Below are 57,671 nucleotides of genomic sequence, written 5' to 3'. Positions count from 1 at the left end.
CAATGATGTGAAGCCAGGCGCTGGTCGATGAAATCCAAACTTTCGATTATGGCAAATTAATCCATATCCTCGACCCCGATGGCAACAAAAATCGAGCTGTGGGAACCGGTGGGATGTTCATTTGATTTCTTAAATTTCATCACTTATTTAATATGTTCAAAGCTTTTTTAACAATAGGTTTGATATACGGTAAATAAAATTAAATATTCTTAGAAATTTAAATTGTATAATATTATTCTGACGTTGCCTACTAGCTGTAACCAAAGTTACAGACATTAAAGAATTTTCATTTGATTTATTTAGTATCATTTTTATTTGGCAATGCTATTTTTAACATCCTCAAAAATAATAAAATAAATGTTCCTTAAAATCATAAATTGTCCGTTCTAAAAATTTGATTCAAGTAAATATTAAATCTTATAAGACATTTAAAATCAAATTTTTAGAGGATCATTACGGTCCGCCGCTGGGTTTTATGAATTAGTATTGCTTACTTTTTTCAAAAAAAAAGTCCCCTCCGAAAGGCGACGCAAAAAATTAATAGGGTAATTTATGGTAATGGGAAAACCATAATAAGTAATTTTAGGCCTTATTTTCAAAAGATTAAATTTTGTTACGATGAAAGTTATTATTTAACAAATACTTCTCACATCAAATCAATTACCAATATAGTTCACATTTATCCTATTTAAGAACCTGGAATTGTTAAATATATTTCAATAATACTTCTTCTGAATTGTCGCAATCCCCTACCCTGAAAGCTAAAGGCAGTTTAATTTTACCTGATAATAAATCAATTGAGAAAGCTAAAATTACAGATGCATATTTGGTTGGATGTTGGCTTTGTGGCGGGCCCAATGGCGAGGAAGACTGGATTGTCAGAGGGCCGACCCCACATCTTTTGAACTGGTTAACGAACTGGCCGACACCTCAGACACACTGCTGATTGGCCAGATAATGGCTGAGAAATTTATTCCCCATTTTGAAGAAATGGGTCCGGAACACCCATATATGCTTTTGCACAAAAAATGGTAAACCTCCGGAAAATCCTTTTCAGCAATACATTAAAGAACCATTTGGAAAAAATGTCAGTCTGGCCAACGAAGACCTGAACACCACTGTGACAAACCTAAAAAACCGGGGCGCAAAGATATTTTGGTGTATGGAGGTGCCCAAATGGTGTCCTCACTCATCACAAGGGGCATATTGATGAGTTTTACCTTTTCGTCAATCCGATATTAATCAATAAAGGCATGCGGATTTTGATTTGCTAATCATCGCCAAAAACTAAAGCTAATCAGCACAAAAGCCTATATTGGCGGCACCACCCTGCTGCATTGTGAATTGGAAAAGTGAAACAGACTAATGGGTTTCTCTTTTGCCGGGTCAAACAAATATTTAAATCTATCTATTTGGGCGATTTAGATGCTGGTTTAGGGTTCTTTAAATCATTTCTTTAAAAATAGAAGGTAAAACTGGTCAGCATGCCCCCTATTTGGGTATAGGGTCGGCGGTTTGACTGACACCACCGGCTCGTATTGTAGAAATAGACTTCATTTCAAAAATAGCCGGTTCTTTCTCTAGCTGCCACCTACGATTTTGTGCTCCCAATACCCTCCAAAAACTTTTTACGACCCCCTTAAAACGTTTTTAGCCCCCTAAACTTTTACCCCCCTAAAACTTTTATGACCTCCCAAAAACTTTTTAGACCCCCCTAAAACTTTTTTAGACCCCTAAAACTTTTACGACCCCTAAAACTTTTTATGACCCCCTTAAAACTTTCCAGGACCCTTAAAACTTTCGACCCCATTTTACATTAAAATATACCTAATACCATGAATAAACCCTCTTAAAACATCTGACAGCACCCTCAAAACTTCTAATTCTACTAACTGGAAATCGTAATATGCACTCCTGATTCAATTGAGGATGATTTTTATTAAAATTGTTCCTAAAGTTTTAATATTAAAGGAAGATGTGTTAATTTCACTATTCCATTTAAAAAACACAATACTACATGAAGGTGTAAACAAAGTAATATTGGTTGGTAATCTGGGCGATGAGCCGGAAATCAAAACCTGGATAACAACGTAAAGGTGGCCAAATTTAGCCTTGCCACAAACGAAACCTACAAAGACCCCACCGGCCATAGCCATACCCAAACCGAGTGGCACAACATAGTGCTATGGCGTGGACTGCCGAGCTGGTCGAAAATATCTGCACAAAGGCGCATGATTTACCTCGAAGGGAAAATAAAAACCCGAAACTATGAAGACAAACAAGGCGAAAAACGCTATGTGACAGAGATAATTGGTGAAAATGTAGTGATGCTGGATAAAGCCTAACCAATAAAACATGAAACTATCAGAATACTACACCGGAAACGAATCGCGAATAAAATTAGAGTTTGCTTTTTGACCATCTATACCCGCCACTCCGACAGCATATAGATGTAAAATGGAGAAAACCCACAAAGCCTGGCATGCTCCCTACAAAAAAGCAGTATTGGATAAGATTCTGAGATTTTCCTGATGCCGTGTATGACAAAAAACATGCAGAGACCAAAATTCAAAAAACCAAATCAGGAAAACCAATTAAATACCACAGTTGTAAATTCACAAGCAATAAAATTGGTGGTATTACCCAAAATCATCCATATTATTTTACCAAAAAACGAAAACGATATTGCGTTTATACGAGCGATTCAATACAGCAGATGGAACAAAAACCAGAAATGCTGACTGGTACCCAATTTTGGCCAAAACCTTGAAAATCTCAAGAATTATTTTGGTGAAAGAGTAGGAAGCATCGAAGAAATTCATACCGAATCTATAACCATAAACCAAAAACACTATGATCGGGCAAAAAATGAACTTTTAGTTGTCAGAACAGCCAACAATCGTTTAGAAATATCTGTAGATTACCACAAAGAAGTTATTCAAAAGCTCAAGCAATTTCCTTATCTAAAATACAACCCAAAAAACAAATCTGGAGTATTCCTTGCCATGAAAAATATATTACTGACCTGAAATACTTAGCAGAATTCCAAAATCAAAAGTTTAATTACAAAATAGAACCGACTGATAAACTACAACCCACAAAGAGCATTATACCAAAAACAAAACCATGCCCGGAAGAGTACCTTCAAAAATTAATGGAACTGAGGTACTCTGAAAGCACTTACAAAACATACCGATTGGCCTTTGAAGAATTTGTAAACTTTTATTCTGAACTTTGCCTCGAAAGCATAACTCAGGAACAAATAACTGAATATCTAAGATATCTTGTAAATGACCGAAAAATATCGATATCTATGCAAAACACTACCATTAACGCCATAAAGTTTTACTATGAAAAAGTATTGGGAGGCAAACGAACTTTTTATCATTTAGACAGACCACGTACCGAAAAGACCTTGCCTGAGGTAATGAGTGAGCAACAAGTGGCCGATCTTCTAAATTCTATAGATAACCTCAAGCATAAAGGCCATTCTTATGACGATTTATTCGGCCGGACTAAGAATAAGTGAAGCTATAAATCTGCGAATCTCAGATATTGACTCAAACGAATGCAAATAAGGATAGAACAGGCCAAGGGAAAGAAAGATAGATATACGCTCCTTTCGGTAAAAACATTGGAGGTCTTAAAAAAGTATTTTTTGGAGTATAAGCCTAAAGTATGGTTGTTTGAAGGGCAAAATGGAGGTCGATATTCAGATAAAAGCATACAATTGATTTTCATAAGGCCAAAGATGCTGCAAAAATCACTAAGAGAGTAACTGTACATACACTTAGGCATAGCTTTGGAACCCACCTACTAGAAAATGGAACTGATCTTAGATATATTCAGGCGTTACTTGGACATAGCAGTTCAAAAACGACAGAAATTTATACTCATATAACCACAAAAGGCTTTGATCAAATCGTAAGCCCATTGGATAAACTAAAGTGAAATAAAAATTTGGAACATAGAACTTTGAATAATATATTTGATAACAAAAAATAAAATTCAAATCACAAAAAATCTCATGAAAATATTACCGAAACTCAGCGAAAATCACAATAAGCTCATTATTAAAATATTAATTAGAAAATCAATAAATATTTAATAACGATATTACCGAACCTATGAAAATGAGTTTCGGTAATATGCTCGTTGGCGGTCATTCTAACAAAACAACATTATGAAATTAAACGACAAACAAATAGAATACGGATTTGACTATTACTTTAAAGATAAACACGATAAAGTAAAATCTGTTATTGAGGTTTCAGAATATAAAGGAGAAGATAGACTAATAATTAACTGTACTCAGCTTGGCGATTCTTTTACACCTCAATATAAAACACAAAATGAAAAGAAACGAGTAGTATTAGAATGGTGTGAGTTTTTAGAGCAAAATCCCACAGCTTTTATTGAATTGCGCTTTGGAACAAGAATGCCTCAAGAACTATTTGACGCTGTTTGTAACCAAAAGCAATTAAAGAGATTAGAAATAAAATGGGGTGCGTATCGGGACATTTCTGCAATTGAAAATTTGAAAAATCTTGAATTATTACATATTGGTTCAGGTGCAAGTGTTGAAAGCATAAAACCTTTATCAAAACTTGAAAATATTATAGCCTTATCGGTTGAAAATTTTCAAAAAATCACGAATTATGACGACTTTTCTGAATTAACAACACTTGAAAGTTTAAGTATTGTAGGAGACGGAATGGGACCACAATACATTAAAATTGACAACATAGAACTTGTGAGTAAGCTTCAACAACTTCGAGTTTTTAGACTCCTAGCCGAGCGACTTCAAAGTAAAGACTATACACCAATTTTAGCATTGAAAAATGTAGAACACTTGAGTTTGAGAAGCAATCGTGAAGTTTCAAAACTTTACAACGAATTAATAAAATTACCGAAATTGAAATGGGGACTTTTGAAAATCAATCCAAAACTTTACGAGAAATAAAAGAACGAACCGCCAACAAGGGTTTTGCGTCAGGCGGGCTGAAGTGCAAAATTCAACAGTAGCTTTTCAATTGAAATTTAGTAATAATATCAGCTTTTGTGCTTCGAATTCCCGCCCGAACGCAAAGCCCCGAAACGTTGTGCGTAAGCTTATCTGACACATCATGCGACTTTGGACATATACCATAATTGCTTTTATTTTCAATTTTATTTTGTTTCATTCATTTCATTGGGGTGAATACGGAACGGCTATTGGTGTAATATTGACAATTCCTTTAATTGCTATTGTAAGTCTTATTCTAACTTTTATTCACTATCGGCTTGACAAGAAAAAGAGGAATACAAAATATTTTCAAGTTATAGCAACATCATTAGTTATTATTCTTAGTTATTTCCTTTTTCCAACGCAGGATAGCCCAATATCAATAATCAAAAAAATGGTGACAACAGCTCGACATTACAATGAAATAAATATTAATGATTACTTTCTTGAGAATCGTTATGACAACTATGAAAGGATTGTCGCAGCAAAAAAGAAATTCAATAAAGAACTCGCTGACACCTCTTATTCAATAAATATTTCAAACAAATATGATTATAGGAAATTGTATAAAACCTATGGAATAAACTTCTTCACTGATTTTCCTAAATCAACTGACGATAATCAAGACATTAAAAATGTTTCTGAGAACGCTTTTAAATTTACTGAATATTTTATGGGTGACACAATTGTGTTTACCGAAACAAACAAAATATAAATGTTTCTAAACTCAGAACAGACAGTTTTAGTGAATTTGGTTCTGGACACTTCAAAGACACAACACTAAAGGAAATGACAGTTAAACAAATAACTAAACGACAAACACCAGATGAAGAATTTTGGGCTTACAAAATTTTCTATCTGCTTTTGTAAAGTGACATAGAAAGCCTACGCACAACATTAGGTTTGCTGCAATTTGGGCTTGACGTTGGCAACTTCAACATTTGTAATTCTATTTTGCTTCAGTTATCGGCTCGACGAATAAAGCCAAGCAAAAGTTCTTAACTTCAGCAACAAAACAAAGCCAAGGAGCGGTTACAGGCAGACGGAATTCTAAAACCCAAACTGCAGCAAGCCTTGTTCGTTGGCAACAAGTGTAAAAAGACAGACGACCAGATAGATACGATAGTGACAGAATTTAAATAAGAAAGGATTTAGCTTTTTGACAGGACAGTGCAAATTTGATGGAAATTTATTTTGTTTTTTTCTTCCCCCCACAAAAAGAGAAGAAAGAAACCCCACCCACATTGCAGCACATTTGCAAGCCCCACGAGCCAACGCTCAAAACCAAAGCTTGCAAAAGATCTGCAATTTTGCTTACGCACCCGTGCTAAATTGTTACATTTGTGCTTTAATTAATTGATTTAAAATAATAATATGGCTAAAAATAGTAAGACAGAACAGGAAGAACCTCTAGAGAAAAAGCTTTGGAAAGCAGCAGATAAACTTCGTAAAAATATGGATGCTGCCGAATACAAACATGTAGTATTAGGTTTAATCTTTTTAAAATATATTTCGGATGCTTTTGAAGAATTGTATCAGCAACTTTTATCGCAAAAGGCAGATGGTGCAGACGCAGAAGATAAAAACGAATATTTAGCTGAAAAAGTGTTTTTTGTACCTGCTACAGCTAGATGGAGTTACATACAAGGCAGAGCTACACTACCTACAATAGGTAAGGATATTGATGATGCAATGGATGCTATTGAAAAGGATAATACATCTCTTAAAGGGGTATTACCTAAAGTTTTCGCACAAGAAAAACTAGACAAAAGTAGTTTAGGTGGTTTGATTAATTTAATTGGAACAGCAACTTTAGGCACAAAGGAAGCTCAAAGTAAAGACCTTTTAGGAAAAGTGTACGAGTATTTTCTTGGAGAATTCGCATTAGCAGAAGGGAAAAAAGGAGGTCAGTTTTACACACCATCAAGTGTTGTAAAACTATTAGTTGAAATAATCGAACCATTTGAAGGAAGAGTATTTGACCCTTGTTGTGGTAGCGGTGGAATGTTTGTTCAAAGTGAAAAATTCATTCTATCACATCAAGACCATTATAAGAATAAAAAATCAAATTCATTACAACTAAATCTTGCTGACAGAATATCAATTTTCGGTCAAGAAAGTAATCAGACAACTTGGAGATTAGCTAAAATGAATTTAGCTATTAGAGGCATTGATGGCAGTAATATTAAATGGAACAATGAAGGTTCTTTTTTAAATGATGCTCATAAAGATTTGAAAGCTGATTATATTTTAGCAAATCCACCTTTTAACGATAGCGATTGGAGTGGCAATCTATTGCAAAGTGATTCAAGATGGAAATATGGAGTACCACCAGTTTCAAATGCAAACTTTGCTTGGGTTCAGCACATGCTATTTCATCTTGCTCCAACTGGTAGAGCTGGTATAGTACTTTCAAATGGTTCATTGTCCTCCAACACTTCCAATGAAGGTAAAATCAGACAAGAGTTTATTGAAAATAACTTAGTTGAATGTATAATTTCATTACCTGACAAATTATTCTACTCAACCCAAATTCCGGCTTGCTTATGGTTTATTTCAAAGGCCAAAAAGCGAGATGATATACTTTTGATAGATGCTAGAAAGCTCGGAAAACTTACTGGAAAGAAATTAAGAACATTTAACGATGAAAATATTAATTACTTAAAAAGCATATTCAAAAAATGGGAAAGCAATGAAGGATATGAAGATATTAGCGGATTTTGCAAATCTGTTAGTTCAAGTGAAATAAAAGATAATGATTATTCTCTTATTCCCGGAAATTATGTAGGTGTAGCAGAAATTGAGTTTAACGAGGAGGAACTAAATATTGAATTAGAAGAAGTAAAAAACACATTGCCAGATTTGACTTCATCAAGTAATTCAACAGCAATAGAAATAAATGCTTTAATTCAAAAATTCTCATCATTCGGAAAATTAGAACATAAAGAATATAAACTTGGTGATTTTTTAACATTAAAAGGGGGAGGTGCGATTAAAGGAACAGAATTCACAACTGAAGGCTATCCAGTCATAAAAATTAAGAATGTAAAAGCTAACAAGTTAGTCCTTGATACTTTGGATTATATCTCTGATGAAAATGCAATAAAGTATAAGGATTATAAAATCGAATACAATGATTTATTAATCACAATGACAGGCAATAGATTTGAAGGTGGTATGGATAGTTGGGTGGGGAAAGTGGCATTATTTAGAGAGTCCGAAGATTACTATTTAAATCAACGTGTTGGCATACTTCGTTTAAAAGAAGGACAAAAAATTGCTTCTTTAAACTATATTTCATTCTTACTTTCAACTGAATATATGCAAGAGTATTTTGTTAAAATTGCAAGAGGTTCAGGCGGTCAATCAAATCTTTCACCTGACCAAATTTTAGGGACTTTAGTAAAATTGCCAAGTCTCGAAATTCAGGAAATGTTTTCTAGCATTGTTGAGGTTTACTATAACAAAATTGAAATTGAAAATCAAATTCAAAATTTAATTTTTAAAGGTTGCTCTGCGTTATTTCAAAAATCAATGATATAGATAAATAATGGAACGGCTTAAAACTCTTATACAACAATATAGCAGGTGGTCTCCGTTGAGCGAGTATGTTGAACGGATTGAAGGATTTAAGAATACTGACTTTTCTATTTCAATTGAAAATTCAAAATCCTTGCTTGAGAGCATTGCAAAAGAAATTTGTAAACAAAGAGGACAGCCATTAGAAGGGACAGAATCTGTAGGTAAATTAATCGGTTTATCTTTTGGATGCTTAGGTTATTCGCCATCAAATTCAATAAGACAGATTGGAACAGCAATTTCCAATATTGGACAACAGATGGGCAATTTTAGAAATGAAATAGGAAAAACATCTCATGGTAGAACACTTGAAGAGTTAAAGAGCAAATCAACAGTTGTAAATAGTTTAACAGGCGATTTTTTAATTTTCTCAACGGAAACCGTTTGCAGTTTCTTAATTGAAGCGTTTGAAACAGATAATCCACTTGCAGAAAGCGAGAAGGATATAAAGTATTCTGATAATAATGAGTTTAACGAATTTTGGGATGATGAGTTTGGTGATTTTAATATGGCTGTTTATTCATTTACAGCCAGTGAAATTCTTTTTAACTGTGATATAAATGCCTACAAAACAGAACTAAGTTCATATAGTAATAGTGATGAAACCAATAACTGAAGATAACATAGAAAAATTCTCAATTGAATTACTTCAATCAATTGGGTGGAATTATATTCACGGTCTTCTAATAGCACCTGGAGCGGAGCAAACAGAAAGAGAGAATTTTGAGCAAATAATACTGCTAAACCGTTTACGTGAATCCATTTATAAAATTAATCCAAGAATTCCTAAAGATGCTCAAGAACAGGCTGTTCAGAAAGTAATTAGAATATATACACCAGAACTTTTGCACAATAATGAATCCTTTCATCAACTATTAGTAGAGAAAGTAAAAATTCCTTATCAACAAGATGGTTTTGAACGTAGTTATGAAGTTGCTTTGATTGATTTTGAAAATCCGTTGAACAATGAATTTTTGTGTGTTAATCAATACACCATTGTTGAAAAAAATCAAAACAAACGACCTGATATATTGCTGTTTGTAAACGGAATGCCATTAGTTGTAATCGAACTAAAAAATGCAGCAGATGAAAACGCTACCATGCGTAAAGCATTTGACCAATTGCAAACATACAAATCCACCATTCCAAGTTTATTTACTTACAACGCTATTTGTGTAATATCTGACGGAATGGAATGTAAGGCGGGTAGTGTTTCAGCTGGTTACAGCCGTTTTATGACATGGAAAACAGCCGATGGCCAAAAGGAAGCATCACGGTTTATTCCTCAATTAGAAATTCTTTTAAAAGGAATGCTGAACCCTGTCACCCTCCTAGATTTAGTTCGCAATTTCATTGTGTTTGAAAAAAGTAAAAAGGAAGATACTAAAACTGGCATCACACAAATTGAAACAGTTAAGAAATTAGCCGCATATCATCAATATTATGCAGTAAACAAAGCCGTTCAATCATCTATTATTGCCTCGGGAGCAAAAGGTGACAAAAAAGGCGGTGTCGTTTGGCATACACAAGGTTCTGGTAAAAGCTTAAGTATGGTTTTCTATTCGGGCAAATTGATAACATCACCCGAAATGCAAAACCCAACAATTGTAGTCATTACCGACCGTAACGATTTGGACGACCAGTTATTTGACACGTTTGCAAATTCCAAACAATTACTAAGGCAAGAACCTGTTCAAGCAGAAAACAGAGAACATTTAAAGGAATTGTTAAAAGTGGCAAGCGGTGGAATTGTGTTTGCTACCATTCAGAAGTTTTTACCCGAAGACCAAAAATCGGTTTACGACCAGCTTTCGGAACGTAGAAACATAGTTGTAATTGCAGATGAAGCACACAGAACGCAGTACGGTTTTGAAGCATCAATCAAAGAAGTAAAAGATAAGGAAACTAAAGAGAGTATAGGAAAACGCATTGCGTATGGCTTTGCCAAATATATGCGAGATGCTTTACCAAATGCAACTTATATTGGTTTTACAGGAACACCTATCGAGGGCACGGATGTAAATACTCCCCAAGTTTTCGGGCAATATGTAGATGTGTATGATATATCACAATCGGTTGCCGATGGAGCAACAGTTCGCATTTATTACGAAAGCCGTTTGGCAAAAGTGAATTTGGATGAAGAAGGCAAACGCTTAATTGAAGAATTTGATGTAGAACTTGAACAGGACGAAGAAATAACAGACCAGCAAAAAGCAAAAGCCAAATACACAAAATTGGAGGCTATTGTTGGAAATGAGGAACGTATAAAAAATTTAGCGAAAGACATTGTAACCCATTCGGAACAACGCCAAAAAGTATTTGATGGCAAAGGTATGATTGTAGCAATGAGCCGCAGAATTGCAGCCGATTTATACAAAGAAATTATTGCATTAAGACCCGAATGGCACGATGATGATTTAAACAAGGGAGCAATTAAGGTTGTAATGACTTCAAATAGTGCTGATGGCCCCGAAATGCAACGCCATAACACTACAAAGCAACAGCGTAAAAATTTAGCAGAACGAATGAAAGACCCAGCCGACCCGTTGCGTTTGGTTATAGTTCGTGATATGTGGTTGACTGGTTTCGACGCTCCTTGTTTGCATACGCTCTACATTGACAAACCAATGAGAGGACACAACTTAATGCAAGCCATAGCTAGGGTAAACCGTGTTTTTAAAGACAAGCCAGGCGGTTTAATTGTTGACTATTTGGGAATTGCAAATGACTTAAAAAAAGCATTGTCTTTTTATTCGGATTCAGGTGGTAAAGGCGAACCTACGTTAGATTTAGAAAAAGCAATTGCCTTGATGAATGAAAAATATGAAGTAGTTCAACAGTTTTTCAATGAAGAAGCTAAAACACAAAAAGATATTGTTGCCGAAGAACCCGAAGCATATTATGCAAACAGTTTTAGATTTAACTATAAGAGGTTTTTTAATGTTGAACCAAAGGAGAAAATGTCAATTATTCTTCAATCAGAAGAACATATTTTGGGTTTAGAAGATGGCAAAACTCGTTTCATAAGGGAAGTAACATTGTTAAGTCAAGCCTTTGCTTTATCTATTCCGCACGAAAGAGCAATGGAAATTAAAGATGACATTGCATTTTTTCAAGCAGTAAAAGCAAGGCTTGTAAAATTTGAAGGAACAGGAACAGGCAAATCAGATATTGAAATAGAAACAGCCATCAAACAAATAGTTGATGAAGCATTAAGTTCAGACAAAGTAATAGATATTTTTGAAGCAGCAGGTATTGACAAACCCGAAATATCTGGTTTAGAAGTGCTTTCAGATGAATTTCTTTTGGAAGTAAAAGGAATGAAGCACCAAAATTTGGCATTAGAACTTTTAAAGAAATTATTGAATGACGAAATAAAAACACGTTCTAAAACCAATTTAGTAAAGAGTAAAAAACTTTTAGAAATGTTGGAAGGTGCAATAAAACGCTACCAGAACAACTTGCTGACAACAGCAGAAATTATTCAAGAACTCATCAACATTGCAAAGGAGATTAAAGAAGCCGACAAAGAAGGTGAACGACTTGGTCTGACAAAAGATGAAGTTGCTTTTTACAATGCTTTAGAAGTAAATGATAGTGCAGTAATGGTTTTGGGTGACGACCAACTCAAAGAAATTGCAAGAGAAATTACGGACAAAGTAAGAGCTAACGCAACTATTGACTGGACTATTAGAGAAAGTGCAAGAGCAAGATTAATGGTAATTGTTAAGCGGACATTGACAAAGTGGGGTTATCCACCAGACAAACAAGCAAAAGCAATTGAAACAGTTTTAAAACAAGCAGAACTAATGGCAGACTTCTTTACAAAAGATTGAGCCGACGCACAGTCGTAAGCACATTTGCAAGCCCACACGAGCCAACGCTAAAGCCAAAGGCTTGCAAAAGAGCTTCCGCCTCTCCAGCCCGAGTAACCGCCTTTCAGGACGGTTTTAGGATTGCCCACGCTCAAAAAAATAAAATAAATTTGTGCTTCGCAGATAGGTTGGTGCAGGTTGACAATGACAAGAAAATAAAGCTAAATAAATGAAAAACAGACGGATATGAATGAACACCAGTTGCCAACACGCGGTATAGTTAATTGCCGGTGCAGTGGGTATTCGAGCGGCACAGCTCGTATCAAAAGTAGTTGTAACTTGATAGGAAAGTGCTTCGAAATCGGCAACTAACCATACCGCCAACCGTTAGCAGTAATTCCCCATTTTCCCAAAAGAAATAAATTCTCGTGCTAACGTGAGCCGTCGAAGTCCGAAAAATCTTGTAAATTAGCCTTGACTCATTGCGATATCCTTTTAAGCATTGGTGCATCAAAAGCCCGTGCGTCATTCTGATAGGAATGTAAAAAGTCCCGATTCTCGGTCGGGACTTGGTGATAAATTCAGTGGTGCCTCAAGAGCCCGTTCAGAATAATTTTCGACTGTAAATATACATTCCCTTTGAGTCATTTTTCAAATCTTAATAGGTTAAAAAATGGCAAAATCATCTTTTGAAATCATTAATCCCAATTGTGCAGGGATCGACATCGGCAGCCGCTCGCATTTCGTGGCAGTAGGCCAAGAACTCTCTGATGTACAAGAATTTGGCGTATATGCCGATGACCTAGTGGCCATCTGCATGCATTTGAAAAAACATAACATCACCTCAGTGGCCATGGAAAGTACAGGTGCTTATTGGCAAGCACTTTATGCTGTTCTTTTGGCTCATGGTTTTCAGGTAATCCTTTGCAATGGTAAGTTTACAAAAAACATCAAAGGTCGTAAAACTGACATTCAAGATTGTGCCTGGATTCAAAAAGCCTTACTGGATTGGCAATTATTGAGGCTATTTGCAAAGGCGAAACAAAACCTGAAAAAACTGGCCGAACTCAGACACGGAAACTGTAGAAAATCAGAAGCCGAGATAGCTAAAGCTTTAGAAACCAATGGGAGAATGGATTATTTATTTGCCCTACAACAAGAGCTTGATATGTATAAAATCATTCAAACAAAAATAACAGCTTGCGATACAGAAATAGAAAAAATGCTGAGTAAGATAATAGATCAAGACGACAATAAAAGGCAACATTATATTGATAAAAAATCGCATAAAAGAATCAATAAAAACACACCAAAAATATAGATTTAAACATCGTCGGTTACCAATATTTTGAAGGAGTGGACCTGATGGAAATCGAAGGTTTTTCTCATGGAACAATCCTGCATTTAATCAGCGAAGTGGGTTTAGAGGGCATAAAAAAGTTTCAAACCGCCAAACAGTTTGCCAGCTGGCTACGGCTAGCTCCAAACAATAAAAAAACTGGTGGCAAAATAATTTCGAGCAAAGTACCAAAAGGAAGTAATCGCTTAAAAATTGCTCTAAGAAATGCCGCCAATGCCATAGGGAATCTGAAAGACTCCACTCCACTAAGAGATTTCTTCCAAAGAATAAACTTCAAAAAGGGAAGAGTGTCAGCTATTAGTGCAACTGCTCGAAAATTGGCAGTAATAGTTTGGAATATGGTAACAAAAGGAACCAGATATATTAACCCCGAAGGTTATTTATTCTTAGATCAAAAAAGAAAACTTGGCTTGGTCAAAAGAATCCAAAAACAAATTGATAAATTTGGACTGACTAATGAGGAAATACAATTGGCAACTAATTGATTATCAGTGTGAATAAAAAACGTTAGTCAGAATAAAAGACAATGCTAAAAATCGAAAAACTGCGGACATTTTTAGAGAAAAATAAAATTTTTGTAGAGACAATAACTGCAACTTGCTTGGCTATTATGGCAATTGTTGTTTCTATAAAAGCAAACAAAATTGCAGAGCAACAGACAAATATTGCTTATCAAGAACTTTTACCTAAATTTCACATAGTAACTAAACAAACTATTGACCCGAAGCTCAACCTTTACACAGGACAAAGTGTTCAAGTATTCAATTATGGTAACAACTTCGACAATTTTTATGCTGAAGGATTTTCATTTATTGAACTTACCTTTGAAGATACTTTAAAACAAGTTACCCGTGTCGAAAAGATTAGATTGTTACCTGTTTATTCTTATCAGTTTGCAAGTTCAGACGAACAAAAAGGTCTTATTAGAGAATTGAGAACAAACGACTTTTATTTGGATATTGACACTTTGGATTTCAATTTTAATAAAAACAAGCATTTAGTAAAAAAATGGACACTAAAAGAATTTCAATTCAAGCATTATTTAAAGTTGAGTTATTTATCCATAATGAAGGAACGGAAAATCAATTACTACGATATAGATTTTATGGAAGGACAACTTCTTGAAGACGAAATTGGGAGTAAACTATGGAATCAACATAACAGTGATGCAGACAGACGTGGAGCATTAAAATTACATTGCAATGAACAAAATGTAATAGAAAAACTAAAATTATTGAATGAGCAAATGAATGAAAAATAACAGCCACCAACAAATAAGGCTTCGTTCGGCATGCAATGCCCAGAATGAAGCCAATGTTGAACTTAATCTTCGGTAGTTTTTACCTATGGGGTTTTCGTCTGCTGCTTTATGAGTTTCTCGAGCAGTTTCCCGCTGATTTTTGAAGTTTTGTGTGTGTATTTGATGTTTCTATTACCTTTTCTAGCTAATTCTTAACTTCTAGAACATACCTTCCCCTACCCACGCTCATGCTAGAACTGGTTGGATTAACTTATACCACAGGTCCTTATAAAACTCTGGTGGCCCTCGCTGATCAAAGCTCAGTATCGTTCGCAAACTACCCGTTTTGCAACATTTACAGGGTCTTACTCTTTGAGTTTTCCCTTTGGCTTCGGTTTGCTTTTGTCCAAGTTTTTGCTGCAATTCTGGTAGTCTGGATCGCTTCCAAGTACTGCTTAATATGCCATAGTGACGTATGCGTACAAAGCCTCTGGGCAAGATATGCTGGCTAAATCTTCTGGTAAATTCCTCAAGACTAAGCGTCATTTCCTTTACCTGAGCACCAGTTTTGTAGTCTTTATAAGTAAAAGTAACAGTCTTGCCATCCACACTTTTGATGCGGTGATTGCTAATTGCCACCTTGTGCGTGTATCTGCCCAGATATTCCACTACCAATTTCGGGCTACCAAACGGACGCTTGGCATACACCACCCACGATTTTTTATAGAGTTCGTTAAGCAGTGTTTGGGGTACTTTTTCTTTTAGTCTGTGTCTGAGTTCAGACAGATATTTTGCCCTGAATACCACACTCATGGCTTTTACAGGAAACAGGAATTTACCTTTCAATCGTGCTTTTCGCCAGCGTCCTTTGGCATCAACCCCACCACCCGGCACTATGCAATGCAGGTGCGGATGAAGACTCAGATTCTGTCCCCACGTGTGTAACACCGCTATCATTCCGGCCTGTGCATTAAGATGTTTTTCGTCCTTCGCAAAAACTGCCACTGTCTGCCATGTTGCCGCAAAAAGGGCGTCATACAACACTCTGGGCTCATGCATAACCAAAGAATTTAGCTCACTGGGCAAAGTGAAAACAACATGAAAATAAGGCACTGGCAATAACTCGGCTTCTCTTGCCTGTATCCATTCTTCTCGCTTTTCACCTTGGCATTTAGGGCAGTGGCGGTTCCTACACGAGTTGTAACTGATGCTGATATTGCCACAGCTATCACAAGCATCAATATGACCACCCAAGGCTGCTGTACGGCAACGCTTTATGGCTGATAGGGTGCGTAACTGCCAAGTATTTAAACCAATATGCTCAATATTTTCGCCCAGTTGATTGAGTACATCAGCTACACTTCGACTTCGCTCAGTGCAGGCTTCTACCTTTTGGGTTGACATGCAGCAAACAGTGTGTCCAATGGACTAAAAGGCTTTACTCTGCCACTTTGGGCTACATGCAGATAAATCATTGTGGTCTCTATGCTTTCGTGACCCAGCAATCCTTTCAGGGTTACGATATCAGTACCATCTTCGAGCAAATGAGTAGCATAGGTATGTCTGAGCGTGTGTACGTTTACGTGTTTGCTTATGTCTGCTTTTTTGGCTGCTTGAGCCACTGCCCATTGAACCCCTTTTTGTGAATATCTGGAGTCAAAATCTCCCCCTTTTCGATTCTCAAGTGGCTGACCATTAAATAGCCAATCTTCAGGTTTTTCAGCTGAGATGTATTTCTTCAAGCCTCTGATCAGATGCTCGCTCAATGGCACATATCTGTCTTTCTTTCCTTTGCCTTGGTAAACATGAAGCATTTTTCGGTCAAAATCTAAGTCTCTGAGCCGAACATTACGAGACTCAAAACAACGTAAACCGCAGCCGTAAAGTAGCCCTATCAGTATCTTATGTTTCAGTAAATCAGGTGCTTGTAGCAGTCTCCACATTTCTTCTTTGCTCAGCACTACAGGCAACTTCTTGTCTTTCTTTATGCTCGGCAAGCCCATGTCTATCGGCTTGATGCCTTCAATTTTGAAGAGCAGCCTCAGCCCGTAAATTGTAAATTTAAAATAGCTTTCAGAGGGTGTGTTATGTTCTTGTTGTACCAGATTTAGATAGTCTGTCAGTTGGTCTTCGTCAAGTTCGGTTGGTAAGCATTTAAAATGAAGGGACAATTTAGCTAAGTGCCTGATATAATTGAGATAAGTACTCCGACTTAGACCAAGTATCGAAAGTTTTTTCTCAAACTTTTGGTTCAACTCTCTGAATCCCTTAATTTCATTGTCTGCTTGAGCTATAAGGGTATTTTGCCTTAGCTCTTCGGGCTTCCCGCTTTGACGGGACAAGTTTTTTTTGGTGTCATAATTACAAAATTTAGTTGGTTTAAATCTTGTATATCAATCAATACCATGCCAAAAACTACCGAAGGTTTAGTTCAACATCGGTTTGGCAATATGGTGGTTGAAGTGCTTCTATGAAACATTTGTGCAAGGTTCAACAGCAGCAATTCTATTGAACTTTTGTGCTAAAAATCCGCCACATCGCCAAGCCGAAAACCGTTGGGCTCCATGAGTTCATACTTCGGGGCAAACTTCATGCAATGACTTACGAATATTCATTTTGCAAATAAAATATTGAAATGACAATTAAAGATCTAAAAGACGGAGTAACTGGTTGGAGATTTACAAGAGAAAGAATAATAAACCTGACAATTGGACTAACCTCAATACTGATTCTCGAATTTGTAGCAAGACCCATTTATCGTCCGTACATTTATAGAAATAATATCAATGACTTTCATTTGGCCGACACGCTAGGTAACACATTAGGCACGATTGCCACAATTTTTGTTTTTATCGGATTGATTGGACAAGGAAGAGCACAACAACTATCTTTAATTAAGACTTTAACAATAAGTGTAGCTTTATATGAAATTGCTCATCCATTACTAGGAAAGACAATAGATCCGTGGGACATTGTTGCAACATTCCTGACTGGAGGACTCTGTTTGATATTGTATAAGTTTATTCATCCTATATCTGTGGACAAAGAACCATTGACTGACAAGTCAGCTCTTCGGGATGTTCCGTCAGGACATCCCGAAGCTAGATAAAAAAGGATTTGAAAACCTGGCTTTAATGCCAGCAGACGCGATAAGTCATAATGAATGAAGATGAGTAGATTGGATAGCCTAAAGCCTAATCTGCGATCTATAGATATTTCACTCTTATCGGCGAATTGATTGTTTCAACCCCATAAAACAAATTCCAGTAAAATCCTTATTATCAATTCGCCGGGAATACCAGGGTGCTTAGAAACATAGCAAAACATCATTAGTTTTTGTTGAAGATTTTAATTCAGAATTTTATTTAGATTTTCTCATTTCCCTTATTTATAATCGTTAATTTTGATTTATTTATTCAACCAATCAAATCAAGATGAAATCACTAACAATTATTTTTATTTTTGTTGCTTTCAGCACGGCCTTTGGCCAATTACCCGGTAAAATCGGTCTTTTTGACGAACGAACAGACATAGGAAAACCCGCTATAAAAGGTGATGTATCCTATAATTCAGACACCCAGGAATATACCCTTTCCGGAGCCGGTATCAACATGTGGGGTAGAACCGACCAGCATAATTTTCTTTGGAAAAAATTAAAAGGCGATTTTATTATTTCGGCTACAATTAAGTTTATCGGGGCCGGAACAGACCCGCATCGTAAAATCGGCATTATCGCACGAAACAGTCTTGACCCTAACGCTGCCTATGCCGACGCTTGTGTACATGGCGATGTGCTCACTTCTCTTCAATATCGTGAGGCCACTGAAGCCGAAACCAATCAAGTGGAGCTTTCGACCTATCACCCCAGCCATATCGAGTTTCAGCGAAAAGGCAATAAATTCTTTTTTTCGGCAGCCACCCAAGGCGAAAGCTTTAAAACGGTTACAAAAGAAATAAATCTTAACGATGAGGTATTTGCAGGTCTTTTTCTATGCTCACACAACGAAAAAGTAGTTGAGAAAGCTATTTTTTCAAATGTACGCATCACCATACCTGCTTCTGATGACTATACACCCTATAAAGATTATTTGGGTAGCCAAATTGAAATTTTGGATGTAAAAACCGGTTTACGAAAAATTATACATTCCGTGCCCAACTCCATACAGGCTCCAAACTGGTCAAAAGACGGTAAATATCTTTATTATAACAATAGCGACGGTAAAATGTTGAAGTTTACCCTGGCCACAGGTAAAGAAGAAATCTTAAATACAGGTAATGCTGTGGTCAATAATAACGACCACGTGCTGTCTTTCGATGGAAAAATGATAGGATTGAGCTCATATTTGGGTAATCCCCGTAGGTCAACAATATATACCATGGCCCTTGATGGAAAAGGAGAAGCCAAACAAATAACTGACCCGACCTGGGGACATTCATGGTTTCACAGCTGGTCACCAGATGGTAAACGCCTGATTTACATGGGTGATCGCAACGGTCAGCAGGATATTTGGTCTATAGATATAGCCACAAAAATAGAAACGCAATTGACCAAAACACCTACCCTGGATGACGGACCGGAATATACTCCCGATGGTAAATATATATATTTTAACTCAGTAAGAACCGGTACCATGAAAATTTACAGGATGAAGCCCGACGGCAGCAATCAGGAGCAGGTTACTTTTGATAAATACAACGACTGGTTTCCGCATATTTCACCTGATGGAAAGCAGCTGATATATATTGCTTTTCCGAAAGAAATAGACCCTGCAAGTCATCCGTTTTACAAAAAAGTAACTTTAAAAATTATGCCGGTTAGTGGTGGTGTACCCCAAACGATTGCCTATTTCTATGGAGGCCAGGGTTCGATAAACACCCCTTCCTGGTCGCCTGACGGAAGGTATGTAGCCTTTATAAGCAATACCAAACTATAAATATAACCTTCTAAATGTGAAGCCTTTCTTTTATTGGAAAGGCTTCTTTTTTATATCTGGCAAATCCTTAAAATTTGGGTTAAAATTATAATAAAAAATGGGTTATCATCTAAAACAGTTTCTAAGATGATTTTGAAAATTTTGAATACATAATTGAAAAAGAAATTAAAAAAAAATAAAGTCACCCATAGCGGTTTTGCAAAAGCGGGATATTATTAATATTTTTGAGCTACTTGATTTTATTGAACATTTATGTTAAAATGAGCATTTGCACTTAAATTCCCCCATCTTTGCCAAGCCTATATATGCCAGCTGGAAAACCAAAACAAACAATATAAAGACCTTCAAAAAAGAAATTAAATTTAACTTTAAAAATGAAACAAATACTATTCATTATTTCTCTAATATTTTTTTCAACTTTTAGTTTTGGACAATCAAAATCAGAATTGGAGATCAGACAATTAGAAAATTACTGGGCTGAATTATTAGACAAATCAGACACGACTGCATTATCAAAAGTTTGGTCGAAAGATTATATAGTTAACAATCCGGCTGGTAAAATCATTACCGGTAATGACATTATTGGTTTTATACGCAATGGCCAGAAGTTCCCTGCCTACCAAAGGATAATCGAGAGTGTCACATTTTCTAAAAACCTAGCTATAGTGATGGGTAAAGAAATTTCTCAACCACAAAAAGATGCTTTGGGAATAGAACAAAAAATTGTAAGACGTTTTACAAATATTTGGGTAAAAGAAAAAAAGGAATGGAAATTAGTTGCGAGACAAGCCACCAATATTGCTAATTCTTAAAGAAACTAAATTATTTATTGTGATTTGAATCCACCTATAGGAAGGATATTACCTTCGGATAAGCGAATGGAGGGATATACCTGCAGAAAAAGAATCCCTGTGAAATTCATTTTATCAAATTAGTTTTTACCTGACTCCATTCTGAACACATTGAAAAAACAATCTGACTAATCCAAAGCCATAATAACTAATCTGCCTCACCTCCTTATGTATTGCGGTGTTGGCAATCCATATTTACATTATTTTACATTTGATTTACTACATTTCGGAATTCAAAGGATAGTTTTGAACATGGAAAAGCCTCAAAGACAGGGTAACTTATCAGTTTGGCATCAGAATAAAATGAGAAATTAAAACTTTAAAATTTGAATTTTTACTTTCAGGTTGAAAGGAACATTATTAAAGTTTTTAGTAAAGAAATATTCTTGAGAAAAATATCAATTAAAAATATTAAAAGTATGAAAAAGACTATTTACATGCTGATTTTACCGCTGATTGTAGTAGTCGGACTGGTATTTGCGAATCGTGAATTTAAAAAAGTAACTCCAAAAAAGACAATCTCAAAGCCTCCCACAGCTGAAGAAATAAAAGCTTCCAGGAAAAAATGGGAGGCTACCCCGGATGGTATTTTGTTCAAAAAATGGGAAGCTTCACCCGCAGGTCAAAAGGTTTATGCCAGTGAAGCCAAAATAAGGAAGTCATTAATGGATAGTACCAGTATGGAGGGCGTTATTACTTCTCTTTCGCTTCCTCCAGGCTCACGTGTTGGTTTCGGAATGATGGTCAGGATTAAGGGTGACGATTTTATTCTTAGTTTTGGACCGTTAAAATCCAATGAATTCCAGCAATTGCATAGCTTAAAAGTTGACGACAATATCATAATCAGAAGCCGAAACGTGTCCCATGCACCCAAGTATGCCTATCCAATAGTAGCGGGCGATTATATAGAGCGAGACAGTAAAATAATTTATAAACATTTACCTCGCAAAGACGGTTGTTAGACTTTGATATGTATTCCTATTTTTGCTTTGTTGACCATCAAGGAATTATAGAGAATTAGGGAAATAAATAGCAATTGTAGGAAAAGCAAGAAATAACAACGATCCACCAAATTGCATTTTTAAAAAGTGCAATAAACTATCTGTACGTTCCGAATCACGACATTAAGCCACATTTGCTCCGGTAGAAGGAACACGTTGTTTGTCGGCTGTGGCTCAATCAGACTTACAGACTGGTTTCAAATTTTCTATTCTTCAGAAATAATATTATTTTGCCTTCTAATTTAATAATTTCTCTTAAAACATCTATTTTCTTTTAAATTTTAGACTATCAAAAAAAATTTAAAACTATGAAAAAGAAAATAATTCATTTTTTGACTGCATTGGTCGTTGCCAATCTTATGGCCTGTGGAAATTCAGAAGAGAATGCCGACAAAAACAATAAAACCGAATCAACTTCCGATCAAAACGAGCCAAAAAAGTCTGTCTCTATTAAGCAAAAAATAACTCCTTCACTCTGGGTTGAGACCAAAGACGCTAAAGAAGTGGTTGATTATTACCTTTCTATATTCAAAGATGGCAAACTGAAAGAACTACGTAAATATAAAAATCCACCGGAAGCTGGAGGAGGAGACTTTGAAACTGCAATTATGGAAATTAATGGCGTAGAATTCAATATTTTTGCTGCGGGTCCATTTTTCAAATTCAATGAGTCGGTTTCTTTTGTGATTAATTGCAAAGACCAGGCAGAAGTAGATTATTACTGGAATGCTTTGACCACAAACGGTGGGGAAGAAAGTTCTTGTGGATGGTGTAAAGACAAATATGGTTTATCGTGGCAAGTGGTTCCTGAAGAATATTATGACCTTATTAACAGTGATAATCCAAAAGTTAGAGAAAAGGCAATGAAAAATACCCTCAAACAGAAAAAGTTAATCCTTTCAGAACTAAAATGAAGTAAAAAATTATTCATGCCAACATTCCTAAAATCACTGGTTGTAGTTTATTGTTCAGATATTCAGGCTTCTGCTCATTTTTATGGTGAAATTCTGGGCTTGGAAACATGTTACCGTTTTCCCAAAATAGGTGAACCTGAACATATTGAATATAAAATAAGAGAATCGGTGATAGGCATAAGTTCATTTAAAGGCTTGCAATCTCATGGCTTGCCGGTTGAGGTTTCCGGACATCCCTTCGAAATTGGACTAAAAACCGATGACATTTTCGGGCTTTTTGAATACTTGAATAAAGAAAGTGTAAAAATAATTAAGCCTCCGGCCAAAAGTGAAGCGGGGAATTATTTTGGATATATCTCAGACCCTGACGGCAACTGGATTTCTATCTACCAAAATGCCTGAGTTTTTTTAAAATATTTTTAAACTGTTTTACCTTTCCAGCAAATTTAAAATACCTTTATTACCTATTTTTGGTGCAGGGAAAAATTAAATACAATAAAATACTACCCCAGAAAGTTTATACATTTTTAAAATTAACCGATGATACTCGACATTCTAGAAAAATCAAAGAAAGAAAATAAAATAATAGGGTTAAATTTTTATGGAACCTATGAAGGTTTTAATTGCGGATATGTACTGGAATACACCGATGAGTTTGTGATTTTGCAACACTTCTCCAAATTTGGCACAGCCGATGGTATTGTCACACTCAGCCTATCAGATATTAAGTTTGTTGAAACCGATACGGCATATTTAAACGGGATAGAATTATTGATTAAACGCCAAAAGGAAATCCTGACCCAAACTTTTCATTTAAAAAGTAAAAACGAGTTTAAGAATAACTTTACCAGTTTGTTTGAAAGCTTCATCGGTGATAAAGATTTCATTATAAAGTTTGAACTCGACGATGATGAGGTCTATTTTGGATTTATCGAATGGTGTGATGAAGATTATTTTTCAATCATTAACATTGACCTTGACGGAGCGGTAATTGGAAAGGCCACATTTCGTTTTGAAGACTTAAAAGTATATACTGTGGATGATCTTGAATGCCGGAAAAGGAAGGTTTTATTTGAAGCAAGTAAACAATAATTTGATTATTTAAATTTTTTGAATACTGAAAGAAATTAAAAATATTTTAATTGTAATTATCTAGTGGAATCAAATACCGAAAATCAAATACTCACTGTTGACAATTTCCAGGATCTGATAAATACAATCTATGAAGGAGAAAAAAATGCAATTTGCTGGGAACGAAAGTTGAGTGGAGATTTTTCGGAAATTGTAAAGAAAGTAAAAATCGTAGATAATATCACGGTCATTGATGCTGAATACCTTCAGGAGCTGGAATTGAGTAAAGAAGGTGAAATAGCCCGCGAAATAATAATAAATGATCTGAAATTATTAAGTGAGTTTGGTGCTGATCCGGTGCTGAATCTGATTCAATGCTATGAGCAGGATGAGGAAAATTCCATATTCCCGACCGACGTATATTCATACCATGTGGACCGCTCTCCCCTACCCACCGATACCTTTTTATGCACTTACTATGGTGATCCGAGCGAAATCATTCCAAATTCTCAGGCAGTTCAGAAAATATTGATTCCTGAAATTCGTGAAGAATTATTAAAACAATTCGGGGGCGATGTGGAAGATTTTGAGTCTTATTTAACAGAAAATTTCTTTGATCTGCATTATCAGGCCACTCCTGAGGCTGAACCTCTTAGCTTAGGCTTAGGTAATCTTTGGCGATTGGCGATAGATCATCCGGAACTTAGAGTTCCGCCTTGTGTCCACCGTGCTCCAAAAGAAAAAACCAGCCGCTTGCTGCTTATTTGTTGAAAATGCAACAATGCAAAGCTTTCCACAATTCTACCGGACCTGGATGTTCAGGTATAAATAAACAATTCTGTTAAGATCTTATTATTTTCAAGTTTCGACCTACTGAAGATTTCGAAATTCGATCAATGCCAAATAAAAAAAACCTCCAAATAAATTGATATTCAGAGGTTTTTAAAATTTTATAAAAATCAATTATTCTGTTTTAACAACTTTTGTAAGCTTAGTTTCACCTCTTTCATTTTTAACCATAATTTCATTATCTGAAATAAGTTCGCCGGTATTATTTATGGTCATATCATTGAATGATATTGTGAAGGAAAATTTCTTTCCATCCACTTTTCCATTTTCCAGGGTAGTTTCACCAAACCTCGTTTTCCATGTTCCGGTAAGTTTTTCACCTTCTACCTTAAAGGTGTAATTGATTTCGAAAGTACCGTTTGGTGTTTCCCGGGTTCCTTTCCAGTTTCCATCAATGGGATTTTGGGCAAAAGCCCCCACACTGCAGATCAGCAGTGCAAAACTTAATAAATATTTCATGATTGAATAAATTTAAATGAGAACAAATCTACATAGAAATGCTTAAAATGCTTTAAAAAACTTAACTTTGTTAACCATTCCGGTGCTGCCGGAATCAAATTTTTTTCAACCGCTCTCCTTCGAAAGGAAGCTTCTATAAAATTAAACAATTATGCGTTCTAGGCTCGCTTTGGCGGTGCTGTTACTTTTCATTTTTGCTTGTGAAAAGCCAATGGATCCGGCAACTTTAAAGGCGTTTGGTGACAAACCCGATTATTCCTGGGTTTACCCTGAAGATCAGGTCAGAAATCTGACAATCAACCTTGGTCAAGCAAATTGGGACAAAATTCAAAGAGACATGGAATATCGAACTGCCCGAAAGTTTGGAAGCCCAACGACTATTCCCGGTGCGGTGCCTCCACCTGCCAATTTAAGTCTTGATGCGGTACCTGGCGACCCCATCTATGTAGAAGCCAGCGTAAGTCAGGATAATTTTACATGGGAAAAAGTTGGATTCCGATTAAAAGGAAATGCTTCGCTAAGTGCAATTTGGAGGAACGGTGTATATAAATTGCCTTTCAAACTTCAGTTTGATGAATTTGAAGATAAATATCCCGAAACAAAAAATCAGCGATTTTATGGCTTCAAAGAGCTGGCATTGGTGCCCAGTTATGGAGATAATTCATTTATGAAAGAAAAACTGCTGACCAATTTATATCGGAAAGCAGGAGTATTGGCTTGTCAGGTAGCTTATTACAAAATATTTATAGATTTCGGTCAGGGAAAAAAATATTGTGGTATGTACCAGGCTATTGAAACCGTAGAAGAACATATGGTTGAAACCCAAACCGGAAAAAAAGTTGGAAACGTATATAAACCGGAATCAAATCTTCAAACATTTGTGTCCTCCCAGTTTGAAAAACAAAATAATAAAATTCCTGCTGATTACTCTGACATAAAATCCTTGATATCAGCTATTCATCACTCATCAAGAATCGGTGAACGGGCTATTTGGAAAAAACAACTGGAAGATATTTTTAATGTTAAAGCTTTTCTAAAGTATTTGGCAGTTAACAACACAGTTGGCAATTGGGATAGTTATGGGCAGCTTACACACAATTTCTTTTTGGTAAATATTGACGGGGTTCTTCAATGGGTGCCCTACGATCTAAATTTATCGTTTCAAATGAAAGGTGGGCTCAATCGCACTGCCCTTACTTTTGAAATGAATGAAGTTGGAGGACAATGGCCGCTCATCAGATATCTGATTGATGACCCCGAATATTTTGCTTTTTATAAGTCTTCTGTAAAAGAGTTTGTGGAGAAAACTTTTACACCCGCTTTAATGACCGACTATCTCAATAAACACAAAGGTGTACTTGCCCCTCATTTTACCTCTAATGAAATCGAGAAGCCTCCATATGGCTCGATTCCAAATAGTCAAAGTTTCGACCAGTCGGTAATTGACCTGGATAAATACATAAAAGAAAGGCACGCTGCTGCACTAAATTTTATCAAATAAAACACTGATTATAATTTACTTGATTCATTATTATCAAAAAAAACATTTAAATATGGAAAAAATAATATTTATCTGTGGAATTTATAATATCGGTTTTGCGATTTTCCATACCGGATTCTGGAAGATATTTCATTGGAATCAGGATTTGAAAAAATTAAGGTTTGAAAATAAGGCAATCATTCAAATTCTGAATATTCAAATCATCTATTTTTTCTTATTTACAGCGATAATTTGTTTTGCATTTCCAGATGAACTTCTAAATACAGCAATTGGAAAATGGTTTTTAGTGGGAAATTCTATATTCTGGATTTTAAGGACGATAAACCAATTTATTTTTCTCAGAAGTAAACACTTCATGGTTCATGTTTTGACAATAATTTTTATTTTAGGAAGCTTTTTGTTTGTATTTCCATTAATATTGAATTGAAATACTATTTTAAAATTTACTATATCTTATGAAAAACAGGTTTAACCCCGAAGTAACCAACTTTCTTGACGGTCAAAGTCATCCTTTGAGAGAAAACATTGAAATGCTCAGAGAAATAATATTGGGTTCGAATTCTGAAATAAGTGAAAACATCAAATGGAATGGACCAAATTACTGTTTTGAGGAACAAGACAGAATTTCGATGCGGATAAATCCCCCTAAACAACTCCAGCTGATATTTCATCGGGGTGCCAAAAAAATCGCTCAGCCCGCCGGTAGATTAATAGAAGATACTTCAGGTCTGCTTGACTGGAAAGAAAACGACCGTGCAGTGGCCAATTTTAAGAATATTGAGACCATAATAAAAGAAAAAGAAAACCTGCAAATCATTGTAAATAAATGGATTGAGGCTGCGATGTAATTTAGTTTAATTTTATTCAAAACATTCTGAAAAACACACCGAAGAATTTATTCGGTTTTGAGAAATAAATAATTGCAATAATATACATTAAATCCCTGTTTATCATAAATTTACACAATTAAAAACTCTGATGCCTTCATGAAACTAATCTCTCAAAAACAAGCCCTGAACATCATGCTGGGACTACTTTCGGGAGTGATGGTTTTCCATATTCTTGTGCTAACAGAAGTTATCCCCTACAACATTGTTTGGGCAGGAAAGTTACACTCTGTGCAGGAAATGCGTGTATTTGAGTCAGTTTCAATGACTATATTGGTGATAAATATTTTGATATTTTTGTTGAAAGCTGGTTACATTAAACATAAAATTTCAGAAAAGATTCTGAATTGGATTATTGGTTTTTATGCTTTATTGTTTTTTGTCAATACCATCGGCAATCTTTTTGCCCAAACTGCCTTTGAGAAATACTTTTTTACGCCCTTAACACTCGTTTCGGCCATACTATGTGTTTTGATTTTGGTGGGAGATAAATCAAAGAATTAAGATTTGAATATCTTATTCTCTTTTTCGGAAACCTAGTTTTTTAAAGTCTGATTTCCTGACCTTTAGCATATTTCTTTATGACTTTTGCAGTTGTAAAATCCGACCTTTAATATTTAATTACGAGATGAATCGGATTCTGTTGAAATAATAAATTTCTGGAAGTTTCCTATAGTTATTCTTCCAAAAATGGTTTTTTAAATCATCGGAATTGTGATTCTTCATCACCAAAAAGCCATTGATTTTATGAAAAAGGGAAATTTTCTTCGGACAGTCTTCTTCGGCTTTCTTTTTACTGGTATTTTACATTTTTTATTACCGATTGGCTGTAAAGAACCCGTTGACGCAGAACCAGCTCCAATAACCGAAAAAATTGAAATTGATACCAAAGGTCTTAACAAAAGTACTTCTGAACTTGAAACCGCACTTTTGGGTGAAGATGTGGCCGAGGTACAATCTATGCTCAGCCCTGATGCCGCTGAAAGGTTAAATAACGTAATTCCAAAGCTTAAACCCTATCTGAAAGATTTTGGTGCTGCCTACAAAACCCGGAAACTGGAATTTGCCACTCCAATATACGCCGAGTACAGTTTTACTTTCAAAGAAAAGACCGTAAGTGTAGCTTTTAGCCGTAATGATAGTGGAACCTGGAAACTGATGAGATTATGAAAAACCTGAAAAACACCTTAGCCCTGACTCTTGGTAGTCTGCTTTATATATTGATGTGGCAGGTACTTAGCAGTTTTGGTAACCATTATGGTCACCCGGTTATTAATGAAAATATGCTGAATGCCTTTACCGAAGGTACCAATTATAAGAAAATTGAAAAACTAAAAAACTTTTATTTCGATTTAAACGAAACGGTTAAAGGCACAGGAATTACATCTGGCGGTAAGACTTCAATTTCTGAAGGTAAAATGGAATTATCGGTCAAAAACTGGATCATCCAGGGAGGAGTTTATGCCGATGAACCCGAAGTGATGAATTCACTGAGACATTTTTATGATCCTACTCAACCTGCTGGATCCAGGCATCTTACAGATCAATCGAGGGGTATTTTGGGTTATGTCCAGTCTGCTTATGGTATTTATGATTTGCCAAAAATCGATGGCGTGGAGTGGGCCGTAGCAAATGCCGACCATGAATACAATTGGGTTCAGGGAAAAATAGCCTTAAAAGATGCTTTCGGTGCAACAGATCTTTCAAAAAAGAAAGAACTAATGGCCAAAGCATGGAGGTGCCTCGGAGAAACCATGCACATGGTAGCAGACAATGCCACACCCGCCCACGTGAGAGATGATGCCCACCCTGCTCCATTGGGTGACAGCAAAAGTTTTGGCGACCCGGACACATTTGAAGAATATATGGATTATATAGCAGAAAACGAAAAAAAACCTGGGTTTGGGTATTTTGCTAAATGGTCAAAATTACAAGCCGATGCCACTTTGACTGCTAATTTAAACAAAGCCACCACTATAAGGGAATTGGCTCATACTTTGGCTGTCTATACAAATACCAATTTCTTTAGTGGTCAAACCATCGAAGGCAATGACTCTCAGGGTTATACTGTTGTTTCAAAATCAAAAAGCGGTAAAAAATATCCTAGCCCTAAAATTGACAAATCAATGTATATCGGCACCCATTTCGAAAAAAATGGAATCAAACTTTGTTCACAACCTTGGTGGATAGGAATAGTTTCGAATGTAAGTGATGTATTTATTGATAAACCTACAGTAGAATCAATGGCCACTAAGCTCATTCCGGCAGCCATGGAGGGTGGCAAAAATGCAATCCGGCTTTTTATACCGGATATTAAATTGGTAATCACCGAGTTCAAAAGCGATGGAACTTTTAAAGGAACCGTAAACCACACAAAAGACGCTGAATATACCCTTCCGATAGTTTACAATGGAACAATAAATATTCTCGATAAAAAACTTAACATTATTGAAAAAATTGAAGCTAAAGACAACAAATTTGAAGGAAAACTTAAAGATCTCAATATAGCCGAAATTAGTGCGTTTTTCAGTGTCGCTGGTTTGGATATATACAGTAGCTCAATTGTAAAATCAGATTTTGAAATAAAATGGGGACATATCTATATCTTAGGCGAATTTGATGCTAGTTATATTTATAGTGGTAAAGTACCGGAAGGATTTGAAAAGACCTGGAAAGGCGTAAAAGTCCAAAACCTTGATTTTAATTTCTATTTAGAAGATAATCTAAAAGAATCTAATGGAAATGTAACTGGTTCTATGGGTGGCAATCCTTTTCAGATTGCATTTGACCCTGCGACCAACGACTTAAAGAGTTTTAATATAAAAAGAACCTATACTTGGGCTGTCGATAAATTTGATATGGACATGTCTGCAAAAGGAGGCGGAATTCCGGTAAAATATTATAATAATCCAAATCTTGATCCGGCATCAAAATATATGATATGGACTGTGAAAGGAAAAGAATGTCAGGCATTCATTCAGGATGCTAAACTTTATGTCAAACAGTATTTACCTTCTTATGAGGGATTAATTGAAGAAAAATGGTTATCAAAATACCAAGCCACGGATAATTCAAAGATTGAGATTTATCTTTATTACAAAAAAAAATAAGGTAGGTAATAATTAAATGAATCAAAGATTCTTAAACAATTATATGAAATCAAAATATGTTAAAATATTAAATTTGGTGCCATATAATTAATAAGATTATATTAATAAATTGCTTTGTCCTTCTGATACGGTTTTTTTCTCTATTTTTTTACATTAATTGATTTATTGACTGACAATAAATAAATGAAAACTCTTATTTTATATTTTCATATTTTTTTATTTGCAGGATTATCTCATTCTTGCCAAAAAATCAATATCGGTCAAAACGGCACCGTGGACTTTTATCTGCTTGATAAATATTCCACCATAAACCAAAGCTGCCGCATTGATGAGAATTCGGCTAAAACTGAGAAAGAACCTATTATCAAATATGAAGACCTGCTCTTGTACGACAATGAAACCTATACTTTTCAATTGTCCGAAAATGCGGCAGAAACTGTAAAAAATCTTCATCCTTCAGTTTATGGGCTTCCATTTGCCATTAAAGCCAACGATGAACTCATTTATACCGGTTATTTCTGGCCTTCATATTCTTCGGCATCCTGTTCCTGGATTACCATTGACCCTGTAATGATGGAGGATAACAAAATAATAATAAAAAAGGGTTATCCAGGTCAAATTGAAGGTGAAACCATCCCCGACAAACGTAATGACGAGAGAATTCTCAGTATTTTTAGAAAAGACAAAAAGCTTAGATAAATAATGGCACGGCCTACTTCAAAAATCGAACTCCTAAATCAAAGCGAAGGGAATTTCAAAAAGCTAATGGCTTTGGTTGAAAGCACCGAAAATCCAGAACGAGAGTTTTTACCAGGAACTATGAACCGAAATATTAGAGATGTTTTGGCTCATTTGCATCATTGGCACCTCATGATGATCGACTGGTACACCGTAGGCATGAGCGGCCAAAAGCCTGAAATACCCGCCCCAGGCTATACCTGGAAGACCACTCCCCTGCTCAACCGCAAGATTTGGGAAGACTTTCAAGCTTCGGTTCTGGAAGAGGTAAAGGAGAAACTCATTGCATCGCATGTGAACATAACTGCACTTATAGAAAAACACAGCAACGAGGAGCTATTTGAAAAGAAAAGATACCGGTGGACCGGCACTACCTCGTTAGGAGCCTACTTTATAGGTGCCACCTCGAGCCACTATGATTGGGCTTTGAAATTGATTAAGAAGGGGTTGAGGTAAGATATTTTTGTGTCTTGAAAATTCGTTTTCAAAATATTTCTAAATAATTCCTTCATTTAAATAATTAAAAATCGCATAAAATTGAATCTCATATAGAATAATCAACATTTAGCGAATTCAAGAAAATCCAAACCTTTTTAGTTAATTTTGGAATAAAAAGCCTGAATGATGATAAAATTTGAACTGAATGATTTTCCATTAGTTACTTTTGACAAACTCAGATATTCTGATACTGACAGCCAGGGTCATGTCAACAATGCTGTTTTTTCAACTTTTTTAGAAACCGGTAGAGTAGAAATACTTTACAATTCGGGAATTCCGATTGCCATGGAGGATTCTAGCTTTGTAATTGCTTCACTAAAACTGGATTTCATTCACGAAATCAAATGGCCGGGACAAATTGATATTGGCACCGGGATCACAAAAATAGGAAATAGTTCTATTGTTATTTTTCAGATGCTTTTTCAGAATGAAATCCTCACAGCAAAGGCAGAAACCGTAACTGTACAGGTAAACAAAAAAGATGGCAAAAGCTCAGCTTTAAGTCAGTTTGCAAAAGATATTTTAAGCAAATGGTTGTTGAATTAGTCAAGAAAATTAGGCTTTTCTAAAAGTGCAAACTAAAGTAATTCATGATATTGAAATTTAAGATTGATAAATCACCAAAATTAGTATATGATTATCTGACTGATATGACAAAATTTGTCCTGGTTCATCCTGTTATTACAAAAATTGACAAAATTGGTGATGCAGAGTATTTAATTCATGAAACTTTAAAGTTTGGATTTCTTCCTTTAAATTTCACATATCCAGTGTCTATTGATCAAAATTCCGTAGAAAAAACCGTGGAAATGAATGCAATTGTGATGAAATTAACAAAGATTAAATTAAAATTTTCCATAACACCTGAAGATGAGTTCGCCATAATTGAAGAAAAAATCTCGATTAAGTCAATGTTTCCCATCAAATCAATTTTACAAAGTATTTTTAGAAAACAGCACAAAATACTTTTTCAAAATATTGAAAGAGAGGCTTTTAATTTACATTGAATAAGAAAAGTAATCAATTGAATAGGTATTGTTGCATAATTTTTGGCTTTAGAAAAGTTGGATTACAAACTGAATAAGACAAATTTCAGGTGCTTAATAAATAAATTTTCATTTTAGCCTATGATTCGGAATTTTGCATTTTGGGCAGAAATAAACTTTTATGGTTGTTTTGCCTGAAGCAAAAATAATAATGAAAAATACAACGTTAATATCAGAAAAAATGTCTTATTCCTCTTACGCTTACTTACTGGTTTTCAGTAGCTTTATTATCCGCTGTGATTTCACAAAAAATGAATCCCAAACTGAAACCGATACTCCTTCCTCTCAAAACATTGCCTACCAAATAGTTGGAGATTTTCCACATGATACCACTTCATTTACAGAAGGATTTTTAATTCATAATGGTGAGCTTTGGGAAAGTGGTGGTGGCCCCGAAGAAATACCTTTGGCAAAGTCGATGTTTGGAACTGTAAACCGTGAAACGGGTAAAGTAAATATCAAAGTTGAGCTGGAAAAAAAAGTATATTTTGGAGAGGGAATTTGTATCCTGAATAATAATATCTATCAGCTCACTTACAAAAACCAGAAAGGTTTTGTATATGATCTCAAAACTTTGAAAAAAATTAAAGAATTCACTTATGCAAACACTGAAGGTTGGGGGTTAACTACTGATGGTAAATCGCTTATAATGACAGATGGCACTTATGAAATAACCTTTCTCGATCCTGAGAGTCTGAGTGTAATCAAAAAATTGGCAGTGAAAGAAAATGGATATGCGATTGACAAAATCAATGAACCAGAATGGGTAAACGGTTTTATTTTTGCCAATATTTGGATGACAAACACTATTGTAAAAATAGACCCGGCAAATGGCCAGATCGTTGCAAAAGCCGATTTGGGAGAACTTGCATCTCGAGCTAAAAATCAATACGCAGGGTCAATGGAAATGAACGGAATTGCTTTTGATTCGGGCAAAAATCAATTATTGGTAACGGGTAAGTTATGGCCAAAAATATTTGTTCTTCAACTTTAATATTTACCGGTCTTGTAACGTTTTCAACTCCCCAAATCAAACATCCCTTCCAGGTCATGTTTTGAAAGCACCCGGAAAGCCACCATGGATTCTGTGCGGGTGATGCCTTCTATTTCCGTGATTTTGCCGGTCATTAGCTCTGCCAGGTCATCATGATTTTTCAGCCTGATCAGAGCCACTAAATCGTATCTCCCACTCACCGAAAAAACTTCTGTAACCCCATGAATGGCAGCCAGTTGGTCGCCAACTTTACTTATTTTTTGCCGTTCGGCATTGATTAATACTATAGCAGTTGTCATTTATTATTTGGTCTTTGTTAATTTAGATTTCTCTCGATTTCTCCGAAAATTACATAATTTTTTGGATTAATTTCAATATCGATACCACTTGATTTTTATCAATAAGAAGAGTATTTTCTTTGGTGATTTTTTCAAGTTTATCTCCTAAACTAAAATTATATCCCGTGCATTTAATATTTTTAATTGACTGATAATCATCATTTTTATTTTGTATAATTTACTTAAAATTTGTTTTATTTTAAAATTATGAAAGTAAGACTTTTTTCAGCAAAAGTTATATTGTCGGTTTTTTTCCTTTTCAATATTTTTGGATGTGATGAAAGGTGCGAAGAAATGGTTAGTCCTACCTTTATGCTCACAATGGTAAATGATTCTAAAGAAGACGTTCACCTTTATACAAATGGAGAAACTATAGGGCCAAATAATAAGTTGGCTCCCGGAGAAAAGCGATCGAAAGAAATCCAAAGGACCAAACTTCAAACTGGCGGAACAATAAAAAATTCCTATGAATCTTTGGATGTCATAGTAGTAGCCGGTAGAAATGGTGTTACTATTACTGCCACTAATTTTACTATTGTTGACCAAAACACCAGAAAGGTTTATTGGGATGGATCTGGCTTTAGCTATGATAAGTAACTGTATTTAAGCCAATAATTTACATTATTAATATAATTAAATCTCCCGATTGGCAATGGAAGAGACTTTTTTTTACCTTTTCCAAAGTAATATTTCATCAAAACCAGGTTTTATGAAGTCTTTAAGCACCCCAATTTCCTCAAATCCATACTTTTCATAAACTTTTCGGGCATGTGTATTAAAAGATGAAACACACATAAACACATTGGGCGAAATCTTATGAATATGGTTCTCACAGAACTTTAGAATTTGGTTTGCAATACCTTGACCGCGATATTCTTCCGCCACGAGAAGTGTCTGAATATAACCACGAAACGTACCGCACATCTGTAAAATTACAAATCCTGCAATTTTACCACTTTTCCAAACCGAAAAGATCTCTTTGCATTCACCCTCAAAAGCCTTCAAACAGCGTTCTTTATCCATTCCGAGTGTAATCCAGGGATCCGTGGCCACCATCATGGCCGCACATTTGTCAAAAATCTCCTGACGGGTTTCTGGCAAAAAAACTATTTCTTTATTATCCATAATAATATTATTGTAAAAATAGCATTAATCAAAATGTTCAAAAAACCAAGACTAAAACCCTGACTTTCAAGCCAATAATTTAACCCAAAAGTTAAAACCGGAGCTGTAATAGCCATATAAGGCACGAACTTTTCATTGAATTTGATCTTCGTAAATAATCCAATCAGAAAAATACCCAAAAGCGGTCCGTAGGTATATCCTGCCACTTTAAATATTGAGTTAATGATAGATCCTTCTGAGTTCCAAAATGAAAGAACAATCAAATACATAACCAGGTTAACAGCAATCAAAACGGTGTTTTTCAGTTTCTTTTTTGAAGCATCTGATTTTTTCTCAAAATCGAAGAAGTCATAACTCAGGCTTGTTGTAAGTGCAGCTATGCAACTGTCAATACTGGCGAAAGTTGAAGCCACCACTCCAATAAAAAAAGCAATCACTCCTATGCTTCCAAAATAATTCATCGTCAGTGTTGGAAACAATTCATCAGGACTGGTAAACTTCCCACCTTCTGATGGCAATTGAAGGCCTTTTTGAGTAGCAAACATGTAAAGTAATACTCCCAGAAACAAAAATAGTGTTTGAGCAGAAGCAATAAAAAAACTGAAAGTGAGCACATTGCGTTTGGCATCAGTTGCATTGTTTACTGTTAGTGTTTTTTGCATCATGCTTTGATCCAAACCAACCAATGCCACCGTGATCAAAAATCCGGAAATAAATTGCTTGAAAAAATTGGTGCCGGAATTAAGGTCAAAATCAAAAAATTTGAATTTAGGATCTGCGATAATAGCATTCAAAATACTCTTTTCCCCTGTATCCAAAGCTTTTACAATGGAAAAAATCGAGATCACGATTACCGAAATCAAAAACAAAGATTGTAATGCGTCGGTCCAAACAATGGTTTTTATGCCTGATTGATTGGTATAAAGCCAAATCATGACCAAAACCAATAAAATTGTTAATGCCGGCGGAATATTTAATTGGTCAAAAAATGCTTTCTGAAGGATTTTTACAGACAATAACAAACGTAATGCGGCACCAAACGACTGTGAAACCATAAAAAACGAAGCTCCGGTTTTGTAGGTGACTTCACCGAAGCGGTTTTGCAGATAAGTATAAATCGAAACGAGTTTTTGTTTGAAAAATATGGGTATCAATATAAAAGCTATAAATAAATACCCTAGAATAGTTCCTAAAATAAATTGAAAATAGTAAAGGTTTTCATTCCCAACATTTCCGGGAATCGATACGAGGGATACAGCCGAAATTCCACTTCCAATCATCCCAAATGCTACTAAAAGCCAGGGAGATTTATGGTCACCATCAAAAAAAGTATTAGCCTTAGATTTTCGCGAGGTTATCCTTGATACAATCATTAGTATCAGGAAATATCCAAATATGATAAGTAAAAGATAATTTGTTGACATTTCTGGTTTTTACAGGGTATAATGCTAATGTAATAATTTTTATAAAAAAAAGACAGCCAATTAAAAAAATGGCTGCCTTCAATCATTGAAAAATATCAATTATACCTTATTTGTTAAGAAAATAAGTGAAATTTACTCCAATTGCAAGGTTTGAAGTACGGTAATCACTATCGCCATCTGGATCAAGATTGGCCAATCCAAAATTAAAGTTTAATCCTAATTGTAAATTCTCTTTTCTAACACCAGCCCCTATTCCTAAACCATAATCTAATCTTTTAAGATCATCGCCAAAATCAATAGACTCTGTTTCCGACTCAGAATCACCATCGTAGGAATATTTTAATTTTAATTTACCATTTAGACCCACACCTACATACGGCCCCACAGAACCAAAAACCTGCATATCATTATCTAGTTCATGATATAGCTTTGCAAAAATTGGAATTTCTAAATAATTTAATCCAAACTTGACAGTCAATTTTTCACCATCTTCAGACTCGCTATAGCGAGTGCCTTTTTGAGAAAATAACAATCCTGATTCAACAAAAATAGTTTCGGTTAGAGGATACTCGCCGATTACACCCAAATTTAAGCCCGGTTTAAATCCATTTTCCTCACTGTCTTTGATAAGCAGATTGGATAAGTTGACCCCTGCCCTAAGGCCGATTTCTTGTGAAAAAGCATTAAAACTTCCTGCAAAAAGGAAAAAGAAAAGAACTAAGTGGCTGATTTTTTTCATGAAAAAAGAGATTTATGTTTAAAATTTATTTACGGATTAATTATAAGATAAAAATATGAAAAAATAATTAAAGAAAAAATAAAAGTCGGATTTCAAGAAACTAATAAAGGTTCATAACCAATATTCCGAAATTTGAATCCTACTTGTTTTATAGAATAAAGATTTGAGATAATTTTTTAAATTGAAATAACATTAATAAAATTCGGTAATCGATGCTTTTTAAATGATTTTATATATCCTAACTTACTTGTAATCGAAAAATAATAATCCTTTTGGTTTTAATATTCATTCTCCGAATTGGAAAAATAGCATAAAAAAAGGAGAGTCTCCTCTCCTCTTTTTATCACACGGATTATTTTATTTTAAAAAATAACTTAGAGAAATTCCTATCACCCGATTTGAGAATTTATTGTCGGCATCTCCACCGGGAGCAATATTGGCAAGTCCATAATTGTAATTGATACCAAACTGGAGTTTTTCCATAGCCACGCCAACTCCTACTCCAACCCCATAATCCAGTCTTTTAAAATCGCTGTCTTCATCAGAGCCAAAAACTAATTTTTCTGAATCTGATTCTGATTCACCATCTACAGTAATTTTATATTTGGAATTACCTAAAACTCCGGCACCGACATAAGGTCCAACGGTTGCAAAAACTTTCATGTCGTTTTCGAGTTCGAAATAAGCTTTGATATTTAAAGGGATATCGGCATAAATAACACTTGCAGAGCCAGAATAAGAATAATTATATCCATCTTCTTCTTCACTGCCACTCATGCGATAGCCTTTTTGATTTAAAATAAGGCCCAATTCCACTGCAAGTTTTTCAGAAAGCGGCATTTCAGCCAAAAGTCCGGCATGGAATCCGGCTCTGATTTTCAGATCATCATTAAAGTTTTCTCCTTCAGAAACATAAGAGATATCTGCTAAACTGGCACCAATCTTAACGCCTATTTTTTGTGCAAAGGTAAAAGATGTGAAAAATAACAAAATTACGGGAATTACTAACCACCTGCATGTTTTCATGATTTAAGGATATTTAGTTATAAAATAGTTAATACAAACCAAAAAAATCAAAGCATTTTAAATGTACATTTTATGGAAATTTTATGCTCTAAACTTCTAAAATATTACTTATTATTCCAATGATAAAACTCATATAATCATTTAAAAACACATATTTTTATTTAAGGCCATATTTGGTTTACTTTTTTTTATCTTTTGTAACCATTGATTTGTATCTGCCCCAAAACTTATAGAAAGTCAAGGAAGAATGTGCTATCAGTTTGGCAATGAAATTATTTCTAAGTATCTGATGCTGAATATAATATAAAAAATATAAGATTAAAAAGAAAATAAGGTTCGTTACCAGAAATTTAGCAATTACTCCCAATTGGAAATCAAAAGAAAGAAATCTAAAGATTATGGCGGTTACAATAGAATAGACTAAAAAGCTTACTATACCGAGTACATTTGAAACCTCAATAGCATTCTGCGGGCAATTGTTCATGCAATGCATACAGTTTTCGCATTTGTGTGTCCAAAAAGGCCTGCCATTGACTTCGACGATGGCGTCAACAGGACAATCTTTTATACAAATACCACAGTTGTCACAATGATGTGAAGCATAAAATGTTTTGGCTAAAAAGAAACGACCAAAAAAGTAATACAAAAAACTAATGGGGGCAATCAATACATCCTGAATAATTTCTCGTCTGGAAATAAATAAATTATTCCCCCTAAACAGCATTTCACAATGTTTTTCGACACGGTTTTTAATCACCTCATGGATAAAACCTGATGCATTTGGTCTAATAGCCGGATGGAGGGAAATCCAATTTGACGGCATATCATAAGGAATTTGCCCCTGTATGGTGTATCCTTTTATTTTTAACCACAAACTGCTAAGGAAAAAAGCAATGCCGGTCAATCCTGGAGTAACCCAATTTCCAATTTTCATTCCACCACGGGTATTCATGAGCACTACCTGGTTTGAGCCTTTGGGGAAATTTCGGATGAAATCGAGGGTAATTTTAGGGAAATTAAACCCATGGATGGGGGAGATAATAAAAATTGATGAGCCCTTTTCAGGCACCTCAAAAGATTTGAATTTTATGTGTGCAATATTGTGAAGGTGGCATGGTATCAAGTGTTTTTGAGCCTGATGATTGATCCAAAGTGCTATTCTTTTGGCATTGCCTGTACCTGAAAAAAAATAGATTTCGATACTTTTCATAGCATTTCAGAGTGAAGATATATTATTTCAGACTCATTTTATATTTGATTATTTCATTTAGATCCGAAAACAATTTTTGGTTGTGTATATCCAAAGTCAAAGGAATAAACTTGCCTATATGAACACCATTATTTAAAAGTTCTACTATTTGCCTGTTTACAGGTAAATCTAAGATGCCTGTTAGTGTTTTTTCTGAAAAATAGAATGTGATTTTAAAATAACCTTCCCACACTGAAAGCCAAAAAACCGTTTTTTTCTTAAAGCTAACTTTACATAACCAGGCTTTTCCGTCTTTATAAAAATTCCATTGATAAATCAATCCAAGACGCTCAATTAAATCTTTTTCCAAAGTTTGATATGCTCCAAAGGCATCACCCAAGGCTTCGGCAAGAACTTCACTGGAAATTGGAATATTTGGATCTCGTAATAACATAAATTTATGAAATAAACGGGACTTCCATTTTAAAACAGAAGCCCCGAGCGGTTTATTTAAGGGTATAGATAAATGATATATTGCTTAATTTTTACTAAAAAACCTCACTTCTTTACTGCTTCCATCTTCGAAATAGGCCTTGAAACCCACAACACCGAATTTATGATTCAAGATATATTCTATTTTGGATACACCTGCTACAGGACGACCCGTCTCTCCCACTTTCATGACTTTTATGTTCATCATTCCCCATCCATAATCATCAGTGGTTGATTTATATTCCACTTCTCTGGTAATTTTTTTCCCATCAACTTTGATAGAGTAGGAATCGCCAACTTTATCATCGTATTTAACCAATGTAAAATTTCCCTCATCATAAACATTTTGAATACCCTCTTCAGTAATTCGGTATTTTTTTGTGACACTTAAGGTATTTCCGTTCCATTTAAATTCCGGCACTGACTTAGCCATTTCCAGAATTACCGGGTCTGAAATCGTTAGACTTGCCGAAATATCACTCACACCTGCATCTAAAGTCTTAACTTCGGCTTTAAATCCATTTACCCCAGATATACTTCCGAGTGAAAACGTATTGCCTACTTCACCTATTACAGATTGATCTCCACCCAATTTTGAATCCGGATTTGCAGAATCAAATAAATCACAGGAAGTCAATCCAACTAATAAAAAAAGGGATGTGAAATGTAATATTTTCATTTTATTTAATATTTAAATTACCTGCAAATAATTCTGAAATACACATAATAAACCAATATAAAGAAAAGAAAAGAAAGCATAGAGATGGGAAAAATGATATATCCATAAAACAGGAAATAACAGATCAACCAAAGCACCATTGTAAACTTAAAAGCGAAAAAAAATGCTTTTAACCTTAATTCATTTAGCAGAAAATTTTCGTTTTTTTCCTGAGTCAAAACCAAAAGTAATATTCCTGAAATCAGGAACAAAAAACCAAGTTCGTCCATAGCGTTGGTCTGGACCATACTGAAAGTACGGTTTTCAATATATGTACTGGCAATGGCAAATACCGGAATGTTTAAAAATTCGGGTTTTATGCCTCTGAGGTAGAAAATAAGAAATAATATTCCTGTAGGGATAAGAAAATATGAATATACTTTATATCGGTTTGCTAACATTTCATGGTGTCCTGACCATTCTGGAATAATCGTCAGGTACTATTATTATCAGCGAAACTATATTTTATTCAAGAACAATCCAATGACCAAAATCATGCTTATATACATTTGTAAATAAACAGTTTGATATCAAGTAAAACAAAATCAATTTAGTGAATCTAATGTGCCTCCAGCCAGTTCTTTCCTACTCCAATTCCTGTCTCAATTTTTACATTCATCGGAATAGCCGTAGCCATGAAATAATCGACTTTTTCTTTCAATAGTTCAATTTCAGAAATGTGAGCATCAAAGACCAATTCGTCATGCACCTGGAGAATCATCTTTGACTTTAGGTTTTCCTGCCTAAAGTAATCATGAATATTAATCATGGCTACTTTAATCAAATCAGCCGCTGAACCCTGAATCGGAGCATTTATGGCGTTTCTTTCGGCAAATCCACGGTTAGTTTGGTTACCTGAATTGATATCTCTGAGGTATCTTCTTCTGCCCAAAATCGTTTCCACGTATTTCAAGTCTCGTGCGTTGTTGATACAGGCATCCATAAAGGTCTTAACTTTTGGAAATTGTCCAAAATAATTATCAATAATATCCTTCGCTTCCCCTCTTGGAATTCCTAGCCTTTGAGCCAATCCGAAAGCTGAAATGCCGTATATTATCCCAAAATTGACCATTTTGGCTTTTCTTCTCATGTCTCCGGTGACATCTGCCAAACCTACTCCAAAAACCTTGGAAGCGGTGGTAGAGTGAATGTCAATTCCCTGGTTAAAGGCCTCCAGCATACTTTCATCACCACTGAAAGCGGCCATTATTCTGAGCTCAATCTGCGAGTAATCGGCAGAAAGTATCAAATGTTCGCTGTCTCTCGGAATAAATGCTTTCCTGATTTCCCGGCCTCGTTCGGTCCTGATAGGTATATTTTGCAGATTGGGATTGGTACTACTCAGTCGGCCAGTAGCCGTAACTGCCTGATTGTATGAAGTATGAATCCTGCCTGTTTTCTTCGAAATAAGCTGAGGAAGGGCTTCTACATAAGTGCTTTTGAGTTTACTGAATTCCCGAAAATCAAGAATTTTCTGAACAATTTTATGCTCCGCTTCGTAATTACTGAGAATATCTTCACCAGTGGCATATTGCCCGGTTGGAGTCTTTTTGGGTTTCTCATCAATTTTCATTTTTTCGAAGAGAATCTCGCCCAGTTGCTTGGGTGAACCCACATTAAATTCCATTCCTGCAATTTCGAAAATCTCCATCTGGGTTCTAACCAAATCCTTTTGAAGCGTTTCCTGCAATTCGGCAAGTGCCATTACATCCAGTTTCACCCCTTCCCGTTCCATTGCACTCAGTACCCGCACCAAAGGTACTTCTACCGCGGTCAACAGTTTTTCCTGGTTAGTTTTCCGAAGTTCTTTATCAAGAATATGCTTGAGTTGCATGGTCACATCGGCATCTTCCGCGGCATATTCTTTGATTTTTTCCAACGGAACATCCCGCATATTTCCCTGCTTTTTACCTTTTGTACCTATCAAAGTTTCAATCGATACTGGTTCATAATTTAGATAATTAGCAGCAAGATAGTCCATCCCGTGCCTTTGCTCTGGCTCTACTATATAATGAGCCAACATGGTATCATAAAGCTCGCCTTTCAGGTCAATTCCATAATTTGCCAAAATTGTAAGGTCATATTTCAGGTTTTGAGCAATTTTCCTGATTTTTTCATTTTCAAAAACCTGTCTGAATTCCTCTAGTATCGTTTTAGCTTCTTCCTGATTAGCCGGGAATGGAATGTAATAGGCTTCATGAGGTCTATATGCGAAAGAAAGCCCTACAATTTCGGCATCAATAGCCTCAATATCAGTAGTTTCTGTATCAAAACACAGCTCTTCCTGTGCCATTAGATATTCAATCAATTCAGCCCTTTCTTCAGATGCCTGAATCAAATAATATTCATGCACCACTGTATCAATGGTATCTTTTTCACCTTTAGTCTCATTGCTGTCTTCCTCAGTGTCTGCTTCACCAAAAAGGTTCATTTGAGAACTGGTATCTGCTGCTTTTTTAGTTTTGGGAGCTGGTGAATTGACCTGAGCTGAGGGCGTGCCATCAGCATTTTTAATAAGTCGGGTTTTCAAAGTTCTGAATTCCAGCTCGTCAAGTAATGCCGAAAGTTCCTCATAATGAGGTTCTTCGTAAAGCAGATCTTTTTCATCAAATGCCACTGGAACATCCAATTCTATTTTTGCCAGATACTTTGACATCAAAGCTGACTCTTTCCCTGCTTTTATCTTTTCTCCCATTTTACCGGGTACTTTGTCGGCATTTTCAAGTATTCCTTCCACAGAATCATAAAGATCAAGCAACTTAGCCGCTGTTTTCTCCCCTACCCCAGGTATTCCGGGAATATTATCCACTTTATCGCCCATCAACCCCAGCATATCAACCACCTGGTCAATGCGTTTAATGTCCCATTTGGCCAAAACTTCAGGTACACCCATTATTTCAACACCATTGCCCAGAAATGCCGGTTTATATAAGAAAATATGCTCATCTACTAACTGACCATAGTCTTTGTCGGGTGTGTACATGAAAACATCAAATTCGTCTCTGGGTGCTTTTTTGGCCAGGGTTCCAATCACGTCATCGGCTTCGAAGCCATCTTTTTCAATCAAAGCGATATTCATGGCCCTTACCAACCTTTTTACAAGGGGTATGGCCACAGTGATGTCCTCAGGTTGTTCCTCACGATTTGCCTTGTATTCCACAAAGTGCTCATGTCTAAAAGTGGGGGCTTTTGTATCAAAACACACTGCCAGGTGGGTTGGCTTCTCTTTCTTAATCACTTCCAACAAAGTATTGGTAAAACCAAAAACGGCACTTGTATTGAGGCCTGTTGAAGTAATTCTGGGGTTTTTGATAAAAGCAAAATGGGCTCTGTAAATCAGTGCCATGGCATCAAGCAAAAATAATTTTTTTGGACGCATGCAAAAGAAAAGGTTTTGATGTTAAATTCGAATCCGAAACCAAAATACGGCATTTTCTGTCAAGCATAAAATGAAAAAGGCATTTTTACTAATATTTACCGCCATACACTCTTTTTCACAGGTTCCTCAAAGGAGAGAATTTCAGGAAGGAAATACCACAGAACTAATTATTTATGAAAAAGCTCTTCCTGCTAAAACTTATGACTTCAAGACCTCAGATTTACAAGTAAAATGGCATGTTTTAGTGATGGATTTGCTCGAGCAAACTCCCGGTTACACACCTTTGGTGGCAGCCAGAAATATTGCATATATTAACCTGGCGGCTTATCAATCTATTTTGCCGGCTTATAAAAACCTAAGAAGTTTATCAGGTCAATTGCAGGGTTTTGTGGTTCCGCCGGAGTATTTGGTAGATTCTTCAGATTTTATTCCGGAACTAGCTTTAAACAATGCGATTTTTGCGACTATGGATAAATTCTTTCTAGCAGCTCCTTATGTATATATGGAAAGAGTTTTGGCACATAAAGACTCGGTAGATTCCCAATTTTCGAAAAATCAAAGTAAACTCGCAGTGATGAAATCAAAAAATTATGGTATTTCAGTTGCCGAATTGATTTTGAAATATGCCGAAAGAGATGGTGCTAAAGAAAGTACTTACAGGAGTTATGATATTAATTACAAATTACCAAAATGCGACAGTTGCTTTGAAATAAACCGAACTGCAGATTTAGAAAATACTGGGCCTTTGCATCCTGACTGGGGAAAAGTTCGGACATTCATTGCTGACAACCAGAAAGAATCGGATATAAGGCCAGGTTTTGATTTTTCGATTTATAAAGATTCTAAATTTTACAAGCAGGCATTGGAAGTTTACACCGTCTCAAAGGAAGTAACTCCGGGATCTGAAAAGCACAGGATTGCCAATTTCTGGGACGATGCCGCAACATACACTTATACACCAATTGGTCACTCTCTTTCGATTTTGACGCATATTTTCAGGAATAATCCCACAAGCATTGATTCTGCTGCGGTATTGTACGCTAATCTGAGCCTTGCTATGCACGATGCCTTTGTGATTACATGGGGATTAAAATATAAATACAATCTTATAAGACCGGTAGCATATATCAAAAAATACATAGATAGTGCATGGGAAACCACCTTATTGACTCCGCCATTTCCCGAATTCCCATCAGGACACTCAGCACAATCGGCGGCAATGGCCACTGTTTTGACCAAATATATGGGCGACAGTACTGGTTTTACAGATTACTCAAAATATTGGACAGGAGCACCTAAAACATTTAAAAATTTCTTGGAATCGGCCAATGAAACGAGTATTTCAAGACTTTACGGAGGAATTCACTATCGGGAAGGATTGGATAAAGGGCAGTTGGTAGGTAAACTGGCAGGTGAAAATGCTTTGAAATTGAAGTTTTTTGGGGATTGAATTTGAAAAAATTACATTTTCAAAAATCTGCGGGTATGTAATATTTTCAAAACTATTATTCTGTCACCTTTAATTAAATAGTGAATTCCAAAAGGAAAACGATTTAAGAACGCTATTCTTATTTTCCGGTATCTTTCCTGAAATTGCATTGGATTTGCTTTAACTTTACCGATTGAATCCCAAAAATCTTGATAAAACTTTTGGGATAATTGGGGCGAAATCTTGTGGTAAAAATTGTATCCTTCCCAATAATCAACCAATGAACCATCCTGAAAACTAAGTTTCATTTTTGTTCAGTCTTATATTTAAATTCCTCTTCAGAGAGTAAATTTAGTTTTCCATTTTCCAACTCAGATAGCATGGTGTCCATAATTTTTTTATAATCATTTGACAACTCCAGCTCAGAAGGAAACACTTCAAAATGAGCTCCTATTTTATTTAAATAGTCTTTAAAAGTTGAAATTTCATTTTCGGGAATTGTGACTTTGAAAGTGGTCATATATATCTTAAGATTATTGATTCAAATATAGGTAAAATATGAATTTTTAGAAAAATATATTTGATTGCACATTTATGAAATTAAAATTGATTCTCTGAATGCAAATCTGGAATTTGAAATTCAATTATATTTGATACAAAATCTTAAGATAATTTTTAATTTTTTATGCTTGTTTTCAAATTTGGTGGAGCTTCGGTCAAAGAGCCGGAAGGCGTTAAAAATCTGGTAAAAATACTGGAACATTTTGAAGGAAATAATATTCTTGTGGTAGTATCGGCCATGGGAAAAACCACCAATGCAATGGAAGAAGTGGTTAAATCGGCATATTTCAAAAAGGAAAATCTTGAAGAAAAAATAGAAGTTGTAAGGGCATTTCATACTGATTTGATTTTGGGTTTATTCAAAAATCCTGACCCTATTCTCAATTTTTTAGATGACAAAATCAATGAAATAAGAATTAAATTTGAAAGGTATAACGGGGAAAAATTTGATGAGTTTTACGACCAGATTGTATCATTTGGTGAGATTCTATCCACCAAAATCATCTCTTATTATTTTGAAGAAATCGATCTTATGCACAAATGGTTGGATTCCCGAAAATATATAAAAACCGATTCCACTTTCAGAGAAGGAAAAGTAAATTGGGATGTCACCAAAAGTAGTATTGAATTAATCGACCAGGATTTTCCGCTTTATATCACTCAGGGTTTTTTAGGTGGCACATCAGACGGGAAAACCACCACTTTGGGTCGCGAAGGCTCAGACTACTCCGCCTCTATATTCGCCCATTGCCTTGGTGCTGAATCTGTTACGATTTGGAAAGACGTTCCGGGTGTTTTGTGTGCAGACCCACGGCTTTTTGAAAACCCCGGAAAATACGAGCAACTAAGCTATCAGGAAGCCATTGAAATGACCTATTATGGAGCTACGGTTATCCATCCCAAAACCATCAAACCTTTACAAAATTCGGCCATTCCATTGTTTGTTAAGCCATTTTTACATCCATCTGAATCAGGTACAGTTGTTGACGACAAACCATTTACTCAGACCGACTTACCTTCAGTTATTGTAAAAAAAAATCAGGTTTTGATTTCTATTTCTACCCTGGATTTTTCGTTTGTGACAGAAGCAAACATTTCCAATATTTTTGAAATAATAGCCCGGCATAATCTTAAATGCAATCTGAGTCAAAACTCTGCGATGAGTTATACAGTTTGTCTCGATTTTGATGAAATGAAATTTGACGATCTGAAAGCAGACTTGCAAAAACGATTCAAAATATTGTATAATACTGACCTTGAACTTATTACGGTTCGTCATTATCAATCTGAAACTTTAAAAAATATTACTGAAGGCAGAAAAGTCTTCGTTGAGCAGCTCAGTAGAAATACGGCTCAGGTGGTGGTGAGGTAAGGAAAATTTTTATTTTTAATGTTTATGTGTATTTTTGCACAATTAAATGTGTATAAATGAGAACTAACATAGTTTTGGACAGTCAACTTATTGACAGAGCAATGAATTTATCAGGCCATAAGACAATGCGTGCTTTAATTAATGAGGCACTAAAAGAATACATTAAAAGACAGGAAATCAAGCAATTGACTGAATTTAAAGGTTCAAATGTTTGGGAAGGTGATTTAAATGAAATGAGAAGCAGTAATTATGCTGAAACTTATTGATTCTTCCACATGGATAGATTATATCCGAGGTATTGACAATAAACAAACCAAAATTCTCCACAAAGAAATTGAAAATGGGGGAAATATTATTTGCATATGCCCAATAATTATTCAGGAAGTTTTGCAAGGATTTAAGGATGATTTAGCTTATCAAAAATTCAAAAAACTTTTCCTTAATATAAATACACTTGTCTTGCCTGAACCTGAAGCATCTATAAAAGCTGCAGAAATATACCGAACTCTGAGGAAACACGGAATTTCAATCAGGAAAATAAACGACTGTATTATAGCCAATTATGCATTAGAATATAATCTAACATTAATTCATAATGATGCCGACTTCGAGAATATTGCAAAGATATTCCCCCTTAAATTCTGATTAGTCTCAATAATTCAACACCGGACTCAACCATCTTTCGGCCAATTCGATATCCTTTCCCGATTTCGAGGCATAGTCTTCCACCTGATCATTGTTGATTTTACCTAAACCAAAATATTTGGACTGAGGGTGAGCATAATACATGCCGCTCACTGCAGATGCCGGCCACATAGCCAGACTTTCAGTCAACTTTATACCAATTGCTTGTTCAGCATCTAATAGTCTGAAAATCGTCTCCTTCAAGGTGTGGTCAGGACAGGCAGGATAACCAGGTGCCGGTCTGATTCCCTGATATTTTTCCTTAATGAGCTCTTCTGTATTGTATTGTTCATCTGCAGCATAAGCCCAGTATTCAGTTCTGACTTTTTTGTGTAAAAGCTCTGTAAATGCCTCGGCAAATCTGTCGGCCAATACTTTCACCATAATCGCATTGTAATCATCATGGGTCTTTTCAAATTCTTTGGCTTTTGCCTCAGCACCAAAAATGGCTACAGCAAATGATCCGAAATAATCTTTTATTCCGCTTTCTTTTGCTGCTATAAAATCAGCAATTGATAAATTGGGTAAACCTGAACCTTTCTGGCCTTGTTGCCGTAAATGCTGCAGTTGGCCAATTACTTTTTCACGTTTCTCGATATAAATTTTATGATCATGAGCGAGTGACGAACAACTGCTGCTGTGCCCTTCATCATTGATTTCAAAGTCATATATCAACTGAGAATCATCGTTTTCGGTAGCTGTTGGCCAGAAACCAATTACAGCCCTGGCTTCAAACCATTTCTCAGAAATAATTTTCTTCAACATGGCTTGTGCATCATCAAATAGCTTTTGGGCCTCGGTACCTACTACTGCATCATTTAAAATCTTTGGATAATGTCCATGCAAATCCCAGGACTGGAAGAATGGCGTCCAGTCGATGTAGTCAGCTATTTCTTTTAAACTGTATTTCTCTAAAACTTTTGTTCCTAAAAACTTAGGTTTTACAGGCTGATAGTCATCAAAGCTTATTTGAAGTTTATTTTTCTGGCATCAGCGATAGAAATATAGTTTTTGGCAGTTTGACGGCTTTCATATTCTTCTCTGAATCGGGCATAATCTTCTTTAAAAGATTGAATATAATTCTTACTTAAATCTTTACTCAAAAGGTTACTAACTGCAGGAACTGATTTGGAAGCATCCAAAACATGAACTACCGGGCCGCTGTAATTAGGATCAATTTTGACTGCGGTATGTACCCTGGAAGTGGTGGCTCCACCAATTAAGAGCGGAATCTTCATTCCTCTTTTCTCCATTTCTTTGGCCATAAAGACCATTTCATCAAGTGAAGGAGTTATTAATCCACTCAAACCAATGGCATCGACCTGATGTTCTTCAGCAGCAGCAAGGATTTTCTCAGCCGGCACCATTACACCTATATCAATGATTTCGTAATTGTTGCAAGCTAAAACAACACCGACGATGTTTTTTCCGATATCATGTACGTCACCTTTAACTGTGGCGAGCAAAATCTTTCCATTATTGGTAGTAGTATTTCCAGTCCTGAGTTTTTCGGCTTCTAATGCAGGCAAAAGATACGCCACCGCCTTTTTCATAACTCTTGCCGACTTCACCACCTGAGGCAGAAACATCTTTCCAGAGCCAAAAAGATCCCCTACCACGTTCATCCCATCCATTAGAGGACCTTCAATAATGTGAAGTGGCTGTGGATATTTATCGAGGGCCTCCTGCATATCTTCATCGGTGAAATCTACGATTCCTTTAACTAATGAATGGGTAATGCGTTTTTCTAAAGGTAAACTTCTCCATTCCTGGGCTACAACTTCTGTTTCTTTTCCGGTCCCTTTCAGACCTTCGGCCAATTCAAGCAATCTCTCTGTTGCGTCCTCCTTTCTGTTTAATAAAACATCTTCAACCGCATCCAATAAGTCTTTCGGAATGTCATCATAAACTTCCAGCATGGCAGGATTCACTATTCCCATGTCCATACCAGCCTGGCGTCCATGATACAAAAATGCAGAATGTATGGCCTCTCTTACCCGGTCATTTCCTCTGAATGAAAATGAAACGTTACTCACACCACCACTCACATGGGCATGAGGAAGATTTCCTCTAACCCATTTGGTAGCCTCAAAAAATGAAATGGCATTGATTTTATGTTCCTCAATTCCGGTAGCGACAGGGAAAATATTTAAATCAAATATGATATCTTGAGCAGGGAAACCTACTTTTTGGGTCAAAATATCATAAGAACGTTTCGCTATTTCAATCCTTCTGGCTGTAGTATCGGCCTGACCGTCTTCATCAAAGGCCATCACGATAACAGCCGCTCCAAACATTTTTACGGTCTTTGCCTGTTTGATAAATTCCGCTTCACCCGCTTTCAGCGATATGGAATTCACTACACCTTTTCCTTGCACACATTTTAATCCGGCCTCAATGATTTCCCATTTTGAAGAGTCAATCATGATAGGCACTTTAGATATTTCCGGTTCAGCTGCAATGAGATTCAGAAATGTGGTCATTGATTCCACGCCATCCAGCATACCTTCGTCCATGTTGATGTCAATCACATTGGCACCACCTTCCACCTGATTCTGAGCAACAGAAAGAGCTTCTTCAAACTGACGGTTTTTTATTAACCTTAAAAATTTCTTTGAGCCGGTCACATTGGTTCTCTCTCCCACATTTACAAAACCAAGTTCCTTGGTAAGTGTCATTGGCTCCAGCCCACTAAGCCTTAAAAGCGGTTCTATTTCAGACTTTATCCTGGGTTGATAATTTTGAGCGATTTCAGCAAATGCTTTAATATGACCGGGGGTAGTTCCACAACATCCACCCAAAATATTCACATAGCCTTCTTCCAGAAATTCTTTGACTTGTGAGGCCATAAACTCCGGACTTTCATCATATTGTCCCATTTCATTGGGCAGCCCGGCGTTGGGATATACACTTATTAAGCAATCTGCTACTCTCGAAAGCTCTGCCAGATATGGCTTCATGGCACGAGCACCCAGAGCACAATTCAAACCAATGGATAGCAGATTTCCATGAGAAACAGAATTGTAAAATGCCTCGGAGGTTTGACCGGTGAGCGTTCTTCCCGACTGGTCAGTAATAGTTCCTGAAACCATAATAGGCATTTCAAAATCAGGATTTTTTAATTTTCTTTCATCTATTACCTCATTAGCAGCATAAATGGCAGCCTTGCAATTAAGTGTATCAGTCACTGTTTCAATCAATAGCACATCCACACCGCCATCAATCAGCCCATTTACCTGTTCTTTAAATGCCACCACCAATTCTTCAAAGGTAATAGCTCTAAATCCCGGATTATTTACATCAGGTGAAAGAGAAGCCATTTTTGTAGTGGGTCCCATTGAGCCCGCCACAAATCTTGGTTTTTCAGGATTCTTCAAAGTATAATCATCTGCTGCTTTTCTCGCAATTTTGGCACCCTCCAGATTCAGCTCATAAACCAGCTCCTCCATGTGGTAATCAGCCATAGCCACAGTCGTGCCACTGAAGGTGTTGGTTTCTATTATATCAGCACCGGCATCAAGGTACTCTTTATGTATGGCCTCAATCACATCGGGTCGGGTAATCGAAAGCAGGTCATTATTTCCTTTTATATCATGAGGGAAATCTTTAAATCGCTCTCCACGGTAATCGGCATCAGTAAGTTTGTATCTTTGAATCATGGTGCCCATTGCTCCATCCAAAATCAATATCCTTTTCCCTAATGTCTCTTTAAGTCTGCTCATTAAGCTTATCTTTTTTTTGCAAAAATAATCAAATAAGATAAAAAATAAAGTATAAGATAAAAAATATAGATATTTTATCTGAAAAAATTGCAATTCGATTGTGTTTTATCTAATATTGTTATCATTTTCTTGAATTAATATGAAACTTGACGAAACCGACAAAGAAATAATCAGGCATTTGCAGCAAGACGCCAAATTGACGACCAAGGAATTGGCAGGTAGGTTAAACCTATCTCCAACCCCGGTTTATGAAAGAGTAAGAAGACTTGAAAATGAAGGAGTTATAAAAAAATATGTAGCATTAGTCAACAGGGAAAAAGTAGGAAAAGACCTGATGGTACTCTGTAACATAAGATTGAAAGAACACGCACAGGAGGCCGGTGCGAAATTTGTAAAAGCCATTGTATCCATGCCTGAAGTGACTGAATGCCTCAATATATCTGGTGATTATGATTTTTTGCTAAAAGTAGTGGTAACTGACATGAGAGAATACCAGTCTTTCATTATGAACAAACTGGCTTCCCTCGAAAATATCGGCTCGACTCAGAGCATTTTTGTTATGGGCGAAATCAAATCTGAAACGGCTTTTGAACCCGCCTGAAATATCCTAATTATCCACCTGAATGGCCCTTCTATGGTATCTGGTTATTATATCAGGATCAGGCAAAACCCGAACAGTTGTGGCTTTGTTTGAATATGGAATCTGAGATAATACATATCTGATACTCTCCAATCGGGCCTTCATTTTGTTATTTGCTTTTACAATTATCCATGGACTAAACGACACATGGGTCTTATTGAACATTTCCTCTTTGTATTTTGTGTATTCATTCCAGCGTTTTTGGGCTTCCATATCAACCGGACTCAGTTTCCACTGCTTCAATGGATTAGATTTTCTTGAATTAAATCGCCTTAATTGTTCTTCTTTGGAAATCGAAAACCAGAATTTAATGATGATAATACCATCTTCATAGAGCATGTGCTCAAACTCTGTCACCTGTTGCATAAATCGCTCATATTGAGTTTGATTACAAAAGCCCATAACCGGCTCTACCACAGCCCGATTATACCAACTCCGGTCAAAAAACACAATTTCTCCTTTATTGGGCAATTGTTTGATATATCTCTGAAAATACCATTGCCCCATTTCATCATCAGTAGGTTTTGGCAAAGCCACTACTCTCAAAGCCCTCGGGTTCATATGCTCAGTAAATCGCCTGATTGTTCCTCCTTTACCGGCAGCATCCCTTCCTTCAAGTAATATCACCACTCTTGCCCCACTTTCCTGAACCCACCTTTGGAGTTTTACCAGCTCTATCTGCAGCTTTTCGAGCTCTTCTTCGTATTTCAGGGTTTTAGAGAGTTTCTGTGGATCCGCATTTTTCTCCTTAAAAAACTCAACCAACTTATTTTTGGAATTTAAATCTGAAAGTTCTCCAAGAGTCACGGTAACATTCCTCCAATCGGAATCAAGCTGAGCAGGTAATTGAGGTTCAGCTACTTCCGGTTTCTCCATTTTCCCATTCTTGTTTGAGTTTTCCTTGATTGCTTCCTTAATTGGTTTGGTTTTGGTTGCAATGTCAGTTCTCTTAGGTTTGGTTGTTGTTTGTTGTTTAGCCATTTTTTTTCAAAAGCTTATATTGGTAATTTTATACTTTAATATTTAAAAATAAATTCAATAATAATAATTTCTTATGACATCTGGATTTTGCAGTTGATGATAAATATCATAAAATCAGTTTTTTCGTTCAGACTATTTATCATTTAGGAAAAAGAAATAATTTATACAAAAATAATTGATTGATAATGTGTTTTAAAACCTGCAATAGAATAATTCCCTGACAGATTTTCACAAAATAAATAAGAAATTATTGGCAAAATAAATTTATTAAGTGTAAATTTGACACGTTATCAAAATATTTAGTTTTTGGATCTAAACATTTAGACCAAAGCATAAATAGTGGTAAATTTGTAAAAATTATAAACAAAATTCTTATTTAGATGCAAACCAAAGAACTTCAGGATATTGCAAGTCAGGTGCGACGCGACATAGTATGCATGGTGCACGGTTGCAAATCCGGCCATCCGGGTGGCTCCTTAGGTTGTGCCGACGTGGTAGTGGCACTGTATTTCCAACAAATGAAAATCAACAACCGCAAAGGAAAAGGCGGCTATATTTCGTTTAAAATGGACGGAACTGATGAAGATTTATTCTTCCTTTCCAACGGCCATACTTCACCACTTTTTTACTCGGTATTGGCACGAAGAGGTTATTTTGGAGCAGCAGAATTAGGAACATTTCGGAAGCTAAATTCCCGTTTACAAGGTCACCCAACTACCCATGAAGGTCTTCCTGGTATAAGAGTTGCCTCAGGTTCACTCGGACAAGGAATGTCAGTGGCAATAGGAGCGGCATTAGCCAAAAGACTTAACGGCGACGATAAAACCGTTTACGTTTTAATGGGTGACGGCGAACAGCAGGAAGGTCAGGTGTGGGAAGCAGCCCAGTTTGCTCCTCATCACAAAGTTGACAATCTGGTGGCAATCATCGATTACAACGGACAACAAATTGATGGTTCAACTGACCAGGTAATGTCAAACCGTGACCTAAAAGCAAAATATAAGGCTTTTGGTTGGAATGTGATTGACATCAAAGAAGGAAACAACATGGAAGCAGTCGTTGCCGGCCTAAGAAAAGCTAAAAGATTAACCGGAAAAGGTCAACCGGTAATGATCCTGCTTCATACAGAAATGGGTGCTGGCGTGGATTTTATGATGGGTAGCCACAAATGGCACGGTGTAGCTCCTAACGACGAGCAATTGGCAGCGGCTTTGGCTCAATTACCAGAAACTTTGGGAGATTATTGATCCCGTATTTTTTATTTCAAATCAGATATTACAGATGAAAAAATATACATACACAGAATCAAAAGACACCCGCTCGGGCTTTGGTGATGCCATGACAGAGCTGGGTGAGTCGCATCCCAATGTAGTGGCCCTTTGTGCCGACCTTGTGGGATCGTTAAAAATCGCTCCGTTTATCAAAAATCATCCGGAACGCTTTATTCAAACTGGTATTGCCGAAGCCAACATGATGGGCATCGCAGCCGGTTTGACTATCGGTGGCAAAATTCCTTATGCCACTACTTTTGCTAACTTCGGTTCAGGTCGTGTTTATGACCAAATCCGCCAGTCAATCGCATATTCTGACAAAAACGTAAAAGTGGCCGTTTCTCATGCCGGTCTTACCCTTGGTGAAGACGGTGCTACACACCAAATATTGGAAGACCTCGCCATGATGCGTGCCATGCCCAATATGGTGGTTATAAATCCTTGCGATTACAACCAAACAAAAGCCGCCACTAAAGCAATTGCTGACTATCATGGTCCGGTTTATTTGCGTTTTGGTCGCCCGGTTGTTCCTGTTTTTACAGCTGCCGATCAAAAATTTGAAATTGGTAAAGCCTGGATGGTAAACGAAGGAAAAGATGTAACCATCGTTGCTACAGGTCATTTAGTTTGGGAGGCCATCAAAGCCGGTGAGATTTTGGAACAGAAAGGTATTGATGCCGAAATCATCAATATCCATACCATAAAACCACTGGATGAAGCTGCAATTTTGAAATCAGTTAAGAAAACCAAATGTGTGGTGACTTGTGAAGAGCATCAGGCAAATGGTGGACTTGGAGACGCTGTTGCTCAAGTACTTACGCAGAATTTTCTTGCACCTCAGGAATATATTGCTGTAAATAATTCGTTCGGGGAGTCCGGTACTCCCGAGGAGCTCATGATCAAGTATGGCTTGAGTGCCGAAAACATCGTTGCGGCTGTTGAGAAAGTTATTTCCAGAAAATAATTAAACCTTTTGAATCCCGGAGCGTCTAAGCTTCGGGATTTTTTTTTACTCCAAAATGAAAGACGAAGAAATTGTTGAACTTTTACAGGATCCATCAAAGCATGAAACGGCTTTTAAGTCTATACTGAAAAGTTACAAAGAAAAGCTTTACTACCACGTCAGGAAAATTGTGATTGACCATGATGACGCCGATGATGTGACCCAGGAAGCTTTTATCAAAATCTGGCGAAACCTTGATAAATTCAGGGGAGATTCAAAGCTCTACACCTGGCTTTACCGTATTGCCACCAATGAAGCCCTGACTTTTCTTCAGAAAAAAAGACGTGATATGTCTGTTTCAATCGATGACAATGAGGTATTGGTCAATCAACTCGAGACTTCCAGAAGTGACAGTTATTACTCAGGCGATGAGATTCAAACCAAATTACAGAAAGCCTTACTAGAACTCACCGACAAGCAAAGGGTGGTTTTTAATCTCAAATATTTTGATGACCTCAAATATGAAGAAATAGCCGAGATTACCGAAACTTCAGTGGGAGGTTTGAAAGCCACTTATCATTTTGCAGTAAAAAAAATTGAAGATTTTTTGACAAAAAATTAAACCTTGGTCAGGAATAATTGTCAAACGTACAAGAATAACAAAAGAATGGATATCGAAACAAACAAAATAAAATCACCTTTCACCGTTCCCGAAGGATACTTTTCGGAACTGGAAGATAGGATTTTATCCGAAGTCAGAGTCCGGACTTTAACAGAAGATCAGCCATTTCAAGCTCCTGAAGGCTATTTTGAAAGTTTTGAAGAAAGAATTTTGGGAGCCATAAAAACCGAAGAATTCCCTAAAGAACAGCCATTTAAAGCCTCTGAGGATTATTTTTCAGAATTGGAAAATCAGATTCTTGGGAAAATTTCTCTGGAAAAAATCAGCAAGAAAGAAGCTTTTCAATTACCTTCTGATGATTATTTTGAAAAAATGGAAGCCAAAAATTTGGAAAAAACTGTTGGCAAAAAACAAAGTCCATTTTTGGAAGTTTTCCGTAACAAAAAAATATTCCGTTATGCAGCCAGTGCAATTATAATTAGTGGTTTAGGTTTCGGATTTTATAAATATCAGGAAAAACCTGCTGACCAGTTTGCCCAAATTTCTTCCGAAGAAATGGTGGCCTATCTGGCCGATCAACCACTTGCCGACACAGACCTTGAGTTGATAGTGACCGAAGCGGGTGACATAAATATTGAGCCCACTTCCACATTGGAGACTGTCTCAGAAAATGAGATAATGAAATATCTGGAAGAAAACGACATTTAAAAATTTACTATAAATTATTGATTTGAAAATATTTAGGATGAAAAAGTTGATATTAATAGTTAGCCTATTGATTTTAGGCATAAGCACTCAGGCTCAGCGACCTGAGGGCGGACCAAAAGGAGATCGCATAAAAGCAATGAAAATTGGGATGATAACTCAGGAATTAAAACTCACTGAGAGTCAGGCAGAGAAATTCTGGCCCATTTACAACGCATATTCTGATGATAGAAATGAGATTTTCAGAGACATTAGACAACTTTCGAGAAACAATCAAAGCCTAAATAACAATGAAGCATTAAAACGCCAGGACGAAATTCTGGATTTAAGGCAGGAAGAAATTAATCTTACAAAAAAATACAGAGATTCGTTTCTAAAGGTTATAAGCCCTCAGCAATACGGCAAACTGATGGAAACCGAAAGGAAATTTAACCAGATGCTTCTCGAAAAGTTAAAAGA

56 protein-coding genes and 4 pseudogenes (2 of these 60 cut by a window edge) are annotated in these 57,671 nt (G+C 36.1%); 43 read left to right on the top strand and 17 right to left on the bottom strand.

The genetic code is table 11. The features are described 5' to 3' along the window. The 14 genes and pseudogenes from IPP61_15700 to IPP61_15635 all read left to right on the top strand — a co-directional run. Positions 1 to 171, top strand: a pseudogene (locus tag IPP61_15700) (VOC family protein) (it extends 266 nt beyond the left edge of the window). 663 nt (positions 172 to 834) lie between these two features. Continuing rightward, positions 835 to 1,035: a hypothetical protein gene (locus IPP61_15695; GenBank protein MBL0326599.1), complete on the top strand. Its 201-nt coding sequence runs from the start codon at positions 835 to 837 to the stop codon at positions 1,033 to 1,035. 894 nt (positions 1,036 to 1,929) lie between these two features. Next, a pseudogene (gene ssb, locus IPP61_15690) lies at positions 1,930 to 2,345 on the top strand (single-stranded DNA-binding protein). Positions 2,346 to 2,552: 207 nt separating this feature from the next. Beyond that, a complete protein-coding gene (locus IPP61_15685; GenBank protein ID MBL0326598.1) occupies positions 2,553 to 2,741 on the top strand; it encodes a hypothetical protein in 189 nt (62 codons plus the stop codon). Positions 2,742 to 3,154: 413 nt separating this feature from the next. Continuing rightward, entirely contained in the window at positions 3,155 to 3,529 is a 375-nt protein-coding gene (locus tag IPP61_15680; GenBank protein MBL0326597.1) for a phage integrase N-terminal SAM-like domain-containing protein, read from the top strand. Positions 3,530 to 3,568: 39 nt separating this feature from the next. After that, entirely contained in the window at positions 3,569 to 3,778 is a 210-nt protein-coding gene (locus IPP61_15675) for a hypothetical protein (GenBank protein MBL0326596.1), read from the top strand. After that, entirely contained in the window at positions 3,730 to 3,951 is a 222-nt protein-coding gene (locus tag IPP61_15670) for a tyrosine-type recombinase/integrase (GenBank protein ID MBL0326595.1), read from the top strand. The genes IPP61_15675 and IPP61_15670 overlap by 49 nt, the downstream gene beginning before the upstream one ends. Positions 3,952 to 4,183: 232 nt before the next feature. After that, a complete protein-coding gene (locus IPP61_15665) occupies positions 4,184 to 4,963 on the top strand; it encodes a leucine-rich repeat domain-containing protein (GenBank protein ID MBL0326594.1) in 780 nt (259 codons plus the stop codon). A gap of 436 nt (positions 4,964 to 5,399) precedes the next feature. Continuing rightward, positions 5,400 to 5,720, top strand: coding sequence for a hypothetical protein (locus IPP61_15660; protein ID MBL0326593.1), 321 nt, complete (start codon positions 5,400 to 5,402; stop codon positions 5,718 to 5,720). A 659-nt stretch (positions 5,721 to 6,379) separates the two neighbouring features. Then, complete coding sequence (locus tag IPP61_15655; GenBank protein MBL0326592.1) at positions 6,380 to 8,548, top strand: N-6 DNA methylase; 2,169 nt, start codon at positions 6,380 to 6,382, stop codon at positions 8,546 to 8,548. Between the two features lie 7 nt (positions 8,549 to 8,555). Further along, on the top strand, positions 8,556 to 9,200 hold the full coding sequence (locus IPP61_15650; GenBank protein MBL0326591.1) for an abortive infection family protein: 645 nt from the start codon (positions 8,556 to 8,558) through the stop codon (positions 9,198 to 9,200). Continuing rightward, complete coding sequence (locus IPP61_15645; GenBank protein ID MBL0326590.1) at positions 9,184 to 12,420, top strand: type I restriction endonuclease subunit R; 3,237 nt, start codon at positions 9,184 to 9,186, stop codon at positions 12,418 to 12,420. The genes IPP61_15650 and IPP61_15645 overlap by 17 nt, the downstream gene beginning before the upstream one ends. A gap of 652 nt (positions 12,421 to 13,072) precedes the next feature. Beyond that, positions 13,073 to 14,244 (top strand): annotated as a pseudogene (locus tag IPP61_15640) (transposase). Positions 14,245 to 14,285: 41 nt separating this feature from the next. Continuing rightward, positions 14,286 to 15,020 (top strand): hypothetical protein, encoded by a 735-nt coding sequence (locus IPP61_15635; protein ID MBL0326589.1) that lies wholly within the window; start codon positions 14,286 to 14,288, stop codon positions 15,018 to 15,020. 225 nt (positions 15,021 to 15,245) lie between these two features. On the opposite strand, the gene IPP61_15630 is transcribed toward IPP61_15635, so the two are convergent. Next, the gene (locus tag IPP61_15630; GenBank protein ID MBL0326588.1) at positions 15,246 to 16,403 is read right to left on the bottom strand and encodes an IS91 family transposase; all 1,158 of its coding nucleotides are present in this window, start codon (positions 16,401 to 16,403) and stop codon (positions 15,246 to 15,248) included. Further along, complete coding sequence (locus IPP61_15625) at positions 16,385 to 17,293, bottom strand: tyrosine-type recombinase/integrase (protein MBL0326587.1); 909 nt, start codon at positions 17,291 to 17,293, stop codon at positions 16,385 to 16,387. Before IPP61_15625 ends, IPP61_15630 begins: the two co-directional genes overlap by 19 nt. Before the next feature lie 341 nt (positions 17,294 to 17,634). On the opposite strand from IPP61_15625, the gene IPP61_15620 reads away from it, so the two are divergent. From IPP61_15620 to IPP61_15585, 8 genes are all read left to right on the top strand, one after another. Then, a complete protein-coding gene (locus IPP61_15620; GenBank protein MBL0326586.1) occupies positions 17,635 to 18,108 on the top strand; it encodes a hypothetical protein in 474 nt (157 codons plus the stop codon). A 325-nt stretch (positions 18,109 to 18,433) separates the two neighbouring features. Then, positions 18,434 to 19,933: a TolB family protein gene (locus tag IPP61_15615; protein ID MBL0326585.1), complete on the top strand. Its 1,500-nt coding sequence runs from the start codon at positions 18,434 to 18,436 to the stop codon at positions 19,931 to 19,933. Between the two features lie 374 nt (positions 19,934 to 20,307). Then, positions 20,308 to 20,745 (top strand): nuclear transport factor 2 family protein, encoded by a 438-nt coding sequence (locus IPP61_15610; GenBank protein ID MBL0326584.1) that lies wholly within the window; start codon positions 20,308 to 20,310, stop codon positions 20,743 to 20,745. 458 nt (positions 20,746 to 21,203) lie between these two features. Beyond that, positions 21,204 to 21,746: a hypothetical protein gene (locus IPP61_15605; GenBank protein ID MBL0326583.1), complete on the top strand. Its 543-nt coding sequence runs from the start codon at positions 21,204 to 21,206 to the stop codon at positions 21,744 to 21,746. Between the two features lie 347 nt (positions 21,747 to 22,093). Beyond that, positions 22,094 to 22,699 (top strand): VOC family protein, encoded by a 606-nt coding sequence (locus IPP61_15600; GenBank protein MBL0326582.1) that lies wholly within the window; start codon positions 22,094 to 22,096, stop codon positions 22,697 to 22,699. Between the two features lie 15 nt (positions 22,700 to 22,714). Further along, the gene (locus tag IPP61_15595; protein MBL0326581.1) at positions 22,715 to 23,101 is read left to right on the top strand and encodes a VOC family protein; all 387 of its coding nucleotides are present in this window, start codon (positions 22,715 to 22,717) and stop codon (positions 23,099 to 23,101) included. 138 nt (positions 23,102 to 23,239) lie between these two features. Further along, on the top strand, positions 23,240 to 23,791 hold the full coding sequence (locus tag IPP61_15590; protein MBL0326580.1) for a hypothetical protein: 552 nt from the start codon (positions 23,240 to 23,242) through the stop codon (positions 23,789 to 23,791). A gap of 63 nt (positions 23,792 to 23,854) precedes the next feature. Next, entirely contained in the window at positions 23,855 to 24,541 is a 687-nt protein-coding gene (locus IPP61_15585; GenBank protein MBL0326579.1) for a hypothetical protein, read from the top strand. A 192-nt stretch (positions 24,542 to 24,733) separates the two neighbouring features. On the opposite strand, the gene IPP61_15580 is transcribed toward IPP61_15585, so the two are convergent. Next, positions 24,734 to 25,078 (bottom strand): hypothetical protein, encoded by a 345-nt coding sequence (locus tag IPP61_15580; GenBank protein MBL0326578.1) that lies wholly within the window; start codon positions 25,076 to 25,078, stop codon positions 24,734 to 24,736. A 151-nt stretch (positions 25,079 to 25,229) separates the two neighbouring features. Between IPP61_15580 and IPP61_15575 the strand changes: the two genes are divergently transcribed. From IPP61_15575 to IPP61_15530, 10 genes are all read left to right on the top strand, one after another. Beyond that, positions 25,230 to 26,579: a CotH kinase family protein gene (locus tag IPP61_15575; protein ID MBL0326577.1), complete on the top strand. Its 1,350-nt coding sequence runs from the start codon at positions 25,230 to 25,232 to the stop codon at positions 26,577 to 26,579. Between the two features lie 455 nt (positions 26,580 to 27,034). Further along, a complete protein-coding gene (locus tag IPP61_15570; protein ID MBL0326576.1) occupies positions 27,035 to 27,427 on the top strand; it encodes a DUF1801 domain-containing protein in 393 nt (130 codons plus the stop codon). A 138-nt stretch (positions 27,428 to 27,565) separates the two neighbouring features. After that, entirely contained in the window at positions 27,566 to 27,970 is a 405-nt protein-coding gene (locus IPP61_15565; GenBank protein MBL0326575.1) for a hypothetical protein, read from the top strand. A 243-nt stretch (positions 27,971 to 28,213) separates the two neighbouring features. Then, positions 28,214 to 28,636: a hypothetical protein gene (locus IPP61_15560; protein ID MBL0326574.1), complete on the top strand. Its 423-nt coding sequence runs from the start codon at positions 28,214 to 28,216 to the stop codon at positions 28,634 to 28,636. After that, positions 28,633 to 30,576: a hypothetical protein gene (locus tag IPP61_15555; protein ID MBL0326573.1), complete on the top strand. Its 1,944-nt coding sequence runs from the start codon at positions 28,633 to 28,635 to the stop codon at positions 30,574 to 30,576. Before IPP61_15560 ends, IPP61_15555 begins: the two co-directional genes overlap by 4 nt. 183 nt (positions 30,577 to 30,759) lie before the next feature. Beyond that, positions 30,760 to 31,275, top strand: a complete 516-nt coding sequence (locus IPP61_15550) for a hypothetical protein (protein MBL0326572.1) — start codon at positions 30,760 to 30,762, stop codon at positions 31,273 to 31,275. 3 nt (positions 31,276 to 31,278) lie between these two features. After that, on the top strand, positions 31,279 to 31,770 hold the full coding sequence (locus tag IPP61_15545) for a ClbS/DfsB family four-helix bundle protein (protein MBL0326571.1): 492 nt from the start codon (positions 31,279 to 31,281) through the stop codon (positions 31,768 to 31,770). Between the two features lie 168 nt (positions 31,771 to 31,938). Further along, positions 31,939 to 32,358, top strand: coding sequence for an acyl-CoA thioesterase (locus IPP61_15540; GenBank protein MBL0326570.1), 420 nt, complete (start codon positions 31,939 to 31,941; stop codon positions 32,356 to 32,358). 50 nt (positions 32,359 to 32,408) lie between these two features. Next, a complete protein-coding gene (locus IPP61_15535) occupies positions 32,409 to 32,819 on the top strand; it encodes an SRPBCC family protein (protein MBL0326569.1) in 411 nt (136 codons plus the stop codon). Positions 32,820 to 33,009: 190 nt separating this feature from the next. Beyond that, the gene (locus IPP61_15530) at positions 33,010 to 33,852 is read left to right on the top strand and encodes a glutaminyl-peptide cyclotransferase (protein MBL0326568.1); all 843 of its coding nucleotides are present in this window, start codon (positions 33,010 to 33,012) and stop codon (positions 33,850 to 33,852) included. A 23-nt stretch (positions 33,853 to 33,875) separates the two neighbouring features. On the opposite strand, the gene IPP61_15525 is transcribed toward IPP61_15530, so the two are convergent. Next, positions 33,876 to 34,151, bottom strand: coding sequence for an Lrp/AsnC ligand binding domain-containing protein (locus IPP61_15525; GenBank protein MBL0326567.1), 276 nt, complete (start codon positions 34,149 to 34,151; stop codon positions 33,876 to 33,878). 246 nt (positions 34,152 to 34,397) lie between these two features. On the opposite strand from IPP61_15525, the gene IPP61_15520 reads away from it, so the two are divergent. Then, the gene (locus IPP61_15520) at positions 34,398 to 34,787 is read left to right on the top strand and encodes a hypothetical protein (protein MBL0326566.1); all 390 of its coding nucleotides are present in this window, start codon (positions 34,398 to 34,400) and stop codon (positions 34,785 to 34,787) included. 72 nt (positions 34,788 to 34,859) lie between these two features. On the opposite strand, the gene IPP61_15515 is transcribed toward IPP61_15520, so the two are convergent. The 9 genes from IPP61_15515 to polA form a co-directional block, all read right to left on the bottom strand. Then, positions 34,860 to 35,315, bottom strand: coding sequence for a GNAT family N-acetyltransferase (locus IPP61_15515; protein ID MBL0326565.1), 456 nt, complete (start codon positions 35,313 to 35,315; stop codon positions 34,860 to 34,862). Continuing rightward, positions 35,297 to 36,739 (bottom strand): sodium:solute symporter, encoded by a 1,443-nt coding sequence (locus IPP61_15510; GenBank protein MBL0326564.1) that lies wholly within the window; start codon positions 36,737 to 36,739, stop codon positions 35,297 to 35,299. Before IPP61_15510 ends, IPP61_15515 begins: the two co-directional genes overlap by 19 nt. Before the next feature lie 106 nt (positions 36,740 to 36,845). Further along, the gene (locus tag IPP61_15505; protein MBL0326563.1) at positions 36,846 to 37,478 is read right to left on the bottom strand and encodes a PorT family protein; all 633 of its coding nucleotides are present in this window, start codon (positions 37,476 to 37,478) and stop codon (positions 36,846 to 36,848) included. 357 nt (positions 37,479 to 37,835) lie between these two features. Further along, complete coding sequence (locus IPP61_15500; GenBank protein MBL0326562.1) at positions 37,836 to 38,504, bottom strand: PorT family protein; 669 nt, start codon at positions 38,502 to 38,504, stop codon at positions 37,836 to 37,838. Between the two features lie 178 nt (positions 38,505 to 38,682). Beyond that, the gene (locus IPP61_15495) at positions 38,683 to 39,714 is read right to left on the bottom strand and encodes an EFR1 family ferrodoxin (protein MBL0326561.1); all 1,032 of its coding nucleotides are present in this window, start codon (positions 39,712 to 39,714) and stop codon (positions 38,683 to 38,685) included. 22 nt (positions 39,715 to 39,736) lie between these two features. Continuing rightward, positions 39,737 to 40,147, bottom strand: coding sequence for a DUF3788 family protein (locus IPP61_15490; protein MBL0326560.1), 411 nt, complete (start codon positions 40,145 to 40,147; stop codon positions 39,737 to 39,739). Between the two features lie 84 nt (positions 40,148 to 40,231). Then, entirely contained in the window at positions 40,232 to 40,864 is a 633-nt protein-coding gene (locus tag IPP61_15485; GenBank protein ID MBL0326559.1) for a hypothetical protein, read from the bottom strand. 17 nt (positions 40,865 to 40,881) lie between these two features. After that, on the bottom strand, positions 40,882 to 41,304 hold the full coding sequence (locus IPP61_15480) for a hypothetical protein (GenBank protein ID MBL0326558.1): 423 nt from the start codon (positions 41,302 to 41,304) through the stop codon (positions 40,882 to 40,884). 158 nt (positions 41,305 to 41,462) lie between these two features. Continuing rightward, on the bottom strand, positions 41,463 to 44,282 hold the full coding sequence (polA, locus tag IPP61_15475; protein MBL0326557.1) for a DNA polymerase I: 2,820 nt from the start codon (positions 44,280 to 44,282) through the stop codon (positions 41,463 to 41,465). A gap of 70 nt (positions 44,283 to 44,352) precedes the next feature. Here polA and IPP61_15470 point away from each other — a divergent pair, with 70 nt between their 5' ends. Next, positions 44,353 to 45,732, top strand: coding sequence for a vanadium-dependent haloperoxidase (locus IPP61_15470; GenBank protein ID MBL0326556.1), 1,380 nt, complete (start codon positions 44,353 to 44,355; stop codon positions 45,730 to 45,732). Positions 45,733 to 45,743: 11 nt separating this feature from the next. Here the strand turns inward: IPP61_15470 and IPP61_15465 are convergent, their stop codons facing one another. Together IPP61_15465 and IPP61_15460 are read right to left on the bottom strand one after the other, a co-directional pair. Further along, on the bottom strand, positions 45,744 to 46,019 hold the full coding sequence (locus IPP61_15465) for a type II toxin-antitoxin system RelE/ParE family toxin (GenBank protein ID MBL0326555.1): 276 nt from the start codon (positions 46,017 to 46,019) through the stop codon (positions 45,744 to 45,746). Continuing rightward, entirely contained in the window at positions 46,016 to 46,231 is a 216-nt protein-coding gene (locus tag IPP61_15460) for a hypothetical protein (GenBank protein MBL0326554.1), read from the bottom strand. The genes IPP61_15465 and IPP61_15460 overlap by 4 nt, the downstream gene beginning before the upstream one ends. Positions 46,232 to 46,396: 165 nt before the next feature. Here IPP61_15460 and IPP61_15455 point away from each other — a divergent pair, with 165 nt between their 5' ends. From IPP61_15455 to IPP61_15445, 3 genes are read left to right on the top strand one after another with little or no spacing between them, the layout of a single operon-like run. Next, positions 46,397 to 47,644, top strand: coding sequence for an aspartate kinase (locus IPP61_15455; GenBank protein MBL0326553.1), 1,248 nt, complete (start codon positions 46,397 to 46,399; stop codon positions 47,642 to 47,644). A 56-nt stretch (positions 47,645 to 47,700) separates the two neighbouring features. After that, entirely contained in the window at positions 47,701 to 47,910 is a 210-nt protein-coding gene (locus IPP61_15450; protein ID MBL0326552.1) for a type II toxin-antitoxin system VapB family antitoxin, read from the top strand. Then, entirely contained in the window at positions 47,891 to 48,289 is a 399-nt protein-coding gene (locus IPP61_15445; GenBank protein MBL0326551.1) for a PIN domain-containing protein, read from the top strand. Before IPP61_15450 ends, IPP61_15445 begins: the two co-directional genes overlap by 20 nt. 6 nt (positions 48,290 to 48,295) lie before the next feature. On the opposite strand, the pseudogene metH reads toward IPP61_15445, so the two are convergent. Then, positions 48,296 to 52,050 (bottom strand): annotated as a pseudogene (metH, locus tag IPP61_15440) (methionine synthase). A gap of 139 nt (positions 52,051 to 52,189) precedes the next feature. Here metH and IPP61_15435 point away from each other — a divergent pair. Then, positions 52,190 to 52,651 carry an Lrp/AsnC family transcriptional regulator gene (locus tag IPP61_15435; GenBank protein MBL0326550.1) on the top strand — a complete coding sequence of 154 codons (462 nt, stop codon included), beginning with the start codon at positions 52,190 to 52,192 and terminating at the stop codon, positions 52,649 to 52,651. A gap of 6 nt (positions 52,652 to 52,657) precedes the next feature. On the opposite strand, the gene ppk2 is transcribed toward IPP61_15435, so the two are convergent. Next, positions 52,658 to 53,566 carry a polyphosphate kinase 2 gene (gene ppk2 / locus IPP61_15430; GenBank protein MBL0326549.1) on the bottom strand — a complete coding sequence of 303 codons (909 nt, stop codon included), beginning with the start codon at positions 53,564 to 53,566 and terminating at the stop codon, positions 52,658 to 52,660. Positions 53,567 to 54,051: 485 nt separating this feature from the next. Here ppk2 and IPP61_15425 point away from each other — a divergent pair, with 485 nt between their 5' ends. The 5 genes in view from IPP61_15425 to IPP61_15405 are tightly spaced (at most 55 nt apart) and all read left to right on the top strand, a layout consistent with a single transcriptional unit that may run on beyond the window. Then, complete coding sequence (locus IPP61_15425; protein ID MBL0326548.1) at positions 54,052 to 54,918, top strand: transketolase; 867 nt, start codon at positions 54,052 to 54,054, stop codon at positions 54,916 to 54,918. 34 nt (positions 54,919 to 54,952) lie between these two features. Continuing rightward, entirely contained in the window at positions 54,953 to 55,906 is a 954-nt protein-coding gene (locus tag IPP61_15420) for a transketolase family protein (GenBank protein MBL0326547.1), read from the top strand. Between the two features lie 55 nt (positions 55,907 to 55,961). After that, positions 55,962 to 56,507: an RNA polymerase sigma factor gene (locus IPP61_15415; GenBank protein MBL0326546.1), complete on the top strand. Its 546-nt coding sequence runs from the start codon at positions 55,962 to 55,964 to the stop codon at positions 56,505 to 56,507. Between the two features lie 45 nt (positions 56,508 to 56,552). Further along, the gene (locus IPP61_15410) at positions 56,553 to 57,215 is read left to right on the top strand and encodes a hypothetical protein (GenBank protein ID MBL0326545.1); all 663 of its coding nucleotides are present in this window, start codon (positions 56,553 to 56,555) and stop codon (positions 57,213 to 57,215) included. A gap of 37 nt (positions 57,216 to 57,252) precedes the next feature. After that, positions 57,253 to 57,671: the 5' portion of a Spy/CpxP family protein refolding chaperone gene (locus IPP61_15405; protein ID MBL0326544.1), read on the top strand. The gene runs 22 nt beyond the window's last position; the window shows 419 of its 441 coding nt (coding positions 1-419); the start codon lies at positions 57,253 to 57,255; its stop codon lies off the right edge, out of view.

It is taken from the genome of Cytophagaceae bacterium, assembly GCA_016722655.1.
Taxonomy (GTDB): Bacteria; Bacteroidota; Bacteroidia; order Cytophagales; family Spirosomataceae; genus Leadbetterella.
This window is presented reverse-complemented; position numbering and strand designations above follow the sequence as displayed.

Excerpts from the sequence above, each read along its gene's own strand:
- IPP61_15695 (MBL0326599.1), top strand. The coding sequence starts at position 835 with ATGTTGGCTTTGTGGCGGGCCCAATGGCGAGGAAGACTGGATTGTCAG.
- IPP61_15685 (MBL0326598.1), top strand. The coding sequence starts at position 2,553 with ATGCAGAGACCAAAATTCAAAAAACCAAATCAGGAAAACCAATTAAAT.
- IPP61_15680 (MBL0326597.1), top strand. The coding sequence starts at position 3,155 with ATGGAACTGAGGTACTCTGAAAGCACTTACAAAACATACCGATTGGCC.
- IPP61_15675 (MBL0326596.1), top strand. The coding sequence starts at position 3,569 with ATGCAAATAAGGATAGAACAGGCCAAGGGAAAGAAAGATAGATATACG.
- IPP61_15665 (MBL0326594.1), top strand. The coding sequence starts at position 4,184 with ATGAAATTAAACGACAAACAAATAGAATACGGATTTGACTATTACTTT.
- IPP61_15660 (MBL0326593.1), top strand. The coding sequence starts at position 5,400 with ATGGTGACAACAGCTCGACATTACAATGAAATAAATATTAATGATTAC.
- IPP61_15655 (MBL0326592.1), top strand. The coding sequence starts at position 6,380 with ATGGCTAAAAATAGTAAGACAGAACAGGAAGAACCTCTAGAGAAAAAG.
- IPP61_15650 (MBL0326591.1), top strand. The coding sequence starts at position 8,556 with ATGGAACGGCTTAAAACTCTTATACAACAATATAGCAGGTGGTCTCCG.
- IPP61_15645 (MBL0326590.1), top strand. The coding sequence starts at position 9,184 with ATGAAACCAATAACTGAAGATAACATAGAAAAATTCTCAATTGAATTA.
- IPP61_15635 (MBL0326589.1), top strand. The coding sequence starts at position 14,286 with ATGCTAAAAATCGAAAAACTGCGGACATTTTTAGAGAAAAATAAAATT.
- IPP61_15630 (MBL0326588.1), bottom strand. The coding sequence starts at position 16,403 with ATGTCAACCCAAAAGGTAGAAGCCTGCACTGAGCGAAGTCGAAGTGTA.
- IPP61_15620 (MBL0326586.1), top strand. The coding sequence starts at position 17,635 with ATGACAATTAAAGATCTAAAAGACGGAGTAACTGGTTGGAGATTTACA.
- IPP61_15615 (MBL0326585.1), top strand. The coding sequence starts at position 18,434 with ATGAAATCACTAACAATTATTTTTATTTTTGTTGCTTTCAGCACGGCC.
- IPP61_15610 (MBL0326584.1), top strand. The coding sequence starts at position 20,308 with ATGAAACAAATACTATTCATTATTTCTCTAATATTTTTTTCAACTTTT.
- IPP61_15605 (MBL0326583.1), top strand. The coding sequence starts at position 21,204 with ATGAAAAAGACTATTTACATGCTGATTTTACCGCTGATTGTAGTAGTC.
- IPP61_15600 (MBL0326582.1), top strand. The coding sequence starts at position 22,094 with ATGAAAAAGAAAATAATTCATTTTTTGACTGCATTGGTCGTTGCCAAT.
- IPP61_15595 (MBL0326581.1), top strand. The coding sequence starts at position 22,715 with ATGCCAACATTCCTAAAATCACTGGTTGTAGTTTATTGTTCAGATATT.
- IPP61_15590 (MBL0326580.1), top strand. The coding sequence starts at position 23,240 with ATGATACTCGACATTCTAGAAAAATCAAAGAAAGAAAATAAAATAATA.
- IPP61_15580 (MBL0326578.1), bottom strand. The coding sequence starts at position 25,078 with ATGAAATATTTATTAAGTTTTGCACTGCTGATCTGCAGTGTGGGGGCT.
- IPP61_15575 (MBL0326577.1), top strand. The coding sequence starts at position 25,230 with ATGCGTTCTAGGCTCGCTTTGGCGGTGCTGTTACTTTTCATTTTTGCT.
- IPP61_15570 (MBL0326576.1), top strand. The coding sequence starts at position 27,035 with ATGAAAAACAGGTTTAACCCCGAAGTAACCAACTTTCTTGACGGTCAA.
- IPP61_15565 (MBL0326575.1), top strand. The coding sequence starts at position 27,566 with ATGAAACTAATCTCTCAAAAACAAGCCCTGAACATCATGCTGGGACTA.
- IPP61_15560 (MBL0326574.1), top strand. The coding sequence starts at position 28,214 with ATGAAAAAGGGAAATTTTCTTCGGACAGTCTTCTTCGGCTTTCTTTTT.
- IPP61_15555 (MBL0326573.1), top strand. The coding sequence starts at position 28,633 with ATGAAAAACCTGAAAAACACCTTAGCCCTGACTCTTGGTAGTCTGCTT.
- IPP61_15550 (MBL0326572.1), top strand. The coding sequence starts at position 30,760 with ATGAAAACTCTTATTTTATATTTTCATATTTTTTTATTTGCAGGATTA.
- IPP61_15545 (MBL0326571.1), top strand. The coding sequence starts at position 31,279 with ATGGCACGGCCTACTTCAAAAATCGAACTCCTAAATCAAAGCGAAGGG.
- IPP61_15540 (MBL0326570.1), top strand. The coding sequence starts at position 31,939 with ATGATAAAATTTGAACTGAATGATTTTCCATTAGTTACTTTTGACAAA.
- IPP61_15530 (MBL0326568.1), top strand. The coding sequence starts at position 33,010 with ATGAAAAATACAACGTTAATATCAGAAAAAATGTCTTATTCCTCTTAC.
- IPP61_15525 (MBL0326567.1), bottom strand. The coding sequence starts at position 34,151 with ATGACAACTGCTATAGTATTAATCAATGCCGAACGGCAAAAAATAAGT.
- IPP61_15520 (MBL0326566.1), top strand. The coding sequence starts at position 34,398 with ATGAAAGTAAGACTTTTTTCAGCAAAAGTTATATTGTCGGTTTTTTTC.
- IPP61_15515 (MBL0326565.1), bottom strand. The coding sequence starts at position 35,315 with ATGGATAATAAAGAAATAGTTTTTTTGCCAGAAACCCGTCAGGAGATT.
- IPP61_15510 (MBL0326564.1), bottom strand. The coding sequence starts at position 36,739 with ATGTCAACAAATTATCTTTTACTTATCATATTTGGATATTTCCTGATA.
- IPP61_15505 (MBL0326563.1), bottom strand. The coding sequence starts at position 37,478 with ATGAAAAAAATCAGCCACTTAGTTCTTTTCTTTTTCCTTTTTGCAGGA.
- IPP61_15500 (MBL0326562.1), bottom strand. The coding sequence starts at position 38,504 with ATGAAAACATGCAGGTGGTTAGTAATTCCCGTAATTTTGTTATTTTTC.
- IPP61_15495 (MBL0326561.1), bottom strand. The coding sequence starts at position 39,714 with ATGAAAAGTATCGAAATCTATTTTTTTTCAGGTACAGGCAATGCCAAA.
- IPP61_15490 (MBL0326560.1), bottom strand. The coding sequence starts at position 40,147 with ATGTTATTACGAGATCCAAATATTCCAATTTCCAGTGAAGTTCTTGCC.
- IPP61_15485 (MBL0326559.1), bottom strand. The coding sequence starts at position 40,864 with ATGAAAATATTACATTTCACATCCCTTTTTTTATTAGTTGGATTGACT.
- IPP61_15480 (MBL0326558.1), bottom strand. The coding sequence starts at position 41,304 with ATGTTAGCAAACCGATATAAAGTATATTCATATTTTCTTATCCCTACA.
- polA (MBL0326557.1), bottom strand. The coding sequence starts at position 44,282 with ATGCGTCCAAAAAAATTATTTTTGCTTGATGCCATGGCACTGATTTAC.
- IPP61_15470 (MBL0326556.1), top strand. The coding sequence starts at position 44,353 with ATGAAAAAGGCATTTTTACTAATATTTACCGCCATACACTCTTTTTCA.
- IPP61_15465 (MBL0326555.1), bottom strand. The coding sequence starts at position 46,019 with ATGAAACTTAGTTTTCAGGATGGTTCATTGGTTGATTATTGGGAAGGA.
- IPP61_15460 (MBL0326554.1), bottom strand. The coding sequence starts at position 46,231 with ATGACCACTTTCAAAGTCACAATTCCCGAAAATGAAATTTCAACTTTT.
- IPP61_15455 (MBL0326553.1), top strand. The coding sequence starts at position 46,397 with ATGCTTGTTTTCAAATTTGGTGGAGCTTCGGTCAAAGAGCCGGAAGGC.
- IPP61_15450 (MBL0326552.1), top strand. The coding sequence starts at position 47,701 with ATGAGAACTAACATAGTTTTGGACAGTCAACTTATTGACAGAGCAATG.
- IPP61_15435 (MBL0326550.1), top strand. The coding sequence starts at position 52,190 with ATGAAACTTGACGAAACCGACAAAGAAATAATCAGGCATTTGCAGCAA.
- ppk2 (MBL0326549.1), bottom strand. The coding sequence starts at position 53,566 with ATGGAGAAACCGGAAGTAGCTGAACCTCAATTACCTGCTCAGCTTGAT.
- IPP61_15425 (MBL0326548.1), top strand. The coding sequence starts at position 54,052 with ATGCAAACCAAAGAACTTCAGGATATTGCAAGTCAGGTGCGACGCGAC.
- IPP61_15420 (MBL0326547.1), top strand. The coding sequence starts at position 54,953 with ATGAAAAAATATACATACACAGAATCAAAAGACACCCGCTCGGGCTTT.
- IPP61_15415 (MBL0326546.1), top strand. The coding sequence starts at position 55,962 with ATGAAAGACGAAGAAATTGTTGAACTTTTACAGGATCCATCAAAGCAT.
- IPP61_15410 (MBL0326545.1), top strand. The coding sequence starts at position 56,553 with ATGGATATCGAAACAAACAAAATAAAATCACCTTTCACCGTTCCCGAA.